Genomic DNA, 55,916 nt, shown 5'->3' with positions numbered 1-55,916 from the left:
GAAAGCGGCGGCTTGCCGATGTTTTCGTCGTCGATGCTGTCGCAGATCATCCGTTTCTACGGCCATGCGATGCAGGGCATGATGGGCACGTATCTGGAGAAGAACATCCAGGCTTTCATCGACATTCAGGCCAAGCTCGCCGACCAGTCGAAGAACCTGTATGAAGGCAAGGCGATGAACCCGGAGGTCTGGTCGCAGTTCATGAACATGCAGGCGCCGATGATGCAGGGCATGATGACGAGCTACATCGAGCAGTCGAAAAACATGTTCGTGCAGATGCAGGAGCAGATGCAGAACCAGGCCAAATCCATGTTCGCGACGTTCCCGTTCGGGCCGGGCGGTGCCAATGCCGCGGCGCCCGCGAATCCGCAGCCGAATTCGGAAGCGGAGAAGAAGTAGGACTTCCCGGGCTGCATCCTCGCATGCGGGCGGCTGCCCGCGGCGTGGGGCTTTGCGCGCTCGCGGCAGGCAGGGCGCCCGCGCGCTGCGCCGGGCGCTCCCGGGGCAAGCTTGGCGGCGCGCGGTACAATAGCGGGTTGCGTGCGCGGCACGCTACATCACAACCGGCGCCTGTGCTTTTTCAGTCGTCCGTCATCGCCGCGCCCTCTCCAGTACCGCCCTTTGTCGCCACGTCACCGCTATACGCCGGATTCACCTATGTCGCAGACCACTCCCTCCGCCTCGCCGACGGCTTCCAGTCCGAAGGTTGGCTTCGTCAGCCTCGGCTGCCCGTAGGATAATTTAAATATACCATGTGTTCGGCGCTCCCACCCTGATGGACTGCTACGATAAAGGGCCGAAAAGTTGACGGGAGTGCCGGGCGTCATAGCGCGCTCGAACATAAAAATGCCAGCTAGCCTGATCCTTCCCAAAAAAGTGTCCGTCGTGACGCTTCCTTCGACGATGGCGTTCTTCGCGTCGCTGTATTCCCATGAGGGTGAAGAGATCCATATCGATTGCAGTCAATTCGACTTTGCAGATCCCATGGGGCTCTGCTTCCTCCGTTATCACCTTGACCTCGTCACGTATTTGGACTGCACAGTCCACTTGGACGGACTAGTAGATTGGCTGGCACTGTACCTGGAGCGCATGGACTTTTTTGCAGGGCTCGACAAGGTTTACTGTCTGAATAAGCCCGCAACGCGAGTTCGTGCCTCGCTTGACCACGTCCTAGTGGAAATGACCAAAATCGAGTACGAGCACGAAATTGATGCGGCGGCGGGTCGTTTGGCGAAAGCGATGGTCGGTGCTTCCGAGACTTCGACGGAGCCTGACCCAGATGGGATGAAGCCCAGTCCAGCCGATCGCCTCCAAGCGGTGTTGCAATACGTTTATTCCGAATTGATCAACAACGCCGCATTCCATGGTCGTGCGCGTGGTAGGAAACAGTCAGAGATCTGGGTTGCCGCCCAGTATTACAAAAAGAGCGGCGACGTGCGCTTGGCTATCCTTGACGATGGTTGTGGATTTCTGGAAAGCTTGCGCGGGCATTCCGCCCTAATGGAAGAGACTGACGCGAGCGCGATTGAGGCTGCTTTACGTCCGCGAGTTAGCTGCAATCGAGACGTGCTTAGAGGAAGAGGCCTCGACTCGGCAAACCAGGGCATAGGATTGACGGCGTCGAAAGCACTGACGATCGCGGCAAAAGGAACTGTCGATATTTTTAGTGGCCGCGCATGGTACCGGGAAAACCCGACCGGTAGACACTTTCGACAGCTACGATTTCCTTGGCAGGGCGTTGGTGTGGCCCTGACTATGGAACGTGCATTGCTTCAGGAAATCGAAATTGCGAGTATTATCAGCAATGTAGCACCTCTGCGTGAGCGGAGAAGTTTCAATTTTGAGTGAGGTATGTATGGTACGGGATGATGCAGTCAATGCGGTCACCCCTCCTAAGGGGTTCTATGGTACGCGATCGCGCGCCTTCGAATTCCGCGATCAGATCGAGCATTTCCTGGACACGGATGCTGAGCGAATCATCATAGAGTTTGAGGGCATCTCTGCCACGCAATCTTTCATTGATGAGTTGCTAGGTGTACTTATTGTCCAGAGGGGCATCGACACCGTACGTCGGTTGGTCTTCAAGGACTGCTCAGAGGATCTGAAAGCGATAATTGGCTTTGTGCTCAACGATCGAATTGAGCAGTTGGAAGATGCTCGCCAGGCACAATCCCGACATTGACGCTCTACGACGGAATGGCTCTTGCGTCGATAGAAAACTCCGTCCAACAAGAGAAGCGGCGCCCAGATTGGAGCGCCGTTTTTTTATGCCTTGTGCCGTGCGGGCGAATTATTTATTGCGCCCGACCTGAGCCCGAAGTGATACGCCTTCTCCGGTGAAGACCCTTGGGCGCGCCTTCGAGGCGGCCACCAACAGATTAATGACGATTTTCGTTTAAAAACAAAGGGTTGAGTTCGCTATTGAGCCGCAGTAGACTACGAATGCGCCGGCACTCCTGCTCGAGCGCAGACTTTCAATAGTCAGGAAACAAATGACGGCGCAACGAATTAAAACAGCCAACGATCCACGTATCGGGGATTTGCGGCACTCCGTAATAAGCGCATTTAGCTATGCCGGCTTTTGCGTGACAACCCCGAATGGGGAACCCGCGATGCTTGCCGTAGTGGACAAAGATGGCAACGTGATCGAGTCGGGGGCGGATGTGGCGATCGCCGCCTGGAACGTGGCAATCCATGCTTACCGCAACTTCCTACAAGGGGCCGGGCACCTGCGCGTGCATGCAGGGCCGCCGCAGAATGAGAGCGCTTGAACCGAATGGCCACGGGCTGACGCCTATGTAATCGCCGCCCTCCGAACGCACATTATCGTCTGGCGCGTCGTGTTGAAGCCTCGGGCGAGTTGGGCCACGGATGCACCTGCGGCTAGTTGTTGAAGCGCTTCTACCTCCTCAGCATCTGTCAGCGCGGCGGGACGCCCAAGCGCCTTCCCTGCGGCCTTCGCACGTGCCAGTCCGCCTGGGTGCGCTCGATCAGCCGGTCGCGCTCGAACTCAGCGACGCGGCCGAGCACTCCCATTGTCATCTTTCCGGCGGCACTAGTGAGATCAAGGCCACCGAGTGCCAGACAGTGCACCCGCACGCCCATGTTGGCGAGACGTTCGACGAGTGCGAGGACGTCCATCGCGTTGCGCCCAAGCCGGTCGCTTTCGTACACATCGTTCGCATACGTTCGCACGAATTCACGCGTGTTCGAATGGTCGTGACAGCACAGTTTCCCCGTTGGCGCACGGCGCCGCTATCAGGAGGGAAGGGTGAGGGACCTTCGAACGATTGACCTTGAGGGGGTCATGCAGATGACCGGAACGAGAAAGACGAAGCTACACGAACTGCGCAAAGCCAAGCAGTTTCCGATGCCGGCAGAGCTTCCAGGCCGCGCTGTGCGGTGGTGGCTCGCCGACGTTGAGCAGTGGCTCGCGGCGCGTCGCGCCGGGGGGCCGTGAAGTGACGGAGCTCGATGACGACGTGATGATCAATCGGTATGACGGCGCAGGCGGCCGAACGCCAGGAGATCCCATGACGGACCCCGATCCGTTGCGAGTGATTTCCATCGGCGATTTACGACGCGCGCTGGACGTCTCGGCGGGCGTGATCGCCCGAATGGGCAAGCGGAATGAACTGCCCATGCCGATCACACTGACGCCGCGCGGGACGCGGCTATGGCTCGCGTCCGATGTGCGCTCGTGGCTTGCGGGGAAGCCTGTCGACCGGACACCGCCGACGCCTGCTATGCCGGGGCATGCGTCGCGCGTGGCTGAGGCCGCTGGCTACGAAGACGACGACGCGCGCGACGAGCAACGTTATGCGCCACGACGAAGCTGCCGGTCTGCGGACGACGTCGAGGCGGAGCGTCGAGAACCAGGCGAGCTCCAGCGCGTTCTTCGCGCTTGGGCTGCGGAGCGTGCGATGGGAGCGACCAACAATATTCTTGAAACGGAGCAAATCTGATGACCAATTTCAACTGGTTCAATCCGGCGCCTGACTTCGATCCTGTGACACTCAGCGCTGACGACGTCAGGGAAATCGCGGCCGGGACGATTGACCCTTGGTTCTGCGCGATGGGCTGGGAGTCTTTCCAAGCGGACGAGCGAGGCATCGAGTGGATACCGCCGTGCGACGTGCCGACGGAGAAGCGGCAGGGCTTACGAGCGTTTTGGGACCGCCGCACGCCGGGGCGGGTAACCGTGTGCGCCGATGGTAAGGCGATAGATTGCGCAAATCCGTTCGAACTCGTGTTGGTGCTGGCGAAGGTGGCGCGGCACACGGGCATTGGTTGTGTCGATGCCGTTCGGCTTCAAGCGTGCTGTGGCCGGTTTTTGCAGTTCGGTAACGCGTCGCTCGAGTTACTGCGCCGCGCGGTCGCCGATGTCGTTGCTGAACAGCAGGTTGGGGACGCTGAACGCGAAATATACCGTCGGCTGGACATGCTGGGCAACCGCCGGCGCTCGGCATACGCGCGGAGCGATGCGGACCGACGCTGATGCTAGTCGATGACTCGGTAGCACAAAAAAGTTTGATTTGCCGTCGTGATGGCCGGATGTCCGTCAGGCAACGTTTTGCGGGCGGTTGTCACGAATCAGACACCTTCGCGGGCTGGCGTCAACGACTACCGGTTCCCGGGCGGCGCCGGTAGGATCGCGACATCGGCCCACTAGTTGGAGCCAGCAGGGCGGCTCATGCCGCAGTGTTTAATCTCCGGTGTTTCCCGGCAAATAAGAAAGCCGGGCCCGTTGGACGCGGGACACCGGCTTTGGAAGCTACAGCGATGGATTTTACAGCAGGACTCGTGCGGCGTCACGTTTGCACTACTAATTTCTTAGAAAATTGCCTTGACATCGTCGGGGGGGCTCATGCATGAGACCGCCGCCATCGAAGAATTTGTCGACGCGATGTTCGAGAAGGGGATCAAGGTTGATCCGACCAAGATCATTGCTGACGGGAAACTGCATCGCATCCACGTCGAAGGCGACAACCCGACAGAGCAGAACGGGTGGTACGTTCTTCACTCGGATGACCATCCGGCGGGCAAGTTCGGCTGCAACCGTCGATATGGATACGACACGTCGTTTCCGTGGAAGTCGAATGCGGAGCGCACGCCGATGACGGCGGAGGAGCGGCGCGCCTATCGCGAGAAGATGGAAGCCCAGCGCAAGCAGCGCGAGGAGGAGCTGGCGGCGCAGCACAAGCGCGCGGCTGAGCTCGCGAACCGTATTTGGGATGAGGCCGTGAAGTGCACGGACGACTCGCATCCGTACCTGCGGCGCAAGGGCGTGAAAGCGCACAGCCTGCGCATCGGAACCTGGTACAAGTTCGTGAACGGCGAGCGGCAGAAGATCTCAGATAAGGCGCTGCTGGTGCCGATCCGTGACGCTGAGAAAAACATCCTGTCGTTGCAGGCCATTCTGCCGGACTCGAACAACTCGCTCGGCCGTGACAAGGATTACTTGAGCGGTTCGGACAAGCACGGCCGCTTCTACGCGTTCGGTCAGCCGCAGACCGTCAACGGCAAGGAAGTGGTCGTTATCGCTGAAGGCTACGCGACGGGCGCGTCGGTGCACGAGGCGACGGGCCATGCCGTGATTGTGGCGTTCGACGCGCCCAATCTGCTGCCAGTGGCGCAGGCGATCCGCAGCCGCGATCGCTTCAAGAATGCGACGCTCGTGATCGCGGCCGATAACGATCAGTGGACGCTCAAGCCCGTAGAAAACCCGGGCCTGACGCGTGCGCGCGAGGTGGTCGAGGCGGTCGGCGCGCGCATCGCGCTGCCGCCGTTCGGCACTGAGACGGGCGTCGAGGACGCGAGCGGCAAGAAGCGCGGTCCGACGGACTGGAATGACTGGGCAATGCTGCACGGCAATGACTCGGTCAAGGCGCTGTTTGACGAGGTGCTCGCGGATACAGTCGAGGCGGATCCCGAGCAGGACGTCGCGCCGTGGGCGGCCGCCAGCACGCAGAGGGTGCTCGAGCAGGCGCAGTCAGCGGCGAGCGTGCAGATGGAGGAGCGCGCGGTGGATACGATCGCCGAGCCGCCGGACGATACGCTGGTTGAGAATGGCCACTTCACGATCCTTGGGCACGACCACGGAAAATATTTCTTCCTCAAGCACAAGACGGGGCAGGTGCTTACGCGCACAAAGTCCGATTTCACGGACGCCGGGCTGATCGAACTGGCGCCACTGAACTGGTGGGAGATGCACTTCCAGAACGGCAAAGAAAAGGGCATCGACAAGCGCGCGGCGACGGAATTCATCGTGCGCACGGCTGACGATCGCGACATCTATGATCCTAGCCGGATTCGAGGTCGTGGTGCGTGGATCGACGACGGCCGTGTCGTGTTCCATCACGGTGACGTGCTTACGGTCGACGGCAAAGAAACGCCGGTGGCCAAGATTCGCTCGCACAACGTGTACGAGCGATCGGCTGCGCTTCCGGAACCTCATGCCGCTCCGCTCACCAATGAACAGGGTAGAGCGCTGCTCGAGCTCATGCAGGAGTTCCGCTGGAACATGCCAGCATCTGCGCTCCTGTTCGCCGGCTGGATTGCGCTGGCACCTGTCTGTGGCGCTATCGAATGGCGTCCGCACGTATGGCTGACCGGCGGTGCGGGCTGCGGGAAGACAACGCTCGCTGCGATCGCTAACAGGCTGCTTAAGGGCACCGCCGTCTTTGCGCAAGGCAACTCGACAGAGGCCGGGATCCGCCAGAAGTTGAAGGCAGACGCGCGGCCCGTACTGATGGACGAGTCCGAATCGACTGAAGAGGGCGACGTGAAGCGGGTCCAGTCCATCTTGTCGCTGATCCGCCAGGCGTCGTCGGAGTCGGGTGCCGAAACGTTAAAGGGCACGGCGGACGGATCTGGAATGAGCTTTCACATTCGCAGCATGTTCGCGCTGGCGTCGATCCAGGTCGCGTTGAAGAACAAGGCGGACATCGACCGCCTGACCGTACTTACGCTGCGAAGCGCGAGCCAATCGAGCGTATCCGATCGACAATGGGCAGAGCTCAAGGACCGAATTCATAGCTTGGTCGTGCGTGATGCCGATGTCTCGCGTCGACTGCTCCGGCGCGCGATCGACCTGATTCCGAAGACACTGAAGAACATCGAGGTGTTCACCGAAGTGGCTGCGCGCAAGTTCAGCTCACAACGTGATGGCGACCAGTACGGCACGCTGCTGGCCGGCGCGTGGTCGCTGGTGTCGGATGAGGTGGCGACGGCGGCTGAGGCGCAGGAGTTGATCGACGACTACGAATGGTGCGAGCACCGCGCCGGGGCCGAAGTTGACGATTCGCAGGCCGCGCTCGAGGCATTGCTCGACGCGAACGTCACGTTGGACATGAGTGGCGGCAACTCGACCATTTCAGAGCTTCTTGCGATCGCGGCAGGTCGTCACGTGGATGACGCAGAGCACATCAAAGACAAGGATGCGCGCCGCACGCTTGGCCGGCACGGACTTAAGGTCGGCAAGATCGGTGAGAAAAACTATGTGTTCCTTGCGAACAGCAACGCCGAGCGTGACAAGCTGATGGCTAAAACGAGGTTCAGCGTCGGCCTGAGGGAGATCCTGTTGCGTTTGAACGGAGCCGGACCCGGCACGCAGATCGCAAAACGCAAAACAGAGGGGTTCCCCACCCACAAGAACTCGGTCGGATTCTACGTTGTGCCGCTCGACGTCGTCCTGGGTGAAGACGACCAATTTTAGCCGCACCAGCGCATGGTCCAGTTGATCTTCTTGAAGCCCGGTTCGATGCCGGGCTTTTTCATGGACGCCAACCTGGAATCATGAACCTCGCGGTTCATATCCTGCTTCCCTATGAACCTCACGGTTCATGCCGCAAACGCCCGGCTGGCAACGGGTTGCCGGTTTTTATGAACTTATGAACCCTTTCCGGAGGGGAAGATATATATAGCCCTATCCGTATTCCTATTCGTCTCTCTCTCTCTCTCTTTCTCGGTTCATAGGTTCATAAAGTTCATAGAGTGGCTAGAAGCCTTATCGGGCTTGGCTTTGGGCTATGAACCGTTCTATGAACCGACGGATGAGATGGTTCATGGAATTGTTGGAGTAGCATGACGTCGAACACAGATGCCGCGACTCACCAGGGGAACCCATGAGACCAGACGTCGACATTGTGCGCGTGCAACTCGGCGAGCTGGCAGCGATGGCGGGGCAGTGCGACGAGGCAGAGAGGAGGATCTTGGCGCGCGCTTCTGATCGGCTGGCCTACGTCGAGAAGCAGCTCGAGGCGACGGACGCCGGCTGCGATGTTGCCGAGCTCGTTAAAGAGCGTGGCGTGCTCGAGCAGGTGATAGCGCGGGCGAGGCAGACGCTTGGCGAGGACCCAAAGTAGGCGGGGCGTGCTCGGCGCAAGTGCCGCGCGCCCGTTTCACCGTTTTTTACGCGGCAAGAGATTCGTGTGCCTGACGCGGCGTCCGGGCACTTGCATGCGCTCAGCGGTCTGCGCAATGATTTGCTGCTCGATGAGTGCCAATACATCCCGGGTCAGCAGGACGTAGGCGCGGCCTATGCGGGCAGCCGGTAGTACGCCGCCCTTGATCAACTTTAGCACGCTGTTCGGATGCATCTTCATCATCTCGGCGGCGCCGTTGATGTCGAGGGTCGCAGGGGGCATTTTCTGGCCTTTCCGCATTGCGGGGGATGGCGACGCCTCGAACAGCAGCAAGATGTGCGTCAGTGCGTTGACGGTGATTGCTCGATTGGCGCCCAGGTGCGGGTTTGATAGTGGCTCACGTATCGCGCCTTGCGCGCCGCTTGCGGGTTGAATTCGTCCCAGTGCCAGTGTCTGCCGTCCCAGTAGCTTAGGGTCGCGCGGGTTTGCTTGCCGCGCAAGGTGCGATAGACGCCGGCCCGGGCGGGCTTGCCGTTGTTGAATTCAGGTGCTGCGATGGTCTGCTGCATGGTGAGGACTCCTTTGCTGGGTTTGGTCACCCGGTCCACGACGCCAATCGTGGTGGCCGGGAGCATGGCGAGGTTGGCGTACCGGAGCAAAGGAACCGGCGAGCGCGAGCGCTCCCTCACCAAGTCCCAGCCATAGGAGCTCGATGTGCGGACGAAAAAATACCGCCGGCGGCGGTTGTCCGCCTTTGCTGTTCGAGACGCCAATCTCGATCGCTGTTGTCTCAGCGACGTCGTCATGGTATCCCAAGCGTGCGCCGCGCGCATTAACCATGTTTGAGTAAAGCTCGGGCTGCAAATTGTGGGTGTTTTACCGGAAAACGGCTCGCGTGAAACGCCCGTCTGGTCGGAAGGCCGGGGTCGTGATCGCACAATCTAACCGTTAAATTGTGAGATTTCGGAATGGGTCGAAGGGCAAACGCAGATCGCGCGCATGCGATCGAACATATCCGTGCGTGCACGAAGCGGTCAGGTCACGTCGAAGGCCCCAAAAAGGCCCGAGAGGACTTCCAGCACGTTGCGGCGTCAACGTGGTCCAGGTGGGTGGGCGATGCCATTGGCGACGCGCGTTACTCGGCCGGCAGGCCTGCTGCGGAGCAACTGACTGCGGAAGTCGCGCGCCATATTCCAAGGCCCGGCGATCTAGCCCCGGGGTTGGTCATTGAGAAGACTGCATTGGCGCACGACGCGGTGCGATTCTTCCGGGAGACGGTCGCGGACATGATCGCCGATATACAGCTCATGCGTGAATTCGCCGCAAAGGTGGGGGACGATGGCAAGCGCAAACTCCGTGTGCCAAACGTCATGAATGACAGTCTCCGGGCGCGCGACAGGCTTCTGAATACTATGCTGGCCTTGTCGGAGGCGTTTTACAACATGGATCGCGTCGAGCGGCTTCACGAAATGGTAATCGAGGAGATTGGCAAGGAGAGTCCAGACGCGGCGAAGCGGATCATTGATCGACTAAGGGCGCTGAACGACCAAAAGGGAGCGGTGATGCTAGGGCAATGGTGAGGGTACACACTTCGCATTGCTCATTTTTGAGGAATGACGCAGGATGCGCCCAAGTCGCGCCCGGCATTTTTTGCCATCCTCGGAGACGACCACCACATAAGGCAGCAATAGCCCCGGTCAACAGATTTCGAGTCTGTTAGCCCAGCATTTGTTGCGACGGTCTATTGTGAGACGAGCTTTGGCGTGGCATTCTTTTCGTCCATTCGGGCAGCACGAGCCAATGTGCTCGGAGGATATGGCAATGGCATTGCGGGTAGCAAGCGAGGTTGTTTCACGCGAATTGCGGGCATATTTCCGCTGGCTAACAGTGCTTGAAGGGATGGGGAAGCGTGAGGGCGCGGGCGTCTCACGATGGTATAAAAGTCCCTTCATGCATTGCTACACCCGTGCGGGGGTCATGCGCGGATGGGACTACGAGAAACCTGTCGTGTGCTTGGCGAATATCCAACTGCACAAAGCGATCAGAGGGCATGGAATCTTTTCGGAGATTGTACGCAAGCTGCAGGACGGTGCCGACAAGTTCGAACTCCACCGAATCGAGATCGAATGCGTCAATAACCCAGGTCTGGCCGACTGGCTAACGCGGGCGACGTTTCAACGTTATCCGCAGCCATCAGACGGTGCGCCGTCGACGACGTTCTACCTCGATGTGAAATCCTAAAGGGCGTACTGGCATCGCATTGCGAATATCACAGAGCGTGGTAGCACGTGAAGTGCGCCCCTACCTTCGATGGCTGAAGGTGCTAGAGCAATTGGGCAAACGGGAAGAGTGTGGGCTTTCGCGACGGTACGAGAGCCCTTTGATGGAGTGCTGGTGTGAGGCGTGGATGGGGGTACGAGAAACCCGTGGTGAGCTTGGCGAATATTCGGATTCTTGAGGCGATCCGAGGACACACGATCTTTTCGTCGATCGTGCACGCCTCGCAGGAGAGCGCGGATGAGCTCGAGCTCCATCGAATTGAGGTCGAACGCGTTGAGAACGATCGGCTCGCAGTCTGGCTAGAGCGGGACGCATTTAAACGATATCCAGTGCGGGGTGGCGCGGAGCCGTCGGACTCGTTCTACTTTGATGTAAAGGCCAGCTGAACGATGCGCGATGCATGATTACGAGTTAGCTTTCTACATCAAATCGGGCCCTTTCGAGAACATGAAAAAGACGATCATCGGGGTGTTGACGGCGCTTGCGCTGACTGCCGCTCATGCGGAGTGCTTGCAGGAGGGTGACTCAGTTTCCCTCAACGGCACGCGCGGTCAGCAGGTGAGTAAGGTTGGCGACGTTACGCGCACGGAGGACATGCTGACGCTTGACGTTCCGGTCTGCGTTGTATCTAAGGACGGATTCCAAAAGGCGGAGCATGTCGGACAGTTCGTTCTTCAGGGGCTCCATCCGAGACTGGATGGATTAGTTCAGGTGACAGGGTTCGTTCGTCTCATCCCCACTGGACGGGATTATTCGACGCCCGCGATTATTGACGTGAGAGAGTCGCACCGCATCGGCGAATCCGGGCAAAGTCTAGAGCCACCTGCGCGCGCTCGGCCTACCAATGCCGAATACATAGCGAATCTTCGAGCGAAATATGGTCATCGCCTCCACTTCCAGTCTGCAGAGGCGGAGCGCATTGTCCGATCGTTCAACATCAATTGCAGGGTGCCTGATGGCCGGTATCTTCCTTTAATCAATGTGTTGTATGCGCGCCTTGCGGAGGCGACGAGCGACCGCATGTGGCAAGAAAGCTTCGTCCAGTCACGCGGTGGAGAGGTGCGTGTCATCGATGTGCTTCGTGGTCCGGGGCTCAATAGTGACGAAGGGCAAGTCTCGTTCGAAGTAGACAAATGGGGCGAGCTGCATGTCCATGGGATCACGACCGAGGCTGTGCTGAACACCTGTTTCGGATCGTACGGGCCCATCTGGCACCCCGCGCGCTGAGACGTATGTCGGCGTCGCCGAAACGGCGCGAGCGGGCTGTGCGCCCTATGAGTGGCCAAGAGGCGTTGTCGTCCCCCGGAAGCCTGCACCGATAAAGGCGCAGAGCGATTCGCCCAACAGATTGATCGTGTTAGTAGACCTATGGCAGTAACGGACTCTCTACCGCCAGTCGTCGCAGACCTATTGCGATGATCGCTTACACCGGTTAGTACGGCCTCTTGTACAAGTGTGCCGCGGACCGACCGGTCGACCGCCTTCCTGACGAAACATCTAGGCACGTGAACACCGGAAACGGGGCTGTGCCTTTTAGTACTTTTCGTTCATCTGAAAAATATTCCCGCCCGTGCCCTACATGTTGTCTCCCTGTTGGCCGATACCGCTTGGAGGGAGCGGTATTCCCGCGCAACCATCTCGCTGACCTCCAAAGGAGTCGCCTTCGCATGACAACGGCAATCATGGCATTGGACCGCCACCTCGTCCTCAGCTCTGCGGACCGTGGCAGTCGACGACACGCTTTGATCCGGTCCAAACGGCAGAAAGTCACTGCCGCACTGCGCGTCGCGGCGGCGCCACTGGCTGCGCTTGCTCTAGCCGGGCTTGCGGCATGTACCACTTTCTCGCAGGAAGCGGCCCAACCTCAGGTGTGGGCAACAGTGGTTGACGCGTCCGCCGGATCGATGTCCGGCGAACCCGTCTTAGGTGGGCTGGTGACCCAGAGGATTGCGGTCGGCGGCTACTGGCAGGTCGTGCCAGACCTCTTCGCCGTCCGCTCATGCGATGCGGGCGTTTGCCGACAGGGCATCGCGAAGCCGGTGGCGCGCGTGATCGTCCAGCATGTTGGCGCGACAAGCGCGACGGTAACCTTCCAAGCACACTACGACGTCGGGCCGAGCCAGACCCTTACGAATGGCCTGCCGGCGTCAACAATGACGACGACAATGTCGATACCCGCAGGCGCTGCGCCCATGCTCAAGAATGTCGAGTCTGTGGGGCACACGGCGGAACTGCCATACGGCCAGTTGCGGAAGATAATGCTGCCCGATGGGGTCGCGCTGGGGCTGTGTTTGAGCGACTCTCGTGAGCCGGTTATGCCGCCCAGCGGCGCGTGCCCGGCGGCCACGGACGCGCACTTTAGCAAAGCGCTGGCAGCCGCTGCGCAGTTTTAGTCGCATTGATGCCGGACTTTCACTTCGATCAAACTGCCTAGGCCCGACGTGGTATTCGCATGCGGTCCGGCCGTCCCACGATCGGGCCGCGGGACGGCCGGCAATGCGCCGCCCGATCGGTGAGGAGGGAGCGAAAGCCCTCATCGGCCGTTCGACCCGTGGTCGGTGTGACGTCTCTTGATGCGAATTGCAACGGTCATTCGCTCGCCGCCTTCGCCTGCACGTCATCGGCCAACGCCGAAATTCTACGATGCTCCCTTAGTGTTGGGAATGTGTCGGGCTGCTGCCGGTGACGGCGCTGTGCAGCGACGACCGCTTCAACCATCGGCCAACTCACGGTTTCGACTCGTCGGAGACACTTAGTTAGCATGGGCGACGGTCTGCTGTCTCACCGAGAAGAGACATTTACACCAGCACCGTGGGCACTGGCGAGCGCTACAACGCGCCCCAGCTACTCAGGGGCTCTACCGCTCTACCCACACACCTTTACAGTTTCCGGTCCATACAGGGAGGGAACCCGCCCACGAATGGCTTCGAGTGGTCAAGCAGCAGGTCTCGCTGGTATGCAACCCCAGGTCCGCAACGGGCGTTCGGTTAAAATGCCGACTCGGGGGCGCAGGCGCGCCGTGGAGATAAAACAAAAATGTTCCAGCCACGTTCCAACTTTGCGCACTTGATGAGTGTGCAGAGAGATCTAGCCCTTCTTGGTGCGGCCGCCGAACGATATTTCGTTGACGATCCGAACACCAGTCTGCTGAAGCTTCGCCAGTTTGGCGAATTGATGGCGCAGCAAGTCGCCGCGCGGACTGGGGTTTACTCCGAGGGCGAAGATAACCAAGCCGCATTGCTTTCGCGCCTTCGAGGCGCGGGCTGGCTTCCCGGCGACTCCGCTGATCTGTTCCACTGGCTGCGCAAGGCAGGCAACGCGGCGAACCATCAGTTCTCTGGTGACCATCGCGCCGCGTTGCAGGGATTGAAGATCGCGACGCAACTCGGGTATTGGTTCCAGCGCAGCTTCGTCAACGCGGACTTCAAGGGCGGCGCGTTCGTCCCGCCCAAAGCACCCGTAGATGAATCCTCCGCGCTGAAGGCCGAGCTAGCACAACTGCAAGAAAAGTTCGAGGCACAGGTCGGGCGAGTCGAGACCGCTCAGCAGCTAGCAACGCAAGCCAAAGAAGAGGCGAAGCTTTGGGAGTCTCTCGCGGTCGACGGAAGCCAAACGGTCGAAGCGCTCGAAGCCAAGCTCTCGCAACTGCAATCCGATTCCGCCGCCCAACTCGCCACGTTGCAAGCGGAGGCAATCGAGCGGCCGAAGGCGCAGTTGCTCAAATTGCAGACGCGACTCGACAAGGCCGCGAGCCAGATCCATCTGGACGAGAAGGCCACGCGCGAGCTTATCGATCAGCAATTGCGCGATGCGGGTTGGGACGCCGACTCGGTTGCATTGCGCTACAGCGCCGGTACGCGCCCCGAGGCAAATCGTTTCCTCGCAATTGCCGAGTGGCCCACGCAGAGCGGTCCTGCGGACTACGCGCTCTTCATCGGCGCGGAGTGCGTTGCCGTAGTCGAGGCAAAGCGTAATGCCAAAAACGTTGCATCTGCCATCGATCAAGCAAAGCGCTATTCGAAAGACGCTCTCGATGATGCAAAAGCGCCGCTGCCCGTGCAATGGTCGCATTTCCGAGTCCCGCTCGTGTTCGCTACCAATGGCAGACCGTTCCAGCAGCAATTCGCGGAGGTCAGCGGCATCTGGTTTTGTGACCTCCGGCGCACGACGAACCTTCGCAAGCCGCTAAATGGCTGGTACACCCCCGGCGGCATCCGCGAGTTGCTAAAGCAAGATTTCGATGGCGCGGAGAGAAAACTCGACGACATCGGATTCAAGTTCGGGTTCCCGCTGCGCGACTATCAGCGCCGCGCGATCGTTGCGACCGAGGACGCCATTAAGCAGGGCAAGCAGAGTGTGCTTCTCGCAATGGCGACGGGGACGGGAAAGACCAAAACCTGCATTGCGCTGGTGTATCGGCTGCTTAAAGCCCAGCGCTTCCGCCGCGTACTGTTTCTCGTAGATCGCTCCGCGCTCGGCGAGCAGGCAGCGAACGCGTTCAAAGAAACGCAGACGGAGTCGCTGCAGCGTTTCGCCGATGTGTTCGGGATCAAGGAGATTGACGAACAGCAGCCCGAGCCTGATACAAAAGTTCACATCGCGACGGTGCAGGGGCTCGTCCAGCGCGTGCTCTACAACGATGACGGCGGTTTGCCGGTCGACTCTTACGATTGCATCGTTGTCGACGAATGCCACCGCGGATATTTGCTCGACCGCGAGATGAGCGACGTGGAAGTCGAGTTCAGGGATCAAGCCGACTACATTTCGAAGTACCGGCGCGTACTGGATCACTTCGACGCGGTGAAGATCGGGTTGACCGCTACTCCCGCACTGCACACGACCGAGATTTTTGGCCTGCCCGTCTTCGTCTATTCGTACCGCGAGGCAGTCCTCGACGGCCACCTCATCGACCACGATCCGGCGTTGCGCATCCGAACGGCCCTGAGCGAAAGTGGCATCAACTACAAGGCCGGCGACGATGTGCAGGTCTACGATGCCGGCACGCAGCAGATTGACCTGTTCCAGACGCCTGATGATTTGAGCTTCGAGGTCGCGCAGTTCAACCGCAAGGTCATAACCGAACCGTTCAATCGTACCGTATGCGAGGCGCTAGTCGATTATCTAGATCCGGCAGGACCGGGGAAAACGCTGATCTTCTGCGCGACCGATGTGCATGCGGATATGGTTGTGCGTCTCTTGAAAGACGCTTACCGCGCGAAGGGCGTCGACATTGACGACGACGCGGTTCTCAAGATCACCGGCGCGTCGGACAAGCCCCTCCAACTCATCCGGCGATATCGCAACGAATCGCTGCCAGTGATCGCGGTCACAGTGGACTTGCTCACGACCGGCATCGACGTGCCTTCGATCAGCAATCTCGTGTTCCTGCGCCGGGTCAATAGCCGGATTCTGTACGAGCAGATGCTCGGGCGTGCGACGCGCCGATGCGATGAGATTGGAAAAGAAGTCTTCCGCATCTTCGATGCCGTGGATCTCTACGCCACACTCGAATCCGTCAACAGCATGAAGCCCGTTGTGCAGAACCCGAACATTGGCTTCGCGCAACTGGTTAAAGAGATTGTCGCTCACCCGGACGAGCCTATCGCCGAGCGTGCGCGCGAGCAGCTGCTCGCGAAGTGGCAACGCAAGACGCGGCACTTAAGCGAAAGCGAATCCGACGCGCTGAAGCATGCCGGTTGCGATCCACAAGACTTCGGGCAGTTCCTCAAGAACACCGATATCAAAAAGCTGGCCGAATGGTGGGCGAATAATGTGGGACTTGGCGAGACCCTCGACCGCAAGCGCGGCATGCCAACAGACCCCCTTGTGATATCGTCGCACGATGATTCGCTTGTTGATGTGTCCCCTACTTATGGGAAGCCAGAGGACTATCTCGAGCGCTTTACGGAGTTCGTAAGGAAGAACAGCAATACGCTGCCCGCGCTGATGGCTGTGGTGCAACGACCACGCGAACTCACGCGCCGGGATTTGCGGGAGCTTGTGGTCGCACTCGATCGCGCGGGCTTTAACGAAAACTCGCTTACGCACGCGTGGGCGCAGAAGTCGAATCATGAGATCGCGGCGCGTGTGCTGGGCTTCGTGCGACAGGCGGCGCTGGGCGACGCTCTTATCCCCTTCGACCAGCGTGTAGATGCCGCCGTCCAGCGCGTCAGCCTCCACCGAAAGCTCTCACCCCTCCAACAAGACTGGCTCAAGCGGCTTGCCAAACAGATCAAGGCGAACATCGTGGTCGACGATGTTTCCATCAACGAAGGACCGTTCGGGCAGCAGGGCGGCTTCAAGCGCCTGAACCAGGTATTCGACCAGCAACTAAACGACGTGCTGGCTGATATGAATGAATCGATCTGGCAGCAAGCTGCCAACCAATGAGAATTAACCGATGAGCACTATCACTAACGACATAGTCGCGAAGCTTTGGAACCTCTGTAATGTTTTGCGCGACGATGGCGTGACGTATCACGAGTATGTGACCGAGTTGACCTATTTGCTGTTCCTGAAGATGGCCAAGGAAACCGGCACCGAGGACAGACTGCCAGAGGGGTATCGGTGGGACGACCTCGAAAGCAAGGCTGCGCCCGAGCGGCTTGAAGCTTATAAGGTCATGTTGATCCACCTCGGCACGCATGGCTCAATCATCACGAAAGAGATCTTCGCCGCCGCGCGTTCGTTCATTGACAAGCCAGCCACGCTAACCGCGCTCATCACCGCAATCGATGCGATTGATTGGTACTCGGCGAAGACCGAAGGGCTCGGAGATCTCTATGAAGGGCTGCTGGAGAAAAACGCTAACGAGAAGAAGTCGGGCGCGGGTCAATACTTCACGCCGCGTGTGCTGATTGACAGCATTGTGTCGCTGATGAAGCCCAAACTGGGCGAAACAATCCAAGATCCAGCCGCAGGCACTGGCGGTTTCCTCATCGCCGCGAACCACTACATTCGCAAGCACAACGATCTTGAGGCGCTGTCCGAAGCTGCTTACAAGAAATATCGCCTCCAGTTCCACGGCATGGAAATCGTGCAGGCGGCGCACAGACTCGGGCTGATGAATTTGATGCTGCATGATCTGGATTCGGATGAAACCGGCGGTATTCGTTACGGAGACTCGCTTTCGAGCGAGGGTCAGCAACTGCCCAAGGCAGATCTGATCATCACGAACCCTCCGTTCGGAACTAAGAAGGGAGGCGGCCTGCCCACGCGAGATGACTTCACTTTTCCGACCAGCAACAAGCAGCTCGCATTCTTGCAGCACATTTATCGCGCGCTCAAACCGGGTGGACGCGCGGCAGTGGTGCTGCCGGACAACGTGCTCTTTGAATCCAATGTCGGCGCGGACATTCGCCGCGATCTGATGGATAAGTGCTACCTGCACACGATCCTGCGCTTGCCCACTGGTATCTTTTACGCGCAAGGTGTGAAGACGAATGTCCTGTTCTTCACGCGCGGCAAGACGGACAAAGGCAACACGACTGGCTTATGGGTCTACGACCTCCGTGCGAACATGCCTCAATTCGGCAAGCGCACGCCGCTGACGCGTGAGCATTTCGCTGAGTTCGAAGCAGCCTTCGGGAGTGCGCCAGATGGGAGCGCCGAACGGGTTGATACGGGCGAGGAAGGTCGTTTCCGCTACTTTTCGCGCAAAGAAATCGCCGATCGCAACGATAGCTTGGATATCGCTTGGCTGAAGGATGACAGCGATGGCGCTGACGGGGACTTGGCGAAGCCGGAAGTGCTGGCGCAAGAGGCGATCGATGAGCTTGAAGGTGCGCTCAACGAGTTGCGCAGCTTAATGGATGAACTGGGCGTGGAGGCGGCTGAAGAATGAGTAGGCTTCCAAAGGGATGGCTGGAAACAACGCTCGGAGAAGTTGTCGATTACGGCACTACTCTCAAAGCGGAGCCCGACGAGATTTCCGATGATGAGTGGGTTTTGGAGCTCGAAGACATAGAGAAGGACAAGTCGAGAATCGTCAGCCGCTTAACGTTCGCGGATCGAAAGTCAAAGAGCACTAAGAACAGATTCTCGAAAGGCGATGTCCTGTACGGGAAGCTACGACCCTATTTAAACAAAGTGGTGCTCGCAGATTCCAACGGACTGTGCACAACAGAAATTATACCGATCAAGCAGACCGCGGCCGTTGACAACCGGTATGTCTTCCACTGGCTTAGGGGGCCGCGCTTTCTCAGCTATGCGATCGGGGTTAGTCACGGATTGAATATGCCACGCCTTGGGACGGATGCCGGGCGCAGTGCGCCGTTCATCCTTCCGCCGCTCGCTGAGCAGAAACGCATCGCCGACAAGCTTGACTCCGTTCTCTCGCGGGTGGAAGCCGCTTGTGCAAGAATGGGACGGGTGCCGACAATCTTGACCCGACTTCGTCGGGCGGCGCTGGTTGCCACGCTATTAGGTCAGGACGGTGACGCCAAGCCAACTCCTCGCATCGCTTTCGGCAGCCTAATCAATAGCATTAGAGGAGGGACTACGGCTGTTCCTCAAAGCGACAAGACAGCGTACCCGATACTGCGTTCAAGTAGCGTTCGTCAAGGTCGTATTGATTTCGAAGACGTTAGGTATCTGACAAGCGAACAATCGGGTGAGGAGAAAAATTTTATACGTGAAAACGATGTACTGTTCACGCGACTCAACGGCAACGTCAACTATGTTGGCAACTGTGCAGTTGTACCTTCGGTGTCGTTGAACAAGTATCAATACCCCGATCGTTTGTATTGTGCGAGGCTTAAGGAAACGATTGTCCCAAAATACTGCGCATATGCTTTTGCGTTGCCGGATATTAGAAAGGAAATCGAGCGACGAGCGAAATCGAGCGCCGGTCATAAACGGATCTCGATCCAAGATATCAAGGAAATGGAGATCCCGCTCCCCCCTGTTGCCGAGCAGTTGCGAATGGTGAATCAAATTGAGCGAATTTTTGCGACTTGTGACAGGCTGGAAAAGACGCTGGACGAAGCGAAGATTGTTGCCGACCACTTGACACCTGCACTCCTCGCAAAGGCCTTCCGTGGCGAACTCGTCGGGCAAGACCCGAACGATGAGTCAGCGGAACAGTTGCTCGAACGGTTGAAGGCTCTCACAACTTCGCTCGGCACGAAAGGTAAGAGGTCGAGGCAATCAGCCACGGCGGCGGAAATCTAGTGAATCGGGGGCTGCACGTAAGGTCGGATGGCGGCCCGCTTGATTGATAATATAAAAAGCTATGACCGGATAGGTTCCCCGCATGGAATGCGATTTTATGTCGCCCTGCGTCCTCTGGATTGCTGATGCAGATCGCGCGAGCTCAAAGAAAGCGCGCACAGAACGCGTTCCCCGAACGCTAGCGTAGATGCCTGTTGGCTTCACACCCGATAGGCAGGGGAGCGATGGGGAGCTTTTCCTTGAGTCGCGCTCACTATGCGGACCGCTTTCGATCTGAGGCGCGCGTTCAATCGCGCGCCGAGCGCGAGAGATCGCGGACACCGAATAAGGCGAATGACTGAAACGCGTATGATTGCGGCAATATGTCACAGTCGGGTGAGCGTCCCTTGATGGGCCACAAGCGCCCGTGGACCGGGCGCGACAGTCACGTCGGGTGCCCGCCTCATGCAAACGGCATAACCTGACCCACTCCGGCCGTTCATTCTAGCGTGATGTCAATCTCGCCTCGTAAGGTGCAACGGTCATTCGCATAAAGTTGGCTGGGAAAAATGTTCACTCATACACGGATGAGTTCGAACATCGTTGCATGCTATATAACTGCGTCCGGCACCGAAGTTGCGCACCGCTTCGCTCGGCTCCGCAAATCGTCTGTCCGATGAAGAATGGCACTCTAGCTTAGCAGGGCAAGCCCGTGACGTGCCTCCCACGTCGAAATAGCGCGCACGATACCTGTTGCCTTGAACCAGGCAAGCTCATAGGCCAACCGAAGGGAGGAACATAACGTTTTTTCGTTGCATCGATTTTGAGATCTATTCCTCAATGCGATAGCCAACACGCATGTAAAGTCATGACCTTGGATCATGTTCCAAATGGGCTCGCCAAGGATCGCACGATGCCACGCCTCGACCTCCTCCGGCTTGATGCTACACAAGTCCGCAAAGTCTTTTAACAGACGATGCTCCTCCAGTCGTAAGGCTGGAGCGTCTACGTATTTCCATGGAGACAGACGTTCGAATGGGACATTCAATCCACGCTCACGATTTATGTACCTTAACTTTCCGAAAAAAAGGCTTATATCCTTGATGCGCTCGATGAGATCTCGAAGTTTTTCTGGTCGCGCATCGGCTTGGTCATGGTCAACATACTCGTCCAACACCTTCTCCAACGCCGGAGAACTGGCCAACAAAGTCTCTAAGTCGTTGGTCTCCGGATACACCAAGTTATCCGATTCGTATGTCCGCCCTAGGAAACTGTCATAATCGTCGTCTACGATAGCAATAAAACCGTTAAAACCCTCTTGATCTAGTATTTCCGCCACCTTTACCGAAGTAAATTTGCCTCCGGAAATGGTGATCTGGCAATCGTCATTCTTGATCTTGGTTCGCCAAAAAAGGGAGTCAGATACCCCTTCTAGAACCAACAAGGTTCCTCGAAATGCTGCGCGAGCCATCTTCAGTTCGGCGAGTACATCGCCGACATTCCTGGTAATCATTCTATTCCCCTGCTTCCTGTGAAGCTAAGGGAACCATTAGGTCGTGCCGGTCGCCGACAATAAATGGAGAATGAGTCGCAACAATTGCATCGAACCGCGTTGCCTCCACGATATTCAGCAAGTCTTGCAGGAATTGCTTCTGCCACGTCAAATGCAACGACAGTTCGGGCTCATCAAGCAATACAAGCGTATCGGGGTCTACCCTAAACAAAAGATCATAAATCAAAACTAATTCGTGCTGTTCTCCCGATGACAATGCGTCGAGATCTAGCGAGGCGCCGGTGCTGCTAACTGCCTTCAATCCCTCTTGCTTATCAAGTGAAATTGATTTATTTCTAAACTTCTTGTTGACAATGTCAAGAAGCAAATAAACACGCTCAGACAGATTATCCAATACACTTAGCTTCGATTGAGTGTCCGAAACGTATAAAGCAAGAACATCAAGCCGCGTCGAATCAAGTGAATCTATTGCATTCACATCAAAGGGGTAGCTATTGTCGTCAGCGAGCAAGCCGATTTTCTTCAAGTAGTCTCTTTTCTTTTCTAGATCAACCATTCGTCGCTTAAGCTCATCGACCGGAACTCTCGGTTGATCGCCGTGTAGCAAGCGCCAAGGAAACGATTGATCGAGCGTTTGAGACCCTTTTCCATAATTGGCTAACGTGGCGGAAACCTTTTCCTTAAGCTCGCTCGCGTAGCTCTTCACCATCGAAACGACGGTGCGATCGGCATTATGCCGCGCCCACTCTGCCTCCTGAATACTAAGCTTAAGTAATCGCTGTGTTTCAATGAAATGCACCTTCACTTTTCGGCGAAGATTCCGAACCAATTCGGGTTCTTTAAAGAGTTTTCCTTGATAACGCGTGGGCAACCGGTCAGAGTAACGCTCAATAACCTGATAGGCTGTAAGGTACTCCTTGTATTCCCTATCCATCCACTGGTCCGGGCCCATTCGATAAAGCCAAGGCGTCTCGCTATCAATGAAGCTTGCGAGCCTCGCCGACGAAGATTTATTGGGTAACGCACCCAACTCTGCCTCTTCTCTTCTGCCATCGGCGATCGCGAATGCCCGAATAACGATCCTAGGTGGTCTTTTCTCTGACTTGGCCCGAACAGAACGTTCGAAAAGGTATTGTTGTCGTGGCTGATCGGATTCGACACCTTCTTCGTCCACAAATTCGCGCTCTTCCCTCTCGAAACCTAATATCGAGGCGTCCGTTAGTGTCACAGTAAAAGTTGAGAAATGCGTGCGAGCCAGTTCCACAAGTCGGCCTGAAAACAACGCCGCCACTAGCTTCAAAAGCATGGTTTTACCCACGCCGTTGGGTCCGTGGATGATAGTGACCCGCTCTTGGAGGTTCAGGTCAATTTTATGATTGTATAACCCGAATAAACCGGTTACCTCTACTCGCCGAATGCGCAGCGTCTCTTCGTTCATTTCCCCACCCCTGCTTGCTATTTGTCGTCGGATTCTACATGAACCATCGCACAATCTACGTTGCACCGAGCGTGCAGATTGGCGATCTGAACTTGTGTCCGATAGAGTCTCTCGGCGACTAGCCTTTCCACACCAAACTTGCCGAACTGTCTGGTCGTCGGTCGCGGCTTCGCGATGGTCTCGAAAGACGCAGGTTTGCTCATAATTGACCACTTGACCTATGACGCGCCGAGTACCAGTAGAAGGCGATGGTCCGTTACTTAGCGCGAAGCCGACAGTGAAACCTCTTCGGAGCGTACTGCCGAACGGCGGAACATGGCCGTAAGAGCCCGACGGCGCCGCGCGCCGAACAGTGGCGCTTGCATGCCATGCAAAAGTCTTAGTCCCGCAACATTCGTTCGCGCTTCACAGAAGCGCGCAGACCACTAGGAACATGCGCGAAGTGACAGTCTGCTTACAGTGCATCTTCTCGTGCGACGAACAGGTCATGGTGGCGCTTGAGCTCGTCTGTGGACGGCTGATCATTCGATGCCTCAGGAAAAGCAACGAAGCGCCGCGCGTGATACTGCGTGTACTCGGTCCCCTCCAATGTCCGCGAAACGGCCACACGGCCGTCCGCATCAATGGCGATCAGGTGCAGGTCGAACAGCGTGTGAATGTCTGCGCGCAACAGCAGCCCGTTCGACGTGGCGTAGTCCGTTTTGAGCGCGTGCGGCACGATGTGAGCCGCCTCAAGAAGTGGCGTAACAGTTGAACCGGTGATCGCACAGGTGCCACAATAGGCGCGCCTGAGACGATTCCGGAAATCGGCTTGACCACGCCGCGTCTTGATGTTGACGAATTGCCGGTTCTCGTTATCCCAGCCATCATCGCCGACGTCATCCGCTAAAGTGATGGCTTCGAGTGGCACAACGCGTCGTAGTTCTACGTAATGCTGATCGAAGTCGTGATTTGACTTTTCCCATCCGGCGCGCATCCAGGCTGCAGGAATAGGTTGGGTTTTAGTGCTGCTCAGGTACTGCTGCGGGTGCACGTAAGCGGAGGCAGGCAGTTCGTGCGGGGCAATCAGCTCGTTTATTTTGTCAAAAGTGAGCCTAACGGTGTCGCCGCGCAGGCTGCGCAGGTGCGCTTCGAGTCTGTCGTATTTCGCCATCGTGCTTGTGGTCCCGAATGGAATCTTGCTGGTTGCCGTCGGTTAGCGCTCCTTCGTCAGCGCCTGGCCTCCCGCACTTCGCTGGCGACCTGCGCGTGACGCTCCAGATGCTTGGGATGCGGTGACGACGCGGTATCTGTCGGCGGACGCAGCACCTTCCCTTGGAGCTTTCCGTACTCCGTACGCTGCAGGGCGTCCGCGACCTGGACCTTCATTTCGCGATTGACCCACAAGAGACCCAGATCGAACAGCGAGTGAATGTCTGCGCGCAACAGTAGCCCGTTGTTGCACCGGTTCGTGTGGCCGCCCTTATACGGGATGATGTGGGCCGCCTCGAGTACATCCTCTATGGTGCAGCCCGTGACAGCACACTGCCTTTCATAAGCATTGAGCAGGGCCTTTCTGAATTTGGCCTGCCCGCGGCGCAGAAAAACTGCTCGCAGTTGGCGCTCGCGCGCATCGTCCTCGGATATGATCGGCTCGGCTAGTTCCCGGGCCGCCGCTTGTTCGGCGCGGTGGATCGCCTCTCGGGGTGTTCGATTGCCTAGGGTCGTTGGCACTTTATGGGACCCCCGCTTGGCGGGGCCGCGTGACCGACGCGACTTCCAGTCTCGCGAAAAGGTCGCCGTCGTGCGCAAGAACGCTTCCAATTCATTGAGGCTAGTGTCTACCGCCACCGGGAATTCCAGCGCGTAATAGTCGGTGCCATGCGCGTCCTTCAGCGTTTTGCTGGTCCCGGGGCCTTTTCCGGTGCGCTTCGTGAACACAGTGAAACGGACAACGACGTGTTTTTGCCGGGCGAAGAGCTGAACGTGCCGGAAATGCTGTTCTGTTTCGATCGGGTCAAACCGGTATTCGACGAAGTTCGCGGCCCGGTTGATATAGCCTTGGTTGTCGCCCTCATAGTGGCCATCCAAGAGCTTGATGATTCGCCTGAGGTTGCGGGCCGCATCCCGGTGCCTTCGCATCCATCGGTCGGCGTTCGGACAGGCCTTCACGTTTTCGCTTCTTTTTGGTTTCGCCATTGAAATTCCCCGATGCAGGAGCTGCCGTCCGGCGGCCCGATGCCGTCACCGTCAAGGCCCGCCGCTTGTTGACGTAGAACCCAGGCCGCAGCAGCGTGTGCATGGTCTTTTCATGGCCGATCATTGCGTCATGCGATCGGCGGCACGGAAGGCTCATGCGGTGTCGGCTGGCGGATCTTGCTCGTCGTTTTCATCGCCTACGCCCGTCGTTCGTCAATTTCCCGGAAGCGCGTCGAACTCTTCAAAGATCGAGAGCGCGCGCCGTGGATAGGCCGCCGAAAGCTCATCCACATCCAATTCGCTGCGCCGCAACTCAAACGTTCCACGAACCTCAATCATTTCATAGAACTGTACGGGCTTCACTCGTCCGCTTAACGCGCTTGCGACCGCGTGCATGACGGTTGTACTGCATCTCATGCCGAACACGATCTCGGCCATTTCGAGTGGTGAATCGACGACTCCCCGGGAACCCAGCAAGCGCCACTCCCTCTCATAGTGCCAGTCAGGCGCCTTTCGCAGCAGCACGGCTGCGTCGACCGCGATTCGGGCCTGTTCATCACGGTCGAGCACCATTTTGGCGACCGCGCTCGCGCGCACGTTTCGGTTGCCGCCATACCGTACCTCGTGAAGCTGTCGTTGTGCTTCTTGCGGCACGCTGTATCCGATGCAAATTCCTCGATGCTGCGCGCCGTAGTGACTCCACATCAAGGGGCAATCATATCGGGTCGCCAGTGACAAAATCCCCTTGTTGTACTGTTTCAGCAACTCGCGTTCGATTGCATATGCCAGCACGGACGCGAGGGGGCCGGGGGGATCAGAGCAGCGTTCCGGGTCCGTAGCGTCATATCTCAAACCATCGATCATCCGCTGCGCCGCGGCATGACTATGTTTCTCGATATGTGCCATGGTCTTTGGTCCGCGATATTTCACAGCACGTGCGCCACTTTGCATTTCATCTTCAACGCGACGGCGGACTAGTTCATAAACCGTACGCTCCATGGTCGCGACGTCGCAGTCTGCTTCAACGCACGGCTTGGTATCTAACGGATCATTGAAGGTACTGGGGTCGGCATAGTAGACGGTGTCGGCACACAGAAGCTCGACCGTCCGTTCGTCAAAGTGGCGATACTTGTACAGGACTGGCGGGATCACCTTTGGCATGCCGTCGGCCATCTCGTGCTCACTCATTGAATGTCCTCGGTGTCATCGCGATTGGCCGGTCCGTTCCCTATCGCCGGAGCAGGTGGTTACGTCGCACAGCTTGCTGCATGCAAGGTCGTCGCACATGCAATGGACCCCCGCTGTGTGCATTGTCACTAATTTGGAGTGTCCTGTCGAATGTCTCCTGTTGGGCCGCTGCCTCTATGCCGGAGCCCCACCGATCGGTGGGCGGTGAGAGCGAAATTTCACTTTTTCACACCGACGGCGCGGCGCATAGCGCTGGTTATGCCCTGTCGCGCCTGCCAGAAGCCGGCCCAAGGATCGGCCTTCAATGAGCGCTGCCGTGCGACGGCTTTTTTCATCGTCCATTCGTCGCCGCGCACGACGTTCTTAAGTTCGTCCCACGAGACTGGCATCGACACCGCCATGCCGCCGCGCGCGCGAACGGAGAAGGGCGCAACAGTGCTGGCGCCACGGCCGTTACGCAGGTAGTCGATGAAAATCTTGCCGACGCGGTTGCGCGGTCCAGAGATGGCTGAAAACTTCTGCGGTACCACACGCGCCATATGTTGGGCGACCGCGTGGGAAAAGTCTTTCACCTCGTCCCACCCCTGCCGGCGCGTCAGCGGCACAACAATGTGAAACCCCTTGCCGCCACTCGTCTTGGCAAATGAGCGCAGCCCAAGTTCGTCGAGCACGGTTTTCAGAAGGCCGGCCGCCTCGAGCATCGCGGACCACGGGAGCGCGGGGTCCGGATCGAGATCGAATATCACGCGGTCGGGGTGGTCGAGATCGGGCGCGACGGCGTTCCACGAATGCAGTTCAACGACGCTCATCTGCGCCAAACCGACGAGCGCGTCGATGTTGTTGGCGACGAGCAGCGGCGGGTGGTTGGGATTCAGATCGACGGGGAGTTCCTCGACGCCTGGAATGCGCATGCGCTCTGCGTGCTTCTGAAAGAACAGCTCGCCATTGAGCGTTTCCGGTGCGCGCACAAGTGTGAGCGGCCGGTTATGCAGATACGGCAGGGCCCATTCGGCAATGGCATCGTAGTAGCGGACGAGGTCGAGCTTCGTGTGTCCGGTGATGGGGTCAATGACGCGCTGCGGATTGCTGATCTTGATGTCGCCGACCAGCACGGTGCCATGCGGGCCGGGACGCTCGCGCGTCGAGCCGAAGTGTCCCTCGTCCGGCGCGTCGACAACCTGTTCTTCTGTCACGGTGCCGGCCGGTTTGTCTTCCCGGATCGCGTGAAAGAGCGCGTGCCGGATTTCCCCGCCCGGTGTCCATTCAAGAAACGACACTTCGGCAACCACCTCCGGCGTCAACCAGTGGAATTCGCGGTCGCGCTCCGGCTGCGGCGCGTTGAAGAACGGTGACTGCGCGGCCTTGAGCCCGGCGATCCGCTTTGCGAAAGCCGCGCTCTGCCGCGGTGTAAAGTTCGGTCCGACATGGCCTGCATACCGCAGAGAACCATCCTCTTCGTGCACGCCCAGGAGCAGCGACCGGACGCCGGATTTCGCGCCGTTGACGCGTGATATACCACCGACGACGAATTCCTGTCGGAGTGTGCATTTGAGCTTGATCCAGTCGGTCGAGCGACCGGACCGGTAAGACGCGTCGCCCCGTTTGCCGATGATGCCTTCCAACTTCATGCGGCACGCAGATGACACCAGCGAGGCTGGATCCTCGGCGAAATCCTCCGCGTAGCGGAGCAGCGGGGTGTTGACTTCGTCCATCAGCTCGCGCAGCAGCTTTCGGCGCGCGCGCAGCGGCTGCTCTCGTATGTCGGTGCCGTTGATCCAGAGCAGATCGAAAACGAAGAGCACAATCTCGGCCGCGCTCCGTCGGTCGAACGCATTCTGCAGCGCATTGAAGTCGGGCGCGCCAGCGTCGTTGAGGACGACGGCCTCTGCATCGATCCACGCGTTGTCCACGGGCAACGCACGCAGCGCGTCGCGCAAGCGCGGCATGCGCTCAGTCCAGTCGTGACCGTTTCGGGTGAAGAGACGAACGTCGCCGCCCTCGATCCGCTCCAGCATCCGATACCCGTCGAACTTGATCTCGTACGACCAGTCGCCGTCCATCGGGATGTGCTCGGCTAAGGTCGCCAGCTGCGGCTCGACGAGCGCCGGCATGCCGTCGGCCGGTGAATCTCTCGCCGGGTGCTTCCGGCTCGCTCGTGACGAACTCCATCGTGACATCAGTGATTTCCGATTTGAGCTTGGCGAAGTACGAGGCCTAAAACGTCGGTGAGTGCGGTTCGCGAGTGTTCCACGCCCAAGCGAGGGCAAGCTTCGCCCACGCGTCGTCCTTCGGGCAGCCTGTTACGGCGCAAAAGTGTTCGAAGTCATCGGAAAGAGTGTGTCCATGCTCGTTCCGCTGCATCGGATGGGGAAGAACGACTTCAAGAATCGCTGCGGGATTGCGGTATTCAAACATGGGTCACCTCCATGCCTCCTTGCGAGCATGAATCGGGCCTTCGTCGTCAGAGCCTATGCAGCGCACCCAGTGCACGCAGCCCTGTTGCGGCTGGTCTTGAACCTGCGTCCTTCCGCCGTGGCAGCAGAGGATGTGCGAGCCGCCGGCCAGTGTTCTTTGGCGAAATGCTCGCAAGCGACGCAGTGCTTCGGGGCGACTGGGGGATCGAAGTCGGGCATGGCGCAGATATGTATGGATGTACAGTATATCCCGTGGCAAAATTAATAATCGGTAATCGTCGGAGACGCAGATGCCCATCCTTGTCGGCACCGCTTCGTGGACGGACAAGACGCTGATCGAGTGTGGCGCGTTCTATCCGCCGCGCTGCGGTAGCGCTGAGGCCCGGTTGCGTCATTACGCCAGCGTGTTTCCGCTGGTCGAAGTCGATTCCTCCTACTATGCAATGCCCAGCGCGACAAACAGCGCCCTATGGGTCGAAAGAACGCCGCCGGGCTTCGTGTTCGATGTGAAGGCGTTCCGTCTCTTCACCGGGCACCAGACGGAGCCCCGATTTTTCCCGAAAGATCTGCAGGCCGCATTGCCAAACACGGGCAAAAAGAACCTCTACTACAAGGACATTCCGGCGCCCGTGCTCGAGGAGCTATGGGCGCGCTTTTTCGAGGCGCTGCAGCCGCTGCACGCCGCCGGCAAACTCGGCTCGGTCTTGTTTCAATTCCCTCATTGGGTAACTGCGGCGCCGAAGGCAAGAGTGCACGTCGAGCACTGTGCCGAACGCATGCATCCCTTCCTGACTGCGTTCGAGTTCCGTCATGAGAGCTGGCTGAGCGAAGAAAATCGCGAGTCGACGCTAGCGATGGAGCGGGAGCGCGGGATCGTGCACGTCATCGTCGATGCGCCAGAGGGAGTGTCAAAGCGTGCGCATACCGTCTGGGAAACGACATCGCCGCAGCTTGCGATTGTGCGGCTGCATGGCCGCAACGCGGAGACGTGGAGCGGGGCGGAGTCAGCAGCTCACCGCTTTAACTACGAGTACAGCGATGACGAGCTGCGTGAACTGGCGCTGCCGATCGAAGCAATCTCAACGAAGGTCCGCCACACGCATGTGCTGTTCAACAACTGCTATCGGGACGTCGCGCAGCGCAATGCCGCAACGATGTTGAGTGTCTTAGGCGTCGCCTGATAGCTGCAATCGCAGTGATTGCAGTGTCCCGTATGCGGAGAGATCTGACCTTTCTGCAAGGTGCCACAAGTGCGTTCTACGGCTGCCGGTGGTAAAGTCAGACGAAATAACGCGGAGAGAGGGCTACGTGTCACGCAGCATTATTTGCGTCGGCGACACTACGTCGCACGGCGGCAAGGTCATAGAAGGAAATCCAGCCGCAACGCTTGAGGGCAGGCCCATTTCGGGCGTTGGCCATATGGTTGCATGTCCGCAATGCAAAGGTACGTTTCCAATCCTGCCTGATCTGCTCGGTCGGCGTTACCCGCACATCATTGACGGCCGAGATACGGCTGTTGAAGGTATGCGCACTGCATGCGGCGCAACGCTCATCGCATCGCGCTCAAAGTCCACTATCAGCGACGAAGGTGACGGCCAGGCAAGTACCGGTGCAGCAGTCGCCGCGGCGGCTACTGCACTGCCGATGTCGCCAACTCCAACGCTTTGCCTTGAATGCTTGGTCGCGGCAGCAAAAAGCGGCGCAACGACGGTTATGCGGGAGTAGCCGTGCCATCCAATATCGAAGCTTACTTTGCGCGACGCAAAGCGCAGGTGTCGTTACCTGTTCGCCTATATGCGCTTGTTGATGCGCTTCTGTACGGACGTGGCGAGATAGTCGAACGGCCAGCCGCGGCTGTTGGACTATTCGACGGAACACCCGACGCATCCCTAGCCGACGCCGGGCCGTGGTTGATCGATTTTGAGGAAGCGCCGGACAGCGTAAAACAGTCGTTATTCGCGTTGGGGGCAGGCGCAGAGGGCGTTTCGTGGCTTGTCAGTGCATTTCCTTTTCCTGTACTTGCCGACGAGCTCGCAGGGCGTCTAAACGCCCGTATGCCGGACGGACGCACCGCGTTGCTGCGCTTTTACGATGCGCGCCTGATGACCGAAATCGCGGACCTGTTCTCGTTCACGCAGCGTACCGAATTCTTCGTGCCGACGTTCGATTGGCTCGTGGAAATCAATGGCGAACTGATGAGGGTGCATCGGCATGCTTGAACTCACGACGGAACAGGTTGCGGCGCTTACTGAAATCGACGCAAAGCGGTTTGTCGAAGGCGTGCGCGCGGATTTATGCAGAGACGATCCGAAACTCGCGGGCGACGTGAGGCTTTCATCGCGGCTATGGCAGGCGTTCAAAGCGGCGCGGGCACTCGGCATTGAGCTCGATGAGAATCTGGTTGGGTTCCTTCGAATCGAGGCTTACGCGCCCGGCTTCTATGAGCAGCCTGCGATAGGCGCTTGGCTGACACGTTCGGGCCGCCCGGCAGACGAACGATTTCACGACTATTTGCGCGTCGTGCGTTGGAAGATCGAACATCCTGAATTTCAGGGAGGATTGAACAATGGCGGGTCTGGCAGTTCCGGTGATAGAGGCGGCAGCTCAAGCCCTTGGGCCGATCTTGGCGCGCGCTGGCGCCGCTTTGTTGGGCGGGGCAGTGGTAGGGGCAACGGGTAGTCTGTCCGGCGATACAAAGAAGGAGGACAGCAAGGCCGCTGATCGGTCCTTGCCGCGCACCGATCGGAAGTGCGACAAATGTCCGCCGGAGGGAGGCGCAAAAGTCCGCCGCAACCACGGCGTCAACTGGAACTCCTACCAGTACCAAGCGCGCATCACCGGCTTCCCTTTTGATACGGAAGAGTGCCGGTGGTCCGAAGAGTGGCAATGGCTCGGCATTGATTTCGACGGATTTCAGGCCGGCGCGTGCATGCTCCAAGAGGCCAAGGGCAACTACGATCAATTTCTTGATGGATCGATCCCGAAGGCCGACAAGTGGTTCGAGGGATTCAGGACCATGGAAGATCAGATCGTTGAGCAGGGCACGACCGTGCGCATGAACCCGCCGGCCCGTTTGACATGGTACTTTCAAACTCCGCTCACCTACAAAAAGATGGCTCCGGTGCTCACGCGCATGGGCGTTGCGGCCGTCTATCAACCGTGATTCAAACATGGAAATTAACGCAACGTTCCGGGACGCGTCGCTGTCGTCTCAAGACTTCCGCGAAATGCTGGCTCGCGAATCGCGGCTCGTGACTGCACTGTCCGCAAAACAGCCACTGATGGCACATGCGAACTGGCGGCTCACGGCTGATTCGCTGGAAGAGGCGAATCTCTATCCCGCCTTTGACGAGAATCGCGAACCGTCGACGCCCGCATTGGCTGTACTCACCACTCGAGCAGGTGGCAAAAAGCGCGGTGTATCGCATGCTGCAATCTGGAATGCGACCGAGGGGAACGACAGCGCGGTGATCTCCTGCCAAATATCCGACGCAAAGGTGCTGCCCGATCGAGTGACGCTCGATATCGATGCGTCGCTTTGCCCGCAGTCGGCTGACGACATGGCCGGCATCGTTCAGTCAATCGTCGCTAACTTCGCTCCGCTCGTCGTGGAAGTTGCGCCAAAAGAGTATTTCGACCGGCGCGTATTCGACGACAAGCCTGGCGTTGGCTGGATGCTCTATCTGCCGAAGGTCATCACAGTGCAGCAGGTGCCGGAAGCTGGCGCGTTGATCCCGCTGCCTGAGGCCGGCCGTAAGCAGACTGGCACGCTCATCGTCAGCGTCGCCGATGCGGTGTTCTCGGTCGACAACGCGGAACATGTCGAGATCGCGAACCGCGTCGAAATTCGCTTGGTCGATCAGGATTTGTTGCCGGCATACGCAGATATCTGAGCGCCGGCCATGGTCACGCTCGCTAGGCACCGTGTCTCCGGATTTTCCGGAGCATGGGACGCGCGGACTGGGTAGTGCTGGATTAGGGGTAAGGCAAGCTCGACGTAACATGCCCGAGGGCGGGCGCTGCTGCAGTCCTCGAGCACTTTCAACGTTCGCTTCGATCATGATCGGCCGCGTGGCTGGCACGGGCACCGTGCGCACCTCTCCGGCGTCTTGTCGCCGTCGTCCTCGCTGTGGCCGGCATGAATGAATCAGTGGGTGGCGGACGATCATGCGCCCTAGAAGGGGCCAGGAAGGCGTCGCCGGTCACGCTAGTTCTTGCGGCAACAGGCATTAGCGGACTAGAACATCAGACTGTAAATCTGTCAGTCATGACTTACAGCTGCCAAGCCAAAATCCGTTCACCTCGCTCAATCGACCGCGCCACAGGATGCCCTGAGTCGACATCGATCCGGACTGCGCGAGGATTCGTGCGTCTTTAAGATCGGGTCTCCGGTCTTCCGACACAATAAAGCCTGCTGATCGAGTCAGCCCACCTTAAGTGGATGCTCCCGCAGGTACGTGCGCAGCGCGTCATTGATCCGTCTCTGCCAGCCGGCGCCGGTGGCGCGGAATGCTTCAACAATATCGGCGTCCGTGAGAACCTCGGCTGACTGGCGAGCGCGTCGCAGGCGAACTCTAGCTATTTGGCGAGTCTTCATCTTGTCCTGTACCCTCAAGGTTCTGCGGCTCGATCATGAAGTCTACGTGTACGGCGTCGTACGGGAACACGACGGCGCCGTCCCCAGCACGGTCGAGCACACCGACGTTCAGCAGCGCGTGGACGTCCTCATGCACCTTTTCTTGCTCTTGATCGAGGCGCCGGGCGAGTTCGCGGATTGACATCGGGCCGGCGCCTGTCATCTGCCGAATGATCTGCACGCGCATCGGCGTCAGCGTCTTGAACAGCAGTTCCGGCGTCTCGAACGTAATGCGTTCGGTCTGCGTCGCGATGCCGTTATTGGCGGCGGAAACGACCCGCGCAATCATCGCGTCGCGGAGTTCTACGCTGATAGTTAAAGTGGCCATTGTGAAGCCTTAACGGCCGGGTTCTTCTGCGTTGTGCGGGACGATTTCCGATTCAATCCGCTGTCCGTGGGCACGCCGCGCAATCTTCAAATCATGCGCCTGCTGCATGTTCAGCCACGACTCGGCGGATCCGCCGAAGTAGCGCGACAGTCGTAGCGCCAGCTCTGCAGTAACCGGGCGCCGCTCGTTCACGACGTCGTCTAAGTTGGAAATCGAAACCTTCAGGGCGCGCGCGAGCGTGCTCGCACTCATTCCCAGCGGAACCAGGAATTCTTCCCGCAGGATTTCGCCTGGGTGCACCTCGCGCATGCCGTTGACCGGTCGTGCCGCCTCAGTTGATTTCATATCGTTCACGGAGCGCAGCAGCGCCGCCTCGAATCGCTCCCGATCCTTGTCCATTACGGTCTCCGCAGTTTTGACTATCTATTGTAGCCGCCTCTGACTGTCGTTACGCCAAGATTGAATCGCAGCTCCGGTGGTCGGCGCTGCGATTCTTGGATTGGGAGCAAAAAATCATGAATACAGCGGCATGGGCCGAAAAGGTGGCGTTGCAGAAAGAAATTGCAGACGTCGAAGCCAAACTTGAGCATGCATTGACACAGGGCGGTGGAGCTCATCGGAGCGTGTTCGAACGGCGCCTTAAGATCTTGCGAGGCCAACTCGCGCAGGCTACGCAACGGGCCGCACGCGAATTCTACGCGCTGCCGCGTGACCCGGCGACGGTGTGACGGGATACGACAACCACCGCATCACCGCATCTCGATCGAGCCAACGCGGCGCAACTGGGTGTGCCGAATGGCACTCGCTGCCATACGGCGGCGGCCTTGGTAGTGTCTGCCTGCCGCCGATATGAGATCCGATAGGCCCTCCGAGGGCCTTTTTCTTTGGCACCGACTCCCGAGCAAGATGCATTTCCCTATCTAATAACAGACTTTTTGCTATCTGATTTGGCCGTTTTGTTTGGTCGTGACAAGAAGATCTGTCCATCGGCAGCTTGTGTTGAGCGCCGAAGCAGATTCCAAACAAACGGAGCATGGATATGGGTAACGCAGCACACGAGGCGGTAATCACCGCTATCAACAGTCAGATCGGCGAAACCAACGCCTTGATCAACGCGGCTCTTGTCGCCGGTACCGACACCATCAAGTTGCGCAAGCGGCTGGCAACCCTGCACAGCGACCTCAAGGCGGCGCAGGACGCGGAAGCCGCCGGCGTCGCGGACGTGCGGGCCCAAGATGAGGCGCTTGTGGTGGCGAGTGCGAGTGAGATCGCGGCGTCCGCAATCGCGTCGATCAACGCAGATCTCGAGGCTCTCGCGGTTCCATGTCGCGTACGCCACGGTGACGAACGCTTCGTTGCACTTGCGCAGCAGATCGCGCGCTCACTTCGCGCAATGCAGAAAACCGCTGACAAGCTTGACTCGGCGCGCGAATCGGTAGAGCGGATCGAAGCCCGCGTCAACGACTGCGTTGCGCGCCGGTCGGCGATCACTGCAGCTCGACTCGAGGGCAAATCCAACGATCGGGAGGCCAACGAGTTTGTTGCGCTGGCTGCCGATATCGACGCGCTGAACGGCTTGCTGTTCGAAGCTCGCGCGAAGTTCGAGAAGATTGATGACAAGGCCGAAAGCGCTGCTCTGAACGCGCTGCATGCCGAAATGAGGCGGCTGTCGTCCAAAGTGACCATTGACGCCGTCAGGGAGCACGTGGCGCGAATCGAGTTCGATCTCATGCAGGGCATCCGGAAGCTGTACCAGACCTCACGGAAGCACGCCCCGGAGCGCACCTCGACGCCTCGTTCGCACTATGTGATGAACGCAGACTTGGAGTTTTTCTGCCGCACTGGCGTGCTGCGTTGACGTGGAGCCGGTCATGACGTTTGCGAAAGGCCACGAATTCAGCCAGGAGACGAAGTTTCGCCCCGGGCAGACCGGCAACGTGCGCGGCCGCACCAGACAGGTGAAAAACGTCGTTGCCGAGGCGTGTCGGCCCTTGCGTCGCCATGCGGGTGTGTTGGTCGAGCACGCATTGGCGAAGGCCTTGGCTGGCGATACAGCGGCCCTGGTGGCGCTGCTCAACCTCCTGTCAACGGTCGAGCAAGTCGAAGCTGCAAAGCGTCTGCCTGCGGCAGCCTAGGACTAGTCCTTTACTCCGTCCGCGCCGCCCATGACTCGGCGCGGGTTTCCCGGCTGGCGATTGCTGGCCGGGCTTTTTCAAATCTTAGAGGTTCCGGTGAAGAAAAAACCGTTCGACCAGTTAATCGATGATCTCCTGCCGTGGTGGCGAGCTCACAACGCGCCGTCGGCAGCCGTCCGCAGGCCACTTCGAAAGAGCCTGTTCGGTCACGCTAGGCGGCTGGCTGCTTCGCGCAACGATGGGCCGCAACTGCTGTTGGCGAAGGCGCAGCAAGCGCCTCAGCCGGCGTCGCTGAGAGCGGCGCGACACCTCATGGACGCGCAGCGACAGGCGGCGTCGAACTACAACCCCAGTGGGGCCGTCGACGAACGGGCGCTCCGGCGCGTTGCTGAGGCTGCAAAGAATGGCGCTCTCACTCCTGACGATGTCGCTGCAGTGCAACGGGCGCACGCCGAGGGGCTGGCGATGCCCGGTCATGTACTCAGGAAGCTGGCGGAGGCGCGATGAAACGGGGACGCACGCAGGTGCCACAGCTCTCGCCGTTGACGCTCCGGCGCCTCGAGCGCGAGGCCCACGACATGGGGCTGACCGTCGAACAACTGATTGACCGCGCGCTGATCGCGCTCGCAGACGAGGTCGATGCGGGCCGGCACGAGAAAGCGAGGCTCGCGCGATGAGCAGCGTTCGGTTGCTGCTGATCAAATCGCGCCGCCCGCGTCCGCCAGTGCAGCCGCTCGTGCCGCCAGGGGCAGATACGCGCGCACCCGTAACGGGAAGGCTTTTTAGTGCTGTGGTGGGGGCGGTCCACAGAGGCCACCTGCCGATGGAATGTCTCAGCGCTGTCTCTGATGCTTGGTTCATGCGCAAGCCACTGCCGGATTACGTGGCGGCGGTACTCGAGGGCGGCCCGGCGTAATCCGAGCCGTAAGGCGCATCTAAGCTTCAGGGCGCTCATTTTTTCGGAATTTTCGATTTGAAGATGGATATCAAACTCTACGACCCCGACGTACGGGTCAAGTTGTTTAAAACAATCGGCCGGACGACGGTCGATGGTCAGACGCCCGTGTCGCAGCGTGTGCTCGACACGAACAAGACGATCGATCTGACGCCGTTCCTCGGCGAGTCCGGCCAACTGGCGTGCTCTAAGTCCGTGCGCGAGGCCGCCGGCGGATTCTCCATCACGCTCGCGGATTCGCCCTACGTGCAGCCGGGCGCGTTCGAGTCGCTGTATGGACTCGTCGAGCCGATGGACTTCGTCGAGATCCGCATGCGGCACAATCCGCCGAATTCGAGCTCTAGCAGCTCGGCGACGCCTCCCGTGTATATGCGCGGGTTCGTGACGGAGATCGAGCGCAACGAGACGATTACGCCGGAAGGCAAGCCGCAGCGAAGCGTGACGATCAGCGGGCAGGACTACGGCAAGCTGTGGAGCATGATGCAAATTCTTTTGCTTCCCGGATTGGTGATCGGTCAGGACTATCTGTCAGCGTTCAAGCTATTCGTTCGCTTCGGAGTGGGTTTTCAGACGACGCTGAATGCATCCGACTTCGTGACCCAAGTCCTCAACAAGATCGTCAACCCCTATCTCGCGTCGCTGATGCCGGCGAATTCGCCGAATCCGGCCGTTATCAAGACGGACATCTCAGTTTCGAACGGCGTCGTGGACGTTGGCGGGGCGCAAAGCCAGCAGGGCACGATCTACAACCTGTTGAGCTACTTCGGCGATGTCGGACTGTGGAACGAGCTTTACCTCGAGGATCGAGAGGACGGTGTGTATTGCGTCTATCGACCGAATCCATTCAAGGACATCGACGGCAATGTCATCCAGTCGGACGCGGTGGAACTCACGCCGATCACGGTGAGGGGTGAGGACGTCATTCTGCTCAACGTAAAACGGACGGACGCGAACGTCGCCAATTACTACTGGGTTCGGTCGCCTAAGTTCGAACTGGTCGACGATATCACGCGCCGCCTGTATGCCTTGCAGGCTGCAGATGAGCCGTCGGTCGACCTGTCGATGTACCCGAATGCGGCAGAGCGGTTCTATGGTGAGCGCGTCATGATGTTCGACACTCAGCAGGGCGGCAATGATGTGACCACTTTTAACAGCGGGCAACCTGCGGACGTACAGGAAACTCGCGGTGTGAGCATGGCCGACTGGATTACGAACCGACGCAAGATTCTCGCCGCGCAGAATAAGGACAACGTGCTGTTCGAGAGTGGTACGGCGCGGATCCGCGCGGATGAGCGGATCAAGCCTGGCAGCTTCGTGCGGATCGTGCGCGGTTCATTCTCGGCGGTCTACTACGTGCCGATGGTCGATCTGAATTTCGTCCCGTATCAGGGGCTGTTTCAGACGCTGCACCTCGAGCGTGGCACGGGGTTCATTGAGCGTGTCACCAGCGGCGCCGGCGCGCAAAGCCCGTATCTGGCGGAACTGGCGGGCGCTGTCGCGACGTGAGGTATCGCGGTATCAGGCGGGGCATTATTGTTTGTTTTCAGCCGCCTAGCGGATACCGCGCCTGGTATCCGCTAGTAGTTCGCGTATCCAAATAAACAGCAGTGGACTGCGACTTTCGGCTGAACGCCTTGCTACGATTTGACGTTCATTGAGCTGGGGAGGCGTTGTGCCCGAGTATTACGAAATCCCGGAGTTGCCGGGGCGGAAGTTTTTCCGGTGCGAGCCGTTGCGCGCCTCGATCACCATCGAGGAGTGCGGGCGGCGCTGGCATTCAGGAAACATGAGAGTTGGACCCCCTGCCAACGGCGACGATGCGCATGTCAGTGCCTCGCCAGATGCCAGTATGCGTTGCCTGACTTGCAAGGGTTGTGCGGTAGGCGCGCGGCATGCCGGCGTCCAAAGCGCCAACCTGTCCTACTTGAAAGGCGCAACTGTCTGCGGCCGCTGCCACCAGGGTTGCACGCGCCTGATTGGCAAGCATCTGTGCGTCAGCTGCTACAACCGGCAGCGCGAGTACTTGCTCGGCAAGAACGCGAAGGGGACAAAGCCAGTGAAGCTGGCGCCACTACATAGGCGCACTATCACCTACGTGGCTGCCGGGCGAGTGCTGACGAAGACACTTGAGCATTCCGTTGACATGGACGAGCTCATCGTCACGGTGCTACGCGACGAGCAGCACGCCGTGAAGTTCATGCCGACGTTGCCGGCAAATTTTCTGGCGCTGCGCGCGCTGGAGGGTGCATGACTGAAAACAGACAAGCTTGGAGAATGACGTCGCACTGCTGCCGTCGTTGTGCTGGGCGGGTGCTGGAGCGCGACAAGGCTGGCGGCGGCCGCTTCTATCGGTGTGCGCAGTGCGGATTTACCATTGCGGGCCAAGAGGCGGCGGCCGTGTGCTGCTGCGGCATTACCCTGCGCGATGGCCGCGATGCGGGCGTGCGGTGTGTCCTGAATGAAGAGCGCACACCGGCGAACCCGCATGAGATTGTCGCTCTGCAGGTGGACGTTTAGGTCAGCCGGCGATCGGTTCTGCGACCAGTCGCATTCCGAGATGTCAAATAGCCTCGGTGCCGGGCGGAAGCGGTAGGGAGTGCGACGGCAAGCCTGACATATCCAGATCCTCGGCGGCTTTCCATTCGCCGGTTCGCCTGTCGATATGTAACATGCGCGTGTTGCCGTGCTTGGCGATCAGCAGCAAATCGATCGATGAATCATCGTTGTTTCCGAGCTCGAAGCCTTGACGGAATACCACGATCCTGCTGAACGTGTCAGCGACGAGCTGCCGCGCCTTCATTCTCGCATCGTAATCAAGGGCCTCGACACCGCTCACCAACGCGGCCCACGCTTCCGCGGCTGCTGGCGTCGAACGGCTCGATGCCAGAGCCAATTCGTGTTCGAGCGACTCGATCTCCTTTTGACATTCCTTCAGTTGAGTCTCTAGCTCCCGCGCCTTCCGTGCAAACGCCTGCGGCGCCGCCTCAATGTCAGCCAGCATGGCGTCGGTGATCCGCGTTATCTGCGCGTCCAACTCCTTCGCACGCTGCCGAGACACGGACAGTCGACCGGCCAACGCGCCAGCGCCGCCGTCGCCCTCGAGAAGGCGCGTCATATTGATCTGGTCCGAGCAAAACCGCGTCACCGCTCGCTCTATCGGGACCACGCTACAACTGCCGCCCACCCTGCAGCCTTGGTTGTGGCTGTATCCCACACAGATAAGCCTGCGGTGTCCGTCCTGAGGATGCCCGTTTTCCTTCCGTTTCCGTCCCATCAGGTTTTGAGCGACCACAGCAGTTCCGCAATATCCGCAGTACGTGATGCCCAAGCCCGTGATAATGCCCGGGATCTCGCCTTTGCCCTTCCGTCGGCCGCGTTGGTCGGCGAAGTGCTGCAGCTCAGCGAACTCGTCGACGTTCAGTAGCGGCGGGTAATAGCCTTCGAGTCGATATTCTTCACCGTCAACTGCGAGCGTTTTCTCGCCGATCAATGCACGGTTGCGAATGATTTTGTAAAGTTGCGTCGAGTTGTTGTTCCCGTCGTTGCTCAGGGACAAGCCGCGCTCCGTCAGTGTGCGGACGGTTCGTACGGCGCCATGCCCCTGCTTGAACATTTCTATAGCCAGCCGTACTGCACCGGCGCGCTCGGGGTCGATTTCGAAGCGCCCGTCCGCGAGGCGTGTCCAATGCGGATCTTTTCCGTTCCGAATGACGCCGCGGCGGGTGCCCGCGATCCAGTTCTGACATTGGCGCCGGATAGCGGCCTTCACCCGCTTGCTTTTGGTGTCAGATTCCTCGTGCGCACGGATCATCACAAGCAAACTGTAAACAAGATCCATCGGCTGCGCCTTCAGACTTTCCCTGTTGTATTCGCGCCCGTCGCTGGCGGTCACCACAGTGATGCCGGCGTTCACAATCTGCGCGAGCTGCGCCTGTGCGAGGATCGGTTCGGCCCGGCTCAATCGGTCGAGCCCTTCGACAACCAATACTGAGCCGGCGGGAATGCGGCCGTCCTCGACGGCGCGGAGGAACGTGCCGAGTGCGCCCTGTTTAACGTGCTTCTGGTGGAAGGCCGATAGTCCCTCATCTCGTAGTGATAGAGTGGCGTCCAGTTCCATTCCCCGCTCGGCAGCCCAACGCGCGGCGTACTCGGCTTGGCGTTCAGCGCTGCTGCCCGCAGCTTGTTTTTGGTCCGAGAACCGCACATAGCTGTAAACTGTCGACCTTGCTGCCATTTCCCTAATTCCTTTCAAATGTCCAAGCTGCACAGCACCAACACGTCTGATTCGCCCCGTATAGGTATAGTATCCCTCGGCTGCCCGAAAGCGCTCGTCGATTCCGAGCAGATCATCACGCAGCTGCGTGCCGAAGGCTACGAGATTTCGGGCACGTATGACGGCGCGGATCTCGTCGTCGTCAACACCTGCGGCTTTATCGACGAGGCGGTGCAGGAAAGTCTCGACGCCATCGGCGAGGCGCTGAACGAAAACGGCAAGGTGATCGTGACCGGCTGCCTCGGCGCGAAGAAGAGCGCGAGCGGCTCCGGCCTCATTGAAGAAGTGCATCCGAAAGTGCTGGCCGTGACCGGCCCGCACGCGGTGGGCGAAGTGATGCAGCACGTGCATACGCATCTGCCCAAGCCGCACGATCCGTTTGTCGATCTCGTGCCGGCGGCGGGCGTGAAGCTCACGCCGCGTCACTACGCGTATCTGAAAATTTCCGAAGGCTGCAACCATCGCTGCACCTTCTGCATCATCCCGTCCATGCGCGGCGATCTCGTTTCGCGGCCGGTCGCGGAAGTGATGCTCGAAGCCGAAAATCTGTTCAAGTCCGGCGTCAAGGAATTGCTCGTCATTTCGCAGGACACGAGCGCCTACGGCGTGGACGTCAAATATCGCATAGGCTTCTGGAACGGCAAGCCGATCAAGACGCGCATGACCGATCTGGTCGGCGCACTCGGCGAACTCGCCGCGCAGTACGGCGCGTGGGTGCGTTTGCATTACGTGTATCCGTACCCGAGCGTCGACGAAGTCATTCCGATGATGGCGGCGGGCCCGTACAAGGGCCACGTGCTGCCGTATCTGGACGTGCCGTTCCAGCACGCGCATCCTGAAGTGCTGAAGCGCATGAAGCGCCCCGCCAACGCCGAGAAGGTCATGGAGCGTGTCAAGGCATGGCGCGACATGTGTCCGGACCTGACGATTCGCAGCACGTTTATCGCGGGCTTCCCGGGTGAGACCGAAGAGCAGTTTCAGACGCTGCTCGACTTTATTCGCGAGGCCGAACTGGATCGCGTCGGCTGCTTTGCCTATTCGCCGGTTGAAGGCGCGAGCGCGAACGAGCTCGACGGCGCATTGCCCGACGAAGTGCGCGAGGAACGTCGCGCGCGCTTCATGGAAGTCGCCGAGGAAGTGTCGGCCAAACGCATCGCGAAAAAGGTCGGCAAGACGCTCAAGGTGCTCGTCGACGAAATCAATGCGGACGGCGGCGTGGGCCGCACGGCGGCGGATGCGCCGGAGATCGACGGCGTCGTATATATCGCGCCGGCCGTGAAGGCGTCGAAGCGCTACAAGGTCGGCGACTTCGTGTCGGTGAAGATCACCGGCGCGGACGGTCACGACCTCTGGGGCGAGGTCTGAGCGATGACGGCGAGCAAGCCCGGCAGGCCGGCTGTCCTCGCGCTCGGCGAGGCGATGATCGAATTCAACCAGTCGGCGAAAGGCGAGCCCCAGTATCTGCAAGGCTTCGGCGGCGACACGTCGAACTTCTGCATCGCGGCGGCGCGGCAGGGCGCGCGCACGGGGTTCGTGTCCGCGGTCGGCGCCGATCATTTCGGGCGGCTGCTGATCGATCTGTGGGAGCGCGAGCAGGTGGATACGTCGCTCGTGCGCGTCGATCCGCATGCGTCGACCGGCGTCTATTTCGTGTCGCACGGTCCGCACGGCCATGCGTTCGACTATCTGCGCGCGGGTTCGGCGGCGAGCCGCTACGCACCGCACGACCTGCCGCTCGAGGCGATTGCCGCGGCCCAGGTCATCCACCTGTCCGGCATCAGTCTCGCGATCAGCCTGAGCGCCTGCGACGCGGCGCTCGAAGCCATCGCGCATGCCCGCGCCAACGGCGTGCGCGTGAGCTTCGACACCAATCTGCGCCTGAAGCTGTGGCCGCTTCACCGGGCGCGCGCGGTGATGCTCGAGGCCATCCGTCAAACGGACATCTGCCTGCCTAGCTGGGACGACGTCACGGAGCTGACCGGTTTGACCGGCCGCGACGAGATCGTCGACTTCCTGCTGTCGCACGGCCCGCGCGTCGTCGCACTGAAGCTCGGCAAGGAAGGCTCGTATATCGCGACACCCGACGAGCGCCGCGTCGTGCCGGGCCACGTCGTGAATGCCGTGGATGCCACCGGCGCGGGCGACTGCTTCGGCGGCGCCTTTATCGCGCGGCTCGTCGAGGGCGACGATCCGTTCGAAGCGGCGCGTTACGCGAACGTCGCCGCGGCGCTGTCGACGCAAGGCTATGGCGCGGTGGCGCCGATTCCCTCGCGCGCGGCGGTGGAAGCGATTCTGGCGGGCTGAGCGCAGTGCCGTGCAGTGCGGTCGCGCCCGAGCAAAACAACCTGAGAGACTGAAAGAGGAGCAAGCGATGCAACGGGACGTAGTGGTGGTAAGCGGTGTGCGTACGGCCATCGGCGGTTTCGGCGGCAGTCTGAAGGATATGGCGCCGACCGAGCTCGGTGCGCGCGTCGTGCGCGAGGCGCTGGCGCGCGCCGGCGTATCCGGCGACGAAGTCGGCCACGTGGTGTTCGGCAACGTCGTGCACACCGAGCCGAAAGACATGTATCTCGCGCGTGTGGCCGCGATCAACGGCGGCGTCGCGCAGCACACGCCCGCGCTGACCGTGAACCGCCTGTGCGGCTCGGGGCTGCAGGCCATCGTTTCGGCCGCACAGAGCGTGCTGCTTGGCGACGCGGACATCGCCATCGGCGGCGGCGCGGAAAACATGAGCCGCGCGCCTTACTCGATGCCCGCTGCGCGCTTCGGCCAGCGCATGGGCGACGCGCGTCTCGTCGACATGATGGTCGGCGCGCTGAACGATCCGTTCCAGTCCATCCACATGGGTGTGACGGCCGAGAATGTCGCGCGCCAATACGGGATTTCGCGCGAGGCGCAGGACGCGCTCGCGCTCGAATCGCATCGGCGCGCGGCCCACGCCATCACGAACGGCTACTTCAAGGAACAGATCCTGCCGATCACGATTGCGTCGAAGAAAGGCGACATCGTGTTCGACACGGACGAGCACGCGCGCATGAACGCGTCGGCGGAAGATTTCTCGAAGCTCAAACCCGTGTTCGCGAAGGAAAACGGCACGGTGACGGCCGGCAATGCATCGGGTATCAACGACGCGGCGGCCGCCGTCGTGCTGATGGAGCGCGGCGTGGCCGAGCAGCGCGGCATCAAGCCGCTCGCGCGCCTCGTGTCCTATGGGCATGCGGGCGTCGATCCGGCATACATGGGCATCGGTCCCGTGCCTGCGAGCCGCAAGGCGCTCGAACGCGCCGGACTGACGGTCGCGGATCTCGACGTGATCGAGGCCAATGAGGCGTTCGCCGCGCAAGCGTGCGCGGTCAGCAAGGAACTGGGCTTCGACCCGGCCAAGGTCAACCCGAACGGCTCGGGCATCTCGCTCGGCCATCCGATTGGCGCGACCGGCGCATTGATCACCGTGAAAGCACTGTATGAACTGCAGCGCGTGGGCGGCCGTTATGCGCTCGTCACGATGTGCATCGGCGGCGGGCAGGGCATCGCGGCGATCTTCGAACGGATCTGAACCACGCCGGGCGAGGCGAAGGCCGCCAAGCCGTACCAGCAATGAGGAAGAACGGATGCAGGAATTGAAATCGGTGGAAGGTGCGGCACGCCGCCGTGGATGGGCGGCGGTGAGCGTTGCAGCACTGCTGTCGGCGAGCGCGGCGGCTTTTTTTCCGGGCGCGGCTTGCGCGCAAAGCGACGCGGTGAAAGAACTCGCGGCGCCCCCGCCGATCCAGTTGCCGCTCAAGCCGAGCCCCGAATTTGCCAGGTTTGCGCGCTATAGCGGCACGCTCGGCTCGCGCCCGATCGTGCTGCGCCTCGGCCCTAAGACGGACGATCCGGCGGGCGTCCACGGCGAATACCAGTTCGCGGATACCGGCGAGGTGATTCTGATCGCCGGCGACCGCGACGGCGACACGCTCGAAGTCGAGGAGTCGAACGACGGCACGCACATCACGGGGAACTGGGTCGGCAAGTTCGCCGCCGACGGGTCGCTCGCCGGCGACCGTATGAATGTCGACGATTCCGATCCGCAGCCGTTCGACCTCAAACCGCTCGCGGCGGGCCAGGCGGCGCCGGCCGCGGCAGCGAAGCCCGCGAAGGCGGGTGCTGCGCCGGCCGCGCCCCTGCAGCCGGTCCAGCCCGCATCGGCTCCCGCGGTGCGCGGCGGGCATCCGGTCGGCGGCGTCAGCAATCTGCAAACCGGCGAGTGACCCCCGTCCGCGCGGCAGGCGTGCCGTGCATGCGTGCGTGCCTGCATGCGGCCGGGCGAGAATCCGCCGACTCGTCTACTCTTGCGTGAGCGGCGCGGCGTCGTCCGCTCATTGCATTGTCTTTCCTGATCGAATCCACCATGACCCAATCCAAACTCAAACGGGCTTTGCAAACGCGCATCGTGCACCCGGAGGACAAGCTCACGCCGGGCTTCGAGTCTTTTTCCATGCCGGTCACGCGCGCATCGACAGTCGTCTTTCCGGACCTCGCGACGATGCGCGCGCTCGACTGGAAAAACGACGCGCAGTGGCGCTACGGGCTGCATGCCACGCCGACCTCGCTCGCGCTGGCGCAGCGTCTTGCGGCCATCGAGGGCGGCAATCATGCGCTGTTGCAGCCTTCGGGCCTGTCGTCGATCTCCAATGTGTATTTCGGGCTCGTCAAAGCGGGCGACGACGTGCTGATCCCCGACAACGTCTATTCGCCGAATCGCGACCACGGCGATTGGCTCGCGCGCGACTTCGGCGTGACGGCGCGCTACTACGACCCGATGATCGGCGCGGGCATCGCCGATCTGATCCGGCCGAACACCCGGCTCATCTGGCTCGAGGCACCCGGCTCGGTGACGATGGAAGTCTCCGACGTGCCGGCGATCACGGCCGCGGCCCGCGCGCGCAACGTGGTGACCGCCATCGACAACACGTGGTCTGCCGGGCTCGCGTTCCGGCCGTTCGATCACGGCGTGGACATCTCGGTGCAGGCGCTGACGAAGTATCAGTCGGGCGGCGGCGACGTGCTGATGGGCGCGACGATCACCGTGGACCGCGAACTGCATCTGAGGCTGAAGGCGGCGCGCATGCGCATGGGCATCGGCGTATCGTCGGATGACTGTTCGCTGATTCTGCGCAGCCTGCCGACCATGCAGGTGCGCTTTCAGCAGCACGATCGCTCCGCGCTGGCGCTCGCGCAGTGGCTCAAAACGCGGCCGGAGATCGCGGCGGTGCTGCATCCCGCCATTGCCGACTGTCCGGGCCACGAGTTTTTCAAGCGCGACTTCACGGGCGCGGGCGGACTTTTTTCGGTGGTGTTCGACGCCCGCTACAGTGCCGCGAAAATCGACCGGTTCTGCGAGTCGCTCGAGCTCTTTGCGATTGGCTGGAGCTGGGGCGGCGCGCATAGCCTCGTCATGCCGTACGACATCGCGTCCATGCGCACCGAAGGCGAGTGGCCGCATCGCGGCACGCTGGTGCGGTTCTATGTCGGTCTCGAGGAAGAGGCGGATCTGCGCGCGGATATCGAGCGCGGTTTCGCGACGCTGGCCTGAAGCCGGTGTGAACCTGATTGGAGTGGAGTCGTTCGCGCTGCGGCGAAGCAGCGTCGCAGCGACAGCAGGCCCACTGGAATTCCGATTTCAGTGGGCCTGTCGTCCTGCTACTCTGTCTTCTGAAATGACCGCTGTTTGCAGCTGCGCCGCAAGGGCGCAGCTATCTCACTCCACCGTCGCATCCCGCCTCGCCGCTCACTCGAACAGGCGCAACAAGCCATCCAGACCCACGTAGTTGAACGCCACGCTAGCCGCCTCGCGCACCACCGGCTTCGCCCGGAACGCCACTGAAAGTCCGGCTTCCGCCATCATTTTCAAATCGTTCGAGCCGTCGCCCATGGCAATGGCACGGGAAGGCTCAATATTCAATTGCGTGCAAGCTTCGCGCAGCGTGCGCGCCTTTACATCCGCATTGACGATTTCGCCGAGCACCTTGCCGGTCAACTTGCCGTCGACGATTTCGAGCGTATTGGCACGCGTGAAGTCGAGGCCGAGCCGGGCCTTGAGTTTCTCGGTGAAGAAATTGAATCCGCCCGACACCAGCAGCGTTTTCAGGCCGGCCTGCCGCGCGCCCGCGAGCATCTGCTCGGCGCCCGGCGAGAGTTGCAGGCGCTCCTCGTAGACGCGTTCGAGCGCGCCGGCGTCAAGGCCCTTCAGAAGCGCGACGCGGCGCGTCAGACTTTCGTTGAAGTCCTTGATTTCGCCGCGCATCGACGCTTCGGTGATCGCGGCCACTTCCGCTTTGAGGCCGCAAAAATCCGCGATTTCGTCGATACATTCAATGGTGATCAACGTGGAATCCATGTCCATCGCCACGAGGCCGAAGTCACGCAACTGACGGCCGCCTTCAATGAACGCGTAGTCCAGCCGGTGCGTGCCGCAATAAACCTCGAGGTCCGGGCGCTGCGCGGCATCGGCGTCGGCAATGCGAATTGCGGTTTCGTCGACGACGGTGGCGTGCGAGCCGCGTGCGAGCGCGACGAGCGTTTTGTGGTGATCGGCGGAAAGAGGCGCGGGGCTTTGGATGACGAGGTTCATGAACGGCGCATTGACGCAGGAATTGACGCAAGGTGGACGCAGAAAAGCGCAAGCGCGCGGCGCGCGCGGAAAATCCCGCTATTGTAACGGCTCAGCGGCAGTGCAATCCGTGCGTGCCCGGTTCATACTGACGAATCGAACGACGCCCGCCGAGGCGCATAACAGGGAGACAACGCATGCCCACCGCGACCGCCGGCGACCCGGCCGCACTCGCGCGAGACTTCGATCTGCGCCGCCTGAGCCCCGACTTCTACGCTGACCCGTATCCGGTCTATCACGCGCTGCGCGCTCACGAGCCGGTCAAGCGCATGCCGGACGGCTCGCTCTTCCTTACGCGCTTTCGCGACGTGCAGGCCGTGTATCGCGACCCGAAAACCTTCAGCTCGGACAAGACCGTCGAATTCCGGCCGAAGTACGGCGATTCGCCGCTCTACACGCATCACACCACGAGCCTCGTCTTCAACGATCCTCCTCGCCATACGCGCGTGCGCAAGCTGATCGCCGGCGCGCTGACCGCGCGCGCGATCGCAGCCATGGAGCCGGGACTCGTGCGGCTCGTCGACGGCCTGCTCGACGCCGCGGCCGAACGCGGACGCATCGATCTGATCGGCGACTTCGCGTCGGCGATTCCGGTCGAGATCATCGGCAATCTGCTCGACGTGCCGCACGCCGAACGCGCACCGCTGCGCGACTGGTCGCTCGCCATTCTCGGCGCGCTCGAGCCGTCACTGACCGACGCGCAGTTCGAGCGCGGCAATCGCGCCGTCAGCGAATTCGTCGATTATCTGCGCGATCTCGTCGCGCGGCGCCGTCGCGCGCCGGGCGACCCGCAACACGATGTGTTGACGCGCCTCATTCAGGGCGAGGCGGGCGGCGAACAATTGTCGGAAGAAGAGCTGCTGCAAAATTGCATCTTCATTCTGAACGCAGGCCATGAAACCACCACGAATCTGATCGGCAACGGGCTCGTCACGCTGACCGAATGCCCGGAGCAGCGCGCGGCCTTGCTCGCGGAACCCGCACTGATCGAATCGGCGGTCGAAGAATGCCTGCGCTTCGAGAGCTCGAACCAGCTCGGCAACCGCATGGCGACCGTCGACGCGGAGATCGGCGGCCTGCCGGTGGCGCGCGGCACGCCGGTTACGTTGTGCATCGGGGCGGCCAACCGCGATCCCGAGCAGTTCCCCGATCCCGATCGCTTCGACATTCGCCGCGAGCCGAATCGCCATCTTGCCTTCGGCTTCGGCATCCATCAATGCGCGGGGCTTTCGCTCGCGAGGCTCGAGGCGCGCATTGCGATCGGCCGTTTCGTCCAGCGCTTTCCGTCATACCGGCTCGACGGCGAACCGACGCGCGGCGGACGCGTGCGTTTCCGCGGTTTCGCCGAAGTCCCGCTGCTGTGCCGATAAGGCGAAGCTGACCGTTGCGCCGGACTCCGTAGTTTTTGCCGGCATCATGCAAGACTTACAGCGCGGCGCGCGCCTTCGGCAACCTGCCCGCGCTGCGCGTTGCGCGAAATCCGTGGCACGCTTGCTGCTTCCTCAAAGGTCTCAGGCCTTGGGAGCGCACGATGGCACACATGATCTGGAAAGGCGCGATCAGCTTCGGCCTTGTCCACGTACCGGTGCAGTTGTATCCGGCCACGAAGTCGGAAAAGGTCGGCTTCAATCTGCTAGATAAGCGCACGATTGATCCGGTCGGCTACAAGCAGATCAACAAGCGCACGGGCAAGGACGTGACGCGCGATAACATCGTGCGCGGCTTCGAATACGAGAAGGACAAATACGTCGTCCTCACGGACGAGGAAATCCGCGCGGCCAATCCCGAATCGACGCAGACGGTGGACATCCTCGCCTTTGTCGACGCCCCCGACATCTCCTTTCTCTACCTCGACACGCCTTACTTCCTGACGCCCGACCGCAAGGGCGAGAAGGTGTATGCGTTGTTGCGCGAGGCGATGAAATCGTCAGGCAAGGTCGGCGTGGCCAGTGTTGTGCTGCATAACAAGCAGCACCTTGCCGCGCTGATCCCCGTCGGGCCGGTGCTGGCGCTCAACACGCTGCGCTGGGCGGACGAGGTGCGGGACTTCGACGAATTCAAGCTGCCCGCCGAAGGCGCCAAGGCCGCGGGCGTCAGCGCGCGCGAGCTGGACATGGCGCAAAAGCTGATCGACGACATGAGCGACACGTGGGATCCGTCGAAGTATCACGACACATTCCGCGACGACATCATGGCACTCGTCGAGCGCAAGGTCCGCGAAGGCAAGACGGAGGAAATCGCCGACATCGAGGCGCCGCGCGAATCGCGTCAATCGGCGGATATTCTCGACTTGTCGGAGCTGCTCAAGCGCAGCCTGGGGCGCGGCAAGAGCAAGCCCGCGGCGGGCTCGCGCAAGCGCGCGACAGACGACGAAGCCGCCGATGACAATGCGGACGCCGAAGAAGACAGCAGCGGCTCCACGGCGTCGCGTAAAAAAGCGCGCACTACGCGCTCCACCCGCACGTCGCGCTCGGGTGGCAGCGGTGGCGGTAGTAGCAGCGGCAGCGGCCGCACGGCGTCGAAATCGACTACGGCAGCACGCAAGCGCCGCGCGGCGGCGTGACGAAGCGGTGCACGCAAAGATGCACCGCGTAGCGCACGGCGCCCACATGCATGCACCGGGCCGCCGCGCTGAAGCGCCACCGCCATCGCCCACATGAATCCGATGGAACCCGCGTCATGAATGACAGACTCGACCTCTACAACCGCAAGCGCCGCTTCGACGAAACGCCGGAGCCCGCGGGCACCCGTCCGGCGAAGAAGCGCGGCAGCCGGCGCGCGGCGCGCCACGAAGCCGACGAGGGCCTGTCGTATGTCATTCAGGAGCATCACGCGCGGCGTCTGCATTATGACTTCCGGCTCGAACTGAACGGCGCGCTGCTGTCATGGGCGGTGCCGAAAGGGCCGTGTCTGGATCCTTCAGTGAAGCGGCTTGCCGTGCATGTGGAAGACCATCCCGTGGAATACGGCTCGTTCGAAGGCGAGATCCCGCCAGGCAACTACGGCGCGGGCACGGTCATCGTTTGGGATCGCGGCACGTGGGAGCCGGTCGGCGGTGCGGCCGAAGCAGCGCGCGGTTACCGCGCCGGCAAGCTCAAGTTTCACCTGCACGGCGAGAAGCTGCACGGCGGCTGGACGCTCGTGCGCAGCCACATGCGCGGCGACGCGGACAAGGAGCAGTGGCTGCTCATCAAGGAGCGCGATGACGAAGCGCGCGACGAGAGCGAATACGACGTCCTCGAGCAACGGCCAGGCAGTGTGCTGAGCGGCCAGGCAGCGCCTGCCGCGCAAGGAAAACGCGGCAAGCAGGCGGCCTCAGGCAAAAGCGGCACAGCGTCGGTGCGCGGCGATCCAAAGCGCCCGGACATCGTCGCCACGCGCAGCAGCGAGTCGTTGCGCGAACTGGCCGCGTCGCCCGCGATAGAAGGCGCGGTGAAGGCGAAACTGCCCGTCGCGCTCAAGCCGCAACTCGCCACGCTCGTCGACGCCACGCCGCCCGGCGACGACTGGTCGTATGAAATCAAGTTCGACGGCTATCGCGTGCTGGCCCGCATCGACGCAAGCGCGAAAGCGCATCAGGTGCAGGTGTTCACGCGCGCGGGCAACGACTGGACGGCGAAATTCGGCAAGCAGGTCAAGGCGTTCGGGCAGCTCGGGCTCGACAGCGCGTGGCTTGACGGCGAAGCGGTGGTGCTGGACGAGAACGGCGTGCCGAACTTCCAGGCACTGCAAAACGCCTTCGATTCCAACCGTCCGCAAGACATTGTCGTGTATCTGTTCGATCTGCCGTTTCTCAACGGCTACGACTTGCGCGGCGTGCCGCTGCAGCAGCGCCGCGCGATTCTGCGTGCGCTGCTCGAACCGGTCGACGACAGCGTGCTGCGCTTTTCGAACGATTTCGAGTTCAGCGCCGAGGACCTCCTGAAAAGCGCCTGCGACATGGCGCTCGAAGGCATCATCGGCAAGCGGCGCGACAGCGGCTATATGTCCGGCCGCTCGGCCACGTGGATCAAACTGAAGTGCCGGCGGCGCCAGGAGTTCGTGATCGGCGGCTATTCGGAGCCGTCGGGCAGCCGCGCGGCGTTCGGCGCGCTGCTGCTCGGCGTGCATGACAGCAAGGGCAAACTGCAGTATGCCGGCCGCGTCGGCACCGGCTTCGACGCCGCGTTGCTGCGCTCGGTGAAGAAGGAACTCGATGCGCACGAAACGAAGCGCATGCCGTTCGCGAGCGTGCCTCGCGAGCGCAGCCGCACGCCGGTGCATTGGGTCGAGCCGGTGCTCGTCGCGGAATGCAATTTCGCCGAATGGACGAGCGAGGGTATCGTGCGGCAGGCGTCGTTCGTGAGTCTGCGCAAAGACAAGCCGGCGCGCCAGATCGTCAAGGAAGCACCACGCAAAGGGGACGACGTGCAACAGCAAACCGATATCGAAGCCGACGCGGCGCCGAAAAAACGCGCTGCGGGCGGCGGGGCGGCAGCAGGCGTGGGCGATGCCGGCTCGCGGAGCGCGAGCAAGAAGAGCGCCGCGAAAGGAACCGGCAAAGCAACCGTGAAAGCAGCAGAAAAGGAAACGGGGGATAAGCAGGCGAAAGCCACGGCTCAAGCCGAGGCGCAACCTGCGGCTAAGACCGCCGCTAAAACCGCCGCTAAAACCGCGTCCAGGTCCGGCGGCTCACCGAAACGCAGCGCGGCCGGCGAAACCGCGAGCCCACCCGCCACGTCCCGCGCGAACAAAACCTCGTCGCCGACGGAAGTCGCAGGTGTCCGCATATCGCATCCGGACCGCGTGATCGACAAAAGCACCGGTGCGCGCAAGATCGATCTCGTGCAGTACTACGAATCGGTTGCGCCATGGATGTTGCCGCATCTGGTCGACCGGCCCGTGTCGCTCGTGCGTGCGCCGGAGGACATCGGCGGCGAGCTGTTCTTTCAGAAGCACACGCAGAAGCTCTCGATCCCCAACATCACGCAGCACCCCGGACTCGACCCTGGGCATCCGCCGCTTCTCACCGTGGACAGCGCGAAGGCGCTTGTCGGTGCGGCGCAAATGGGCACGATCGAATTTCACACCTGGAACGGCGTGGCGTCGAATATCGAGAAGCCCGACCGCGTCGTGTTCGACCTGGACCCCGATCCGTCGCTCGGCTGGGACAGGATGATCGAGGCCGCGCTGCTCACGCGCTCGCTGCTGGAAGAACTCGGCCTCACGTCGTTCTGCAAGACGAGCGGCGGCAAGGGCTTGCACGTCGTCGTGCCGCTGTCGAAGCACGCGGGCTGGGACGAGGTGAAGGACTTCTCGCAGGCCGTCGCGCAGCACATGGCGAGCACGCTGCCCAAATACTTCAGCGCGAAGATGGGCGCGCAGAACCGCAAGCAGAAAATTTTCGTCGACTATCTGCGCAATAACCGCGGCTCCAGCACCGTCGCTGCGTTTTCGGCGCGGGCGCGGCCGGGACTCGGCGTGTCGGTGCCGCTCGCGTGGGACGAACTCGCACAGACCACTGGCGGCGCTCAGTGGAATATCGAGAACCTGCACGAGCGCCTCGCTGATCTGAAGAGCGACCCATGGGCCGACTATGCCAAGACGCGGCAGCGCATTACGGCGGCCATGAGAAAGCGTTTGAGCGGCGCGTAGCCGAATGTCGTCAAATGTCGCTGAAACCTGACCCGGTCACGCCGAGCCTCACGCAGAGCCATCCGCCGCATCGTTTCAGACCTGTTCGCGGCCAAAGGAGCAACTATGAAGAGCACACCGCAATCGTCGGACAGCGCAAGGGAAGCGAACCCCCACGCGCCGAAGGACCCGCACTCGCTGCAGGAAACGGCTGCGCCGCTACCGCATGAGAACGATCAGAACGCGCAGGCGCAGAGTGACGAAAATCCGCGGCGCGTCGGCAAACAGGCGCATCGCGACGTCGAGCGCGGTCTGCAGGACACCGACCGGCGCGGTGGCGGCGAGTACCAGGAGAAGACACAGAACGACGCGCACGCCGACGTCAATTCGGACAGCCAATCGTCCGGCGCGAAGGGCGGCAAACGCTGAGTTGCGCCGCGCTGCGCACGGCTCACGCCGGCGGGACGTCCCAATATGGCGGGTCGCCGAAATGGCCGGCCAGAAAATCGATGAAGGCGAGCGTTTTCGGCGGCACGAACGCGCGGCTCGGATACACGGCCCAGATCGCCACCTTCTCCGCCAGCGGGTAGCTGTCGAGCACGCTGACAAGCTCCCCGCTGCGCAGAAACGGCGCGACGTCCCATGTCGACTTGAGCGCAATGCCGAAGCCGGCGAGCAGCGCGTCGCGGATCACTTCGCCATTGTCGGTCACGATGCGCCCGCTCACGCGCACGTCGAGCGGGCCGGCCGGCGTTTCGAAGGCCCAGTCGCGCTGGTCCGACAGAATCATGCACTCGTGCTGCGTGAGGTCTGACGGATGACGCGGCGTGCCGCGCTCCGCGAGGTAGGAAGGTGCCGCGCACAACACGCGCCGGTTCACTGCAAGCCGTCGTGCAACCAGCGACGAATCCTTCAGGACGCCGACCCGGATTGCCACGTCGATACCTGCGTCGACGAGATCGATCACCTGGTCGGTCAGCCGCAGATCGACGCTCACGCCAGGATAACGGCGCAAAAATTCGCTGACGACAGGTGACACGTGCTGCCTTCCGAACGACGACGGCATCGACACCCGCAAGCGGCCTTGCGGCTCCGCCTGGCCGCGGCCCACCGACGCGCGCGCCGCGGCCGCCGCGTCGAGCAGCGCCTCGGCGCGGGTCATGAACACTTCGCCGTCCTGCGTGAGACTGATGCGGCGCGTGGTTCGGTGCAGGAGGCGCGCGCCGAGCAGCTTCTCCAGATGCGCGAGGCGCGAACTCGCGACCGCCGCCGACAGCCCGAACTCCCGTCCCGCCGCCGACACATTCGCGAGCAGCGCGGCCCGCACGAAGAGGGCGACGTCGAGCAGATCGAGGCGCTCACGCTCGCGGGCGGCGGGGCGCGGCTCGGGCGGCGAGGGTGGTTGGCGCAGCTCGGCCGACGACGAAGCGGGAAGGTCCATTCTTCGTAAAACCAAAAAGATGTTTCAGTGATTATGCCGCTTTTATCGCAGGAAGAGGCGGCTTACGATCACGTCGACGAATCAGCGGCAGGCGGCGATTTCCGCCTATGCCGCCGTTCCCGGAATCTCTCTGAACGGAACAAGGAGCATGTCACTCATGAAAGCTGTCGGACTCTATCGCTATCTGCCTATCGACCACGAAGAAGCGCTCATCGACGTCGAGGTCCCGAAGCCGCAAGCCACCGGTCGCGACCTGCTGGTCAAGGTCGAGGCCATCTCCGTCAATCCGGTCGACACGAAAGTGCGCGCCCCGAAGGACACGGTCGAGCAGCAGCCGCGCGTGCTCGGTTGGGACGCCGCCGGCACCGTTGTCGCGGTCGGTCCGGAGGTGACGCTTTTCAAGGTCGGCGATCCTGTGTTCTATGCGGGCAGCATTACGCGGCCGGGCGCCAATAGCGAATTTCATCTCGTCGACGAGCGGATTGCCGGGCGCAAGCCCGCGTCGCTCGATTTCGCGCACGCGGCCGCCTTGCCGCTGACCGCGATCACCGCGTGGGAGGCCTTGTTCGACCGCCTTGGCGTGTCGCCACAGGGCGCGCACGAAGGCCGCACGGTGCTGATTGTCGGCGGCGCGGGCGGCGTCGGGTCGATCGGCATTCAGCTCGCCAAACAGCTCGCGAAGCTCGAGGTGATCGCCACCGCGTCGCGTCCCGAGTCGGCGAAATGGGCGACGGAGCTGGGCGCGGATCATATCGTCGATCACTTCGGCGACATGCCGGCGCAATTGAAAAAGCTCGGCATCGAGCAGGTGGACTATGTGCTGATCTTCAACGACACCGACCGGAATTTCCCGGCAGCCGCCGAGCTCGTCAAGCCGCAGGGCGGTATCTGCACGATCGTCGAGAACAGTCAGCCGGTGCCGGTCGAATTGCTGAAGGCGAAGAGCGCCGCGTTTCACTGGGAGTTCATGTTCACGCGTTCGATGTTCGGCACGCCCGACATGATCGAACAGCACAAGCTGCTGACCGAGGTCGCCCGTCTCGTTGATGCCGGCACTTTGCGCACGACAGTGGGGCAGAATCTCGGCGCGATCAATGCGGCCAACCTGCGCCGCGCGCATCGTCTGCTCGAAGAAGGACGCGCGATTGGCAAGCTGGTGCTCTGCGGGTTCTGATGCACGGCTCCAATGCGCGGCCTTTTATACGCGGCTCCTGATAAAACGCGGCAGCGCAAGCGGGGTAACACCCGATGCCGCGCGAGCGCGCGCCGCAGCGCTTGGCGGTAGACTGGTGACGCATCATGCTAAAACGGCTGCGTGTCTCGCGTGCGCCGCCGGCTCCCGCGAGCAGCACCTGG

The 55,916-nt window shown here is 60.7% G+C and carries 55 protein-coding genes and 1 pseudogene (1 of these 56 only partly in view); 40 read left to right on the top strand and 16 right to left on the bottom strand.

The window, feature by feature from the left end:
* The 4 genes from phaR to ACEN8U_RS23775 form a co-directional block, all read left to right on the top strand.
* On the top strand, positions 1-399 hold the 3' portion of the coding sequence (phaR, locus tag ACEN8U_RS23790) for a polyhydroxyalkanoate synthesis repressor PhaR (RefSeq protein ID WP_310110454.1). It extends 204 nt beyond the left edge of the window; 399 of the gene's 603 nt are visible here — the last part of the coding sequence; its start codon lies off the left edge, out of view; it ends in the stop codon at positions 397-399.
* A 447-nt stretch (positions 400-846) separates the two neighbouring features.
* Positions 847-1,848, top strand: a complete 1,002-nt coding sequence (locus ACEN8U_RS23785) for an ATP-binding protein (RefSeq protein WP_049799249.1) — start codon at positions 847-849, stop codon at positions 1,846-1,848.
* A 7-nt stretch (positions 1,849-1,855) separates the two neighbouring features.
* Positions 1,856-2,182, top strand: a complete 327-nt coding sequence (locus ACEN8U_RS23780) for an STAS-like domain-containing protein (protein ID WP_013588446.1) — start codon at positions 1,856-1,858, stop codon at positions 2,180-2,182.
* Between the two features lie 310 nt (positions 2,183-2,492).
* Positions 2,493-2,771, top strand: coding sequence for a hypothetical protein (locus ACEN8U_RS23775; protein ID WP_013588445.1), 279 nt, complete (start codon positions 2,493-2,495; stop codon positions 2,769-2,771).
* A 23-nt stretch (positions 2,772-2,794) separates the two neighbouring features.
* On the opposite strand, the pseudogene ACEN8U_RS23770 reads toward ACEN8U_RS23775, so the two are convergent.
* Positions 2,795-3,174, bottom strand: a pseudogene (locus ACEN8U_RS23770) (recombinase family protein); the annotation flags it as partial.
* Positions 3,175-3,307: 133 nt separating this feature from the next.
* Here ACEN8U_RS23770 and ACEN8U_RS23765 point away from each other — a divergent pair.
* From ACEN8U_RS23765 to ACEN8U_RS23745, 5 genes are all read left to right on the top strand, one after another.
* The gene (locus ACEN8U_RS23765; protein WP_157097351.1) at positions 3,308-3,460 is read left to right on the top strand and encodes an AlpA family phage regulatory protein; all 153 of its coding nucleotides are present in this window, start codon (positions 3,308-3,310) and stop codon (positions 3,458-3,460) included.
* Positions 3,461-3,533: 73 nt separating this feature from the next.
* The gene (locus ACEN8U_RS23760) at positions 3,534-3,965 is read left to right on the top strand and encodes a helix-turn-helix transcriptional regulator (RefSeq protein WP_013588443.1); all 432 of its coding nucleotides are present in this window, start codon (positions 3,534-3,536) and stop codon (positions 3,963-3,965) included.
* On the top strand, positions 3,965-4,498 hold the full coding sequence (locus ACEN8U_RS23755) for a hypothetical protein (protein ID WP_013588442.1): 534 nt from the start codon (positions 3,965-3,967) through the stop codon (positions 4,496-4,498). The genes ACEN8U_RS23760 and ACEN8U_RS23755 overlap by 1 nt, the downstream gene beginning before the upstream one ends.
* Before the next feature lie 369 nt (positions 4,499-4,867).
* On the top strand, positions 4,868-7,717 hold the full coding sequence (locus tag ACEN8U_RS23750; protein WP_013588441.1) for a toprim domain-containing protein: 2,850 nt from the start codon (positions 4,868-4,870) through the stop codon (positions 7,715-7,717).
* Positions 7,718-8,126: 409 nt separating this feature from the next.
* Positions 8,127-8,366: a hypothetical protein gene (locus tag ACEN8U_RS23745; RefSeq protein ID WP_013588440.1), complete on the top strand. Its 240-nt coding sequence runs from the start codon at positions 8,127-8,129 to the stop codon at positions 8,364-8,366.
* A 36-nt stretch (positions 8,367-8,402) separates the two neighbouring features.
* Here the strand turns inward: ACEN8U_RS23745 and ACEN8U_RS23740 are convergent, their stop codons facing one another.
* Positions 8,403-8,699 carry a helix-turn-helix domain-containing protein gene (locus ACEN8U_RS23740; protein WP_049799248.1) on the bottom strand — a complete coding sequence of 99 codons (297 nt, stop codon included), beginning with the start codon at positions 8,697-8,699 and terminating at the stop codon, positions 8,403-8,405.
* Between the two features lie 8 nt (positions 8,700-8,707).
* Positions 8,708-8,935 carry a hypothetical protein gene (locus ACEN8U_RS23735; RefSeq protein WP_013588438.1) on the bottom strand — a complete coding sequence of 76 codons (228 nt, stop codon included), beginning with the start codon at positions 8,933-8,935 and terminating at the stop codon, positions 8,708-8,710.
* Positions 8,936-9,475: 540 nt separating this feature from the next.
* Between ACEN8U_RS23735 and ACEN8U_RS23730 the strand changes: the two genes are divergently transcribed.
* From ACEN8U_RS23730 to ACEN8U_RS23700, 7 genes are all read left to right on the top strand, one after another.
* Positions 9,476-9,946, top strand: a complete 471-nt coding sequence (locus ACEN8U_RS23730; RefSeq protein ID WP_157097350.1) for a hypothetical protein — start codon at positions 9,476-9,478, stop codon at positions 9,944-9,946.
* A 241-nt stretch (positions 9,947-10,187) separates the two neighbouring features.
* A complete protein-coding gene (locus ACEN8U_RS23725; RefSeq protein ID WP_013588436.1) occupies positions 10,188-10,607 on the top strand; it encodes a hypothetical protein in 420 nt (139 codons plus the stop codon).
* Between the two features lie 435 nt (positions 10,608-11,042).
* Positions 11,043-11,873, top strand: a complete 831-nt coding sequence (locus tag ACEN8U_RS23720; protein WP_013588434.1) for a hypothetical protein — start codon at positions 11,043-11,045, stop codon at positions 11,871-11,873.
* A 440-nt stretch (positions 11,874-12,313) separates the two neighbouring features.
* Positions 12,314-13,039, top strand: coding sequence for a hypothetical protein (locus tag ACEN8U_RS23715; protein ID WP_013588433.1), 726 nt, complete (start codon positions 12,314-12,316; stop codon positions 13,037-13,039).
* A 643-nt stretch (positions 13,040-13,682) separates the two neighbouring features.
* Complete coding sequence (gene hsdR, locus ACEN8U_RS23710; protein WP_310110445.1) at positions 13,683-17,036, top strand: type I restriction-modification system endonuclease; 3,354 nt, start codon at positions 13,683-13,685, stop codon at positions 17,034-17,036.
* A 10-nt stretch (positions 17,037-17,046) separates the two neighbouring features.
* The gene (locus tag ACEN8U_RS23705) at positions 17,047-18,489 is read left to right on the top strand and encodes an N-6 DNA methylase (protein WP_013588431.1); all 1,443 of its coding nucleotides are present in this window, start codon (positions 17,047-17,049) and stop codon (positions 18,487-18,489) included.
* Entirely contained in the window at positions 18,486-19,817 is a 1,332-nt protein-coding gene (locus ACEN8U_RS23700) for a restriction endonuclease subunit S (RefSeq protein ID WP_013588430.1), read from the top strand. The genes ACEN8U_RS23705 and ACEN8U_RS23700 overlap by 4 nt, the downstream gene beginning before the upstream one ends.
* Positions 19,818-20,487: 670 nt before the next feature.
* On the opposite strand, the gene ACEN8U_RS23695 is transcribed toward ACEN8U_RS23700, so the two are convergent.
* The 7 genes from ACEN8U_RS23695 to ACEN8U_RS23665 all read right to left on the bottom strand — a co-directional run bounded on the left by ACEN8U_RS23695 (position 20,488) and on the right by ACEN8U_RS23665 (position 28,528).
* A complete protein-coding gene (locus ACEN8U_RS23695; RefSeq protein WP_013588429.1) occupies positions 20,488-21,309 on the bottom strand; it encodes a DUF4435 domain-containing protein in 822 nt (273 codons plus the stop codon).
* A 1-nt stretch (position 21,310) separates the two neighbouring features.
* Complete coding sequence (locus ACEN8U_RS23690; RefSeq protein ID WP_013588428.1) at positions 21,311-22,747, bottom strand: AAA family ATPase; 1,437 nt, start codon at positions 22,745-22,747, stop codon at positions 21,311-21,313.
* Between the two features lie 454 nt (positions 22,748-23,201).
* Positions 23,202-23,900 carry an HNH endonuclease gene (locus tag ACEN8U_RS23685; protein WP_013588427.1) on the bottom strand — a complete coding sequence of 233 codons (699 nt, stop codon included), beginning with the start codon at positions 23,898-23,900 and terminating at the stop codon, positions 23,202-23,204.
* A gap of 56 nt (positions 23,901-23,956) precedes the next feature.
* Complete coding sequence (locus tag ACEN8U_RS23680; protein WP_013588426.1) at positions 23,957-24,925, bottom strand: HNH endonuclease; 969 nt, start codon at positions 24,923-24,925, stop codon at positions 23,957-23,959.
* A gap of 213 nt (positions 24,926-25,138) precedes the next feature.
* On the bottom strand, positions 25,139-26,113 hold the full coding sequence (locus ACEN8U_RS23675) for a DUF2971 domain-containing protein (protein WP_013588425.1): 975 nt from the start codon (positions 26,111-26,113) through the stop codon (positions 25,139-25,141).
* 218 nt (positions 26,114-26,331) lie between these two features.
* Positions 26,332-28,290, bottom strand: a complete 1,959-nt coding sequence (gene ligD / locus ACEN8U_RS23670; protein ID WP_013588424.1) for a DNA ligase D — start codon at positions 28,288-28,290, stop codon at positions 26,332-26,334.
* A 37-nt stretch (positions 28,291-28,327) separates the two neighbouring features.
* Entirely contained in the window at positions 28,328-28,528 is a 201-nt protein-coding gene (locus ACEN8U_RS23665) for a hypothetical protein (RefSeq protein WP_013588423.1), read from the bottom strand.
* A gap of 289 nt (positions 28,529-28,817) precedes the next feature.
* Here ACEN8U_RS23665 and ACEN8U_RS23660 point away from each other — a divergent pair, with 289 nt between their 5' ends.
* The 6 genes from ACEN8U_RS23660 (at position 28,818) to ACEN8U_RS23635 (ending at position 32,420) form a co-directional block, all read left to right on the top strand.
* Positions 28,818-29,708, top strand: a complete 891-nt coding sequence (locus tag ACEN8U_RS23660) for a DUF72 domain-containing protein (RefSeq protein WP_013588422.1) — start codon at positions 28,818-28,820, stop codon at positions 29,706-29,708.
* Between the two features lie 127 nt (positions 29,709-29,835).
* Entirely contained in the window at positions 29,836-30,252 is a 417-nt protein-coding gene (locus ACEN8U_RS23655; RefSeq protein WP_013588421.1) for a PAAR domain-containing protein, read from the top strand.
* A gap of 2 nt (positions 30,253-30,254) precedes the next feature.
* Positions 30,255-30,746, top strand: a complete 492-nt coding sequence (locus ACEN8U_RS23650; RefSeq protein WP_013588420.1) for a DUF4123 domain-containing protein — start codon at positions 30,255-30,257, stop codon at positions 30,744-30,746.
* The gene (locus tag ACEN8U_RS23645) at positions 30,739-31,206 is read left to right on the top strand and encodes a hypothetical protein (RefSeq protein WP_013588419.1); all 468 of its coding nucleotides are present in this window, start codon (positions 30,739-30,741) and stop codon (positions 31,204-31,206) included. The genes ACEN8U_RS23650 and ACEN8U_RS23645 overlap by 8 nt, the downstream gene beginning before the upstream one ends.
* Positions 31,094-31,690, top strand: a complete 597-nt coding sequence (locus ACEN8U_RS23640) for a restriction endonuclease fold toxin 5 domain-containing protein (protein ID WP_041725053.1) — start codon at positions 31,094-31,096, stop codon at positions 31,688-31,690. Before ACEN8U_RS23645 ends, ACEN8U_RS23640 begins: the two co-directional genes overlap by 113 nt.
* A gap of 7 nt (positions 31,691-31,697) precedes the next feature.
* Positions 31,698-32,420, top strand: a complete 723-nt coding sequence (locus ACEN8U_RS23635; protein ID WP_013588417.1) for an immunity 52 family protein — start codon at positions 31,698-31,700, stop codon at positions 32,418-32,420.
* Positions 32,421-32,950: 530 nt separating this feature from the next.
* Here ACEN8U_RS23635 and ACEN8U_RS23630 read toward each other — a convergent pair.
* The 3 genes from ACEN8U_RS23630 to ACEN8U_RS23620 are packed head-to-tail and all read right to left on the bottom strand — an operon-like array spanning position 32,951 to position 33,890.
* A complete protein-coding gene (locus ACEN8U_RS23630; protein ID WP_084738305.1) occupies positions 32,951-33,124 on the bottom strand; it encodes a BrnA antitoxin family protein in 174 nt (57 codons plus the stop codon).
* Positions 33,102-33,491, bottom strand: coding sequence for a transcriptional regulator (locus tag ACEN8U_RS23625; RefSeq protein ID WP_013588416.1), 390 nt, complete (start codon positions 33,489-33,491; stop codon positions 33,102-33,104). Before ACEN8U_RS23625 ends, ACEN8U_RS23630 begins: the two co-directional genes overlap by 23 nt.
* A gap of 9 nt (positions 33,492-33,500) precedes the next feature.
* Positions 33,501-33,890 (bottom strand): HigA family addiction module antitoxin, encoded by a 390-nt coding sequence (locus tag ACEN8U_RS23620; RefSeq protein ID WP_013588415.1) that lies wholly within the window; start codon positions 33,888-33,890, stop codon positions 33,501-33,503.
* Positions 33,891-33,985: 95 nt separating this feature from the next.
* Here ACEN8U_RS23620 and ACEN8U_RS23615 point away from each other — a divergent pair, with 95 nt between their 5' ends.
* The 8 genes from ACEN8U_RS23615 to ACEN8U_RS23580 all read left to right on the top strand — a co-directional run bounded on the left by ACEN8U_RS23615 (position 33,986) and on the right by ACEN8U_RS23580 (position 39,098).
* Positions 33,986-34,219, top strand: a complete 234-nt coding sequence (locus tag ACEN8U_RS23615; protein ID WP_041725051.1) for a hypothetical protein — start codon at positions 33,986-33,988, stop codon at positions 34,217-34,219.
* Positions 34,220-34,530: 311 nt separating this feature from the next.
* The gene (locus tag ACEN8U_RS23610; RefSeq protein WP_013588413.1) at positions 34,531-35,349 is read left to right on the top strand and encodes a hypothetical protein; all 819 of its coding nucleotides are present in this window, start codon (positions 34,531-34,533) and stop codon (positions 35,347-35,349) included.
* A gap of 13 nt (positions 35,350-35,362) precedes the next feature.
* Entirely contained in the window at positions 35,363-35,626 is a 264-nt protein-coding gene (locus ACEN8U_RS23605; RefSeq protein WP_013588412.1) for a DUF5681 domain-containing protein, read from the top strand.
* A gap of 96 nt (positions 35,627-35,722) precedes the next feature.
* Complete coding sequence (locus tag ACEN8U_RS23600) at positions 35,723-36,133, top strand: hypothetical protein (protein WP_157097349.1); 411 nt, start codon at positions 35,723-35,725, stop codon at positions 36,131-36,133.
* Positions 36,130-36,303 carry a hypothetical protein gene (locus ACEN8U_RS23595; protein ID WP_013588411.1) on the top strand — a complete coding sequence of 58 codons (174 nt, stop codon included), beginning with the start codon at positions 36,130-36,132 and terminating at the stop codon, positions 36,301-36,303. The genes ACEN8U_RS23600 and ACEN8U_RS23595 overlap by 4 nt, the downstream gene beginning before the upstream one ends.
* Before the next feature lie 302 nt (positions 36,304-36,605).
* Positions 36,606-38,087: a hypothetical protein gene (locus ACEN8U_RS23590; RefSeq protein ID WP_310110431.1), complete on the top strand. Its 1,482-nt coding sequence runs from the start codon at positions 36,606-36,608 to the stop codon at positions 38,085-38,087.
* A gap of 166 nt (positions 38,088-38,253) precedes the next feature.
* Complete coding sequence (locus ACEN8U_RS23585) at positions 38,254-38,832, top strand: hypothetical protein (RefSeq protein WP_013588407.1); 579 nt, start codon at positions 38,254-38,256, stop codon at positions 38,830-38,832.
* Complete coding sequence (locus ACEN8U_RS23580) at positions 38,829-39,098, top strand: hypothetical protein (protein ID WP_013588406.1); 270 nt, start codon at positions 38,829-38,831, stop codon at positions 39,096-39,098. Before ACEN8U_RS23585 ends, ACEN8U_RS23580 begins: the two co-directional genes overlap by 4 nt.
* 43 nt (positions 39,099-39,141) lie before the next feature.
* Here the strand turns inward: ACEN8U_RS23580 and ACEN8U_RS23575 are convergent, their stop codons facing one another.
* Positions 39,142-40,815 (bottom strand): recombinase family protein, encoded by a 1,674-nt coding sequence (locus ACEN8U_RS23575; protein WP_013588405.1) that lies wholly within the window; start codon positions 40,813-40,815, stop codon positions 39,142-39,144.
* Between the two features lie 18 nt (positions 40,816-40,833).
* Here ACEN8U_RS23575 and rimO point away from each other — a divergent pair, with 18 nt between their 5' ends.
* The 5 genes from rimO to ACEN8U_RS23550 all read left to right on the top strand — a co-directional run bounded on the left by rimO (position 40,834) and on the right by ACEN8U_RS23550 (position 46,429).
* Positions 40,834-42,219 carry a 30S ribosomal protein S12 methylthiotransferase RimO gene (gene rimO, locus ACEN8U_RS23570; RefSeq protein WP_310110427.1) on the top strand — a complete coding sequence of 462 codons (1,386 nt, stop codon included), beginning with the start codon at positions 40,834-40,836 and terminating at the stop codon, positions 42,217-42,219.
* Between the two features lie 3 nt (positions 42,220-42,222).
* Positions 42,223-43,158, top strand: coding sequence for a sugar kinase (locus tag ACEN8U_RS23565; RefSeq protein ID WP_015002663.1), 936 nt, complete (start codon positions 42,223-42,225; stop codon positions 43,156-43,158).
* Between the two features lie 67 nt (positions 43,159-43,225).
* Complete coding sequence (bktB, locus tag ACEN8U_RS23560; RefSeq protein WP_041745299.1) at positions 43,226-44,410, top strand: beta-ketothiolase BktB; 1,185 nt, start codon at positions 43,226-43,228, stop codon at positions 44,408-44,410.
* A gap of 55 nt (positions 44,411-44,465) precedes the next feature.
* Entirely contained in the window at positions 44,466-45,104 is a 639-nt protein-coding gene (locus ACEN8U_RS23555) for a hypothetical protein (protein WP_015002661.1), read from the top strand.
* A 140-nt stretch (positions 45,105-45,244) separates the two neighbouring features.
* Positions 45,245-46,429 carry a cystathionine beta-lyase gene (locus ACEN8U_RS23550; protein ID WP_041745297.1) on the top strand — a complete coding sequence of 395 codons (1,185 nt, stop codon included), beginning with the start codon at positions 45,245-45,247 and terminating at the stop codon, positions 46,427-46,429.
* Between the two features lie 195 nt (positions 46,430-46,624).
* Here the strand turns inward: ACEN8U_RS23550 and serB are convergent, their stop codons facing one another.
* Positions 46,625-47,467, bottom strand: coding sequence for a phosphoserine phosphatase SerB (serB, locus tag ACEN8U_RS23545; protein ID WP_015002659.1), 843 nt, complete (start codon positions 47,465-47,467; stop codon positions 46,625-46,627).
* Between the two features lie 176 nt (positions 47,468-47,643).
* On the opposite strand from serB, the gene ACEN8U_RS23540 reads away from it, so the two are divergent.
* From ACEN8U_RS23540 to ACEN8U_RS23525, 4 genes are all read left to right on the top strand, one after another.
* On the top strand, positions 47,644-48,876 hold the full coding sequence (locus tag ACEN8U_RS23540; protein ID WP_015002658.1) for a cytochrome P450: 1,233 nt from the start codon (positions 47,644-47,646) through the stop codon (positions 48,874-48,876).
* 161 nt (positions 48,877-49,037) lie between these two features.
* Positions 49,038-50,069, top strand: coding sequence for a Ku protein (locus ACEN8U_RS23535; RefSeq protein ID WP_015002657.1), 1,032 nt, complete (start codon positions 49,038-49,040; stop codon positions 50,067-50,069).
* Positions 50,070-50,185: 116 nt separating this feature from the next.
* Positions 50,186-53,140: a DNA ligase D gene (ligD, locus tag ACEN8U_RS23530; protein WP_015002656.1), complete on the top strand. Its 2,955-nt coding sequence runs from the start codon at positions 50,186-50,188 to the stop codon at positions 53,138-53,140.
* Positions 53,141-53,245: 105 nt separating this feature from the next.
* On the top strand, positions 53,246-53,548 hold the full coding sequence (locus ACEN8U_RS23525; protein WP_015002655.1) for a hypothetical protein: 303 nt from the start codon (positions 53,246-53,248) through the stop codon (positions 53,546-53,548).
* A gap of 22 nt (positions 53,549-53,570) precedes the next feature.
* On the opposite strand, the gene ACEN8U_RS23520 is transcribed toward ACEN8U_RS23525, so the two are convergent.
* On the bottom strand, positions 53,571-54,560 hold the full coding sequence (locus tag ACEN8U_RS23520; RefSeq protein ID WP_015002654.1) for a LysR family transcriptional regulator: 990 nt from the start codon (positions 54,558-54,560) through the stop codon (positions 53,571-53,573).
* Between the two features lie 157 nt (positions 54,561-54,717).
* On the opposite strand from ACEN8U_RS23520, the gene ACEN8U_RS23515 reads away from it, so the two are divergent.
* Positions 54,718-55,734, top strand: a complete 1,017-nt coding sequence (locus tag ACEN8U_RS23515) for a zinc-binding alcohol dehydrogenase family protein (protein WP_015002653.1) — start codon at positions 54,718-54,720, stop codon at positions 55,732-55,734.
* Positions 55,735-55,916 lie beyond the last annotated feature (182 nt).

Origin of the sequence: Paraburkholderia phenoliruptrix, assembly GCF_047325075.1 — a bacterium.
GTDB lineage: Bacteria > Pseudomonadota > Gammaproteobacteria > Burkholderiales > Burkholderiaceae > Paraburkholderia > Paraburkholderia phenoliruptrix.
Note: the sequence above shows the minus strand (reverse complement) of the source record. Positions and strands in the feature narration are given on the sequence as shown.

What these genes read in the sequence shown, in the direction of transcription:
- rimO (WP_310110427.1), top strand. Translation starts at nt 40,834, where the DNA reads ATGTCCAAGCTGCACAGCACCAACACGTCTGATTCGCCCCGTATAGGT.
- bktB (WP_041745299.1), top strand. Translation starts at nt 43,226, where the DNA reads ATGCAACGGGACGTAGTGGTGGTAAGCGGTGTGCGTACGGCCATCGGC.
- ACEN8U_RS23745 (WP_013588440.1), top strand. Translation starts at nt 8,127, where the DNA reads ATGAGACCAGACGTCGACATTGTGCGCGTGCAACTCGGCGAGCTGGCA.
- ACEN8U_RS23625 (WP_013588416.1), bottom strand. Translation starts at nt 33,491, where the DNA reads ATGGCCACTTTAACTATCAGCGTAGAACTCCGCGACGCGATGATTGCG.
- ACEN8U_RS23535 (WP_015002657.1), top strand. Translation starts at nt 49,038, where the DNA reads ATGGCACACATGATCTGGAAAGGCGCGATCAGCTTCGGCCTTGTCCAC.
- ACEN8U_RS23720 (WP_013588434.1), top strand. Translation starts at nt 11,043, where the DNA reads ATGCATGATTACGAGTTAGCTTTCTACATCAAATCGGGCCCTTTCGAG.
- ACEN8U_RS23755 (WP_013588442.1), top strand. Translation starts at nt 3,965, where the DNA reads ATGACCAATTTCAACTGGTTCAATCCGGCGCCTGACTTCGATCCTGTG.
- serB (WP_015002659.1), bottom strand. Translation starts at nt 47,467, where the DNA reads ATGAACCTCGTCATCCAAAGCCCCGCGCCTCTTTCCGCCGATCACCAC.
- ACEN8U_RS23780 (WP_013588446.1), top strand. Translation starts at nt 1,856, where the DNA reads ATGGTACGGGATGATGCAGTCAATGCGGTCACCCCTCCTAAGGGGTTC.
- ACEN8U_RS23565 (WP_015002663.1), top strand. Translation starts at nt 42,223, where the DNA reads ATGACGGCGAGCAAGCCCGGCAGGCCGGCTGTCCTCGCGCTCGGCGAG.
- ACEN8U_RS23750 (WP_013588441.1), top strand. Translation starts at nt 4,868, where the DNA reads ATGCATGAGACCGCCGCCATCGAAGAATTTGTCGACGCGATGTTCGAG.
- ACEN8U_RS23515 (WP_015002653.1), top strand. Translation starts at nt 54,718, where the DNA reads ATGAAAGCTGTCGGACTCTATCGCTATCTGCCTATCGACCACGAAGAA.
- ACEN8U_RS23575 (WP_013588405.1), bottom strand. Translation starts at nt 40,815, where the DNA reads ATGGCAGCAAGGTCGACAGTTTACAGCTATGTGCGGTTCTCGGACCAA.
- ACEN8U_RS23595 (WP_013588411.1), top strand. Translation starts at nt 36,130, where the DNA reads ATGAAACGGGGACGCACGCAGGTGCCACAGCTCTCGCCGTTGACGCTC.
- ACEN8U_RS23675 (WP_013588425.1), bottom strand. Translation starts at nt 26,113, where the DNA reads ATGAGTGAGCACGAGATGGCCGACGGCATGCCAAAGGTGATCCCGCCA.
- ACEN8U_RS23635 (WP_013588417.1), top strand. Translation starts at nt 31,698, where the DNA reads ATGGAAATTAACGCAACGTTCCGGGACGCGTCGCTGTCGTCTCAAGAC.
- ACEN8U_RS23605 (WP_013588412.1), top strand. Translation starts at nt 35,363, where the DNA reads ATGACGTTTGCGAAAGGCCACGAATTCAGCCAGGAGACGAAGTTTCGC.
- ACEN8U_RS23775 (WP_013588445.1), top strand. Translation starts at nt 2,493, where the DNA reads ATGACGGCGCAACGAATTAAAACAGCCAACGATCCACGTATCGGGGAT.
- ACEN8U_RS23665 (WP_013588423.1), bottom strand. Translation starts at nt 28,528, where the DNA reads ATGTTTGAATACCGCAATCCCGCAGCGATTCTTGAAGTCGTTCTTCCC.
- ACEN8U_RS23540 (WP_015002658.1), top strand. Translation starts at nt 47,644, where the DNA reads ATGCCCACCGCGACCGCCGGCGACCCGGCCGCACTCGCGCGAGACTTC.
- ACEN8U_RS23525 (WP_015002655.1), top strand. Translation starts at nt 53,246, where the DNA reads ATGAAGAGCACACCGCAATCGTCGGACAGCGCAAGGGAAGCGAACCCC.
- ACEN8U_RS23520 (WP_015002654.1), bottom strand. Translation starts at nt 54,560, where the DNA reads ATGGACCTTCCCGCTTCGTCGTCGGCCGAGCTGCGCCAACCACCCTCG.
- ACEN8U_RS23715 (WP_013588433.1), top strand. Translation starts at nt 12,314, where the DNA reads ATGACAACGGCAATCATGGCATTGGACCGCCACCTCGTCCTCAGCTCT.
- ACEN8U_RS23640 (WP_041725053.1), top strand. Translation starts at nt 31,094, where the DNA reads ATGGCGGGTCTGGCAGTTCCGGTGATAGAGGCGGCAGCTCAAGCCCTT.
- ACEN8U_RS23660 (WP_013588422.1), top strand. Translation starts at nt 28,818, where the DNA reads ATGCCCATCCTTGTCGGCACCGCTTCGTGGACGGACAAGACGCTGATC.
- ACEN8U_RS23765 (WP_157097351.1), top strand. Translation starts at nt 3,308, where the DNA reads ATGCAGATGACCGGAACGAGAAAGACGAAGCTACACGAACTGCGCAAA.
- ACEN8U_RS23735 (WP_013588438.1), bottom strand. Translation starts at nt 8,935, where the DNA reads ATGCAGCAGACCATCGCAGCACCTGAATTCAACAACGGCAAGCCCGCC.
- ACEN8U_RS23700 (WP_013588430.1), top strand. Translation starts at nt 18,486, where the DNA reads ATGAGTAGGCTTCCAAAGGGATGGCTGGAAACAACGCTCGGAGAAGTT.
- ACEN8U_RS23590 (WP_310110431.1), top strand. Translation starts at nt 36,606, where the DNA reads ATGGATATCAAACTCTACGACCCCGACGTACGGGTCAAGTTGTTTAAA.
- ACEN8U_RS23760 (WP_013588443.1), top strand. Translation starts at nt 3,534, where the DNA reads ATGACGGACCCCGATCCGTTGCGAGTGATTTCCATCGGCGATTTACGA.
- ACEN8U_RS23690 (WP_013588428.1), bottom strand. Translation starts at nt 22,747, where the DNA reads ATGAACGAAGAGACGCTGCGCATTCGGCGAGTAGAGGTAACCGGTTTA.
- ACEN8U_RS23610 (WP_013588413.1), top strand. Translation starts at nt 34,531, where the DNA reads ATGGGTAACGCAGCACACGAGGCGGTAATCACCGCTATCAACAGTCAG.
- ACEN8U_RS23680 (WP_013588426.1), bottom strand. Translation starts at nt 24,925, where the DNA reads ATGGCGAAACCAAAAAGAAGCGAAAACGTGAAGGCCTGTCCGAACGCC.
- hsdR (WP_310110445.1), top strand. Translation starts at nt 13,683, where the DNA reads ATGTTCCAGCCACGTTCCAACTTTGCGCACTTGATGAGTGTGCAGAGA.
- ACEN8U_RS23630 (WP_084738305.1), bottom strand. Translation starts at nt 33,124, where the DNA reads ATGAAGACTCGCCAAATAGCTAGAGTTCGCCTGCGACGCGCTCGCCAG.
- ligD (WP_013588424.1), bottom strand. Translation starts at nt 28,290, where the DNA reads ATGTCACGATGGAGTTCGTCACGAGCGAGCCGGAAGCACCCGGCGAGA.
- ACEN8U_RS23725 (WP_013588436.1), top strand. Translation starts at nt 10,188, where the DNA reads ATGGCATTGCGGGTAGCAAGCGAGGTTGTTTCACGCGAATTGCGGGCA.
- ligD (WP_015002656.1), top strand. Translation starts at nt 50,186, where the DNA reads ATGAATGACAGACTCGACCTCTACAACCGCAAGCGCCGCTTCGACGAA.
- ACEN8U_RS23580 (WP_013588406.1), top strand. Translation starts at nt 38,829, where the DNA reads ATGACTGAAAACAGACAAGCTTGGAGAATGACGTCGCACTGCTGCCGT.
- ACEN8U_RS23555 (WP_015002661.1), top strand. Translation starts at nt 44,466, where the DNA reads ATGCAGGAATTGAAATCGGTGGAAGGTGCGGCACGCCGCCGTGGATGG.
- ACEN8U_RS23705 (WP_013588431.1), top strand. Translation starts at nt 17,047, where the DNA reads ATGAGCACTATCACTAACGACATAGTCGCGAAGCTTTGGAACCTCTGT.
- ACEN8U_RS23695 (WP_013588429.1), bottom strand. Translation starts at nt 21,309, where the DNA reads ATGATTACCAGGAATGTCGGCGATGTACTCGCCGAACTGAAGATGGCT.
- ACEN8U_RS23785 (WP_049799249.1), top strand. Translation starts at nt 847, where the DNA reads ATGCCAGCTAGCCTGATCCTTCCCAAAAAAGTGTCCGTCGTGACGCTT.
- ACEN8U_RS23645 (WP_013588419.1), top strand. Translation starts at nt 30,739, where the DNA reads ATGCTTGAACTCACGACGGAACAGGTTGCGGCGCTTACTGAAATCGAC.
- ACEN8U_RS23685 (WP_013588427.1), bottom strand. Translation starts at nt 23,900, where the DNA reads ATGGCGAAATACGACAGACTCGAAGCGCACCTGCGCAGCCTGCGCGGC.
- ACEN8U_RS23550 (WP_041745297.1), top strand. Translation starts at nt 45,245, where the DNA reads ATGACCCAATCCAAACTCAAACGGGCTTTGCAAACGCGCATCGTGCAC.
- ACEN8U_RS23620 (WP_013588415.1), bottom strand. Translation starts at nt 33,890, where the DNA reads ATGGACAAGGATCGGGAGCGATTCGAGGCGGCGCTGCTGCGCTCCGTG.